Consider the following 56,260-nt stretch of genomic DNA (forward strand, 5'->3'; position numbering starts at 1 on the left):
GCGAGGTCCCGTGCTGGCCCGACGGCCCCGCGACGATCGCCGTGGCCGACGGCCGCGAGCACCGCGCTCATCCGCCGGCCGGGGGCTGGGACGTCGTCGTGTGGCTCCGTACCGGCGCTCGGGCACCGCTCACCGACGCTGCCGACGTGGTTCTCGACCTGCAAGATCCGACCTGGCCGGTGATCCGGCGGGTCTCCGAACGGCTGGCCAGCTCCGACCGCTGGTACCTCACCGAGTCCCGGGCGTTCTTCGCGGCCAAGGCCGCGACCTGGGACACCCGGTTCGGCGACGACCTGCCCGCGTACGCGGCCGCGGTGCGGGAGGGTGGCTTCCGGACCGGTGGGGTGCTCGTCGATGTCGGGTGCGGCACCGGGCGGGCGCTGCCCGCTCTGCGCTCCGCGGCCGGCCCCACCGGTTTCGTCATCGGTCTCGACCTCACGCCCGAGATGCTGGCCGAGGCTCGCGTCCGCAGCGTCTCCGAGCGCGCGTCGCTGCTGCTCGCGGACGCCTGCCGCCTCCCGCTGGCGAACGCGTCCGCCGACGGCGTCTTCGCCGCCGGGCTCCTCATGCACCTCCCCGATGCGGACGCCGGCCTGCGCGAACTCGCCCGAGTCACGCGCGCCGGCGGACGTCTGGTGCTGTTCCACCCGTCCGGGCGGGCCGCGTTGGCCGCGAGGCACGGCCGGGTGCTGCGTGCGGACGAGCCCCTGTCCGAGGGCCCCCTCACCGCCTCGGCCGCGGCAACCGGCTGGCGCCTCGACCGCTACGACGACGCCGAGTCCCGTTTCCTGGCCGTGGCCACCCGGCTCTGAGTACATCTGGCCTGCCTGCGCGGCTGCGGGCTGGTGGTGGCCGTCCCGGAGGGTCGGCGGACCCGCTACGAGTTGGCCGATCCGCGGCTCGCGCACGCGCTGGGTGACCTGCTCGGCCTGGTCCTGGCGGTTGATCCGGCGGCCTGCGCCGACTCGGGCGAGAAGGGGTGCTGCTGATGAGTTCACCGCTTCCACTGATCGGCGCGGTCCCGCCGGTCCAGCGGGACCTGCTGGCCCGGCGGGTGCGGCTGCTGGTCGCCGCGACGATCAGCTACAACGTGATCGAGGCGGTCGTGGCGATCACCGCGGGCCGCCTCGCGTCGTCCACGGCGCTGATCGGGTTCGGGCTCGACTCGGTGATCGAGGTGTCGTCGGCCGCCGCGGTCGCCTGGCAGTTCGCCGACCGGGACCACGAGGCCCGGGAGAAAGTCGCGCTACGGGTCATCGCGTTCTCGTTCTTCGCGCTGGCCGCCTACGTCTCGGTCGAGTCCGTCCGCGCGCTCGTCGGCGGAGAGAGGCCCGACCACTCGACGGTCGGCCTCGCGCTGGCGGCCGTCTCGCTGGTCGTCATGCCGGTGCTCTCGGCCGCCCAGCGGCGAGCCGGTCGCGAGCTGGGATCGGCGTCCGCGGTCGCGGACTCCAAGCAGACCCTGCTCTGCACCTACCTCTCGGCCGTCCTGCTCGCCGGCCTGGCGGTCAACTCGCTGTTCGGCTGGTGGTGGGCCGACCCGGTCGCCGCGCTGGCCATCGCGGCCGTCGCGGTCCGGGAAGGACGCACAGCCTGGCGCGGCGACGCGTGCTGCGCCCCGACCGCCCCGACCGCCCCGACCGCGTCGCCGTGTTCGGACAGGTGCTGCGCAGGCGACGTCCACCCCTAGACCGGCGGCTCACCACCGGAGGATCTCGGCGGGCTGGTCCGGCGTCCAGTCCGGCTCGAGGACGGCCACCCCGTCGGCGTCCGCGGCCGCCCGGAGGCGGGCCGGCCCGGCGTCCGCCACCGGAACCGCCGCACCATCGCCGAGCCGCACCGGGACCAGGCGGGTCACCGACCCGGGGGCCGACACCGGACCGCCCACCGGAAGCCGGAAGACCGGGCGCGGAGCCCGGCTGAGCAGGCCGTCGAGCAGCGGGACGAGCACGGTCAGCGCGGCGACCAGCCCCGCGAACGGGTTTCCCGGCAACCCGGCGACCCAGCGGCCGTTCGGTCGCTCGGCCAGCACCTGCGGGTGCCCCGGACGACAGGCCACGCCGTCGACGTGCAGCGACGCACCGAGCTCGGCCAGCACCGCGTGCAGGTGATCGGCCCGGCCGACCGACGAGGACCCGGTCACCACGACGACGTCGGCGTCCGAGCCGGCGATCGCCTCTCGGAGCCGGTCGTGGTCGTCGGGCACCGCGACGAGCTCGGGCCGCGCCGCTCCGGCCCGCTCCACCAGCGCCAATACGAGCGGGCCGAGCGCGTCCCGGACCTGGCCCGGCCCGGGCAGGCCGAGCTGCACGACCTCGTCCCCGGTCACCACCAACCGCACCGACGGCCGACGCCGCACCGACACGGTGTCGGCCCCGCCCTGAGCCAGCAGCCCGAGCAGGGGCGCGCTCAGGTCGCTCCCGGCAGTGGCCAGGACGTCACCCGGTCGCAGGTCCTCCCCGGCCCGCCGGACGTGCGTCTTGCGGGGCGGAGACGCGTCGACGAGGTCGCCGTCGACCCGGGACTCCTCGTACGGAACCACCGCCCCGGTTCCGCTCGGCACCGGCGCTCCGGTGGCGATCTCGACCGCGGTGCCCGGCGCCAGCGCGCCCGGGGACGCGGCTCCGGCGAGCACCCGTCCGACGACCACCCACGGCCCGGGGCCGCCGACCGCGTAGCCGTCCATCGCCGCGGTGTCGAACCCCGGCACCTGGGTGCGCGAGCAGACCTCGGCGCCGAGTACCCGGCCGGCCGCGTCCGCGAGCGGTATCGACTCGCAGCCGGTCGGCCGGGCGAGCTGCCGGGCGCGGACGCGTGCCGTTCGCCATTCCGTGGCTCGGCGTGTTTCGAGAAGCGTCACGGCGGACTCCGTTCCGCAGACTGTTGTCTACAGTATGCAGCACGCCGTAGACCTCGGAGGCGTCTTACCCGAGGTCGGCCGGGTTACGCGGGGACCGACCGGTCGCGGTAGCGCGGCAGCGGACGCGGGTGCCGCGGGTGCTCCTCGTGCAGCAGACCTCGCCAGGCGCGGATCAGGGCCTCCGGCGGTGCGGCCACGTCCGGCGCGTGGAACCGCACCGAGTAGTCGCAGCCGGGGCACTCGAGGTATGCGTCCATTTCCATAGTGATTTCGTACTATTCGGGCGCTGTTCACCGGATGCACCCCAAGATGGAGATCACTACTGAGCCTGCCGTTGATGGCGTGGTTCGTGTGAACCTCGCTCCAATTAGGCCCGTGGTTCCCCGTGATTCGAGACACAACTAGCAGAGTGTCGGGGCCGAATCGCGAAGGGAGCCGGAGTGTCCGGATCCGCCTACCCATCCACCAGCCGTCGGCGTTCACGGCCGGACCTCTACAGCGGCTCGCGCCGCCGGTTCAGCGGGGTCGGGACGATCGCCTCCGGGTTCGTCGCGCTCGTCCTCGTGCTCGGGGCGCTGCTGACCAGCGAACTCGACCACTACACGACCCACGACGACGACCCGCCGCAGTTGCCCACCGCCGCGGCGGTGCCGGGGATCCCGTCGGCCGCGCCCGGCGGGACACCGGCCCCGACGCCGACCGCCGACGTCGTCAACAACGCGGTGCTGACGACGGTCAACCAGCAGCTCGACCGGCTCGGGTGCCGCCCGGTGACTCTCGATCCGACGCTGGTCGCCGCGGCCAGGAGCCACATGGACACGATGGTCGCGACCGGCTACCTCGACCTGAAGACGCCGGACGGCACCGACCCGGGAGACCGGGCCGGGAAAGCCGGCTTCCCGGGCCGACGGGTCGTCGAGTCGGTCGTGCTGGGCGCCGACTCGGCGCAGGAGGCCGCCTCGTACGGCTTCCCGGCGCCGGGCGACGCCGACGAGGCACTGCCGATCACCGTCCAGCTCGTGTCCCGCTCCACGCTGATGTGCGGGTACACGTCGCTGGGGGCCGACTACCGGCGCGACACCCGCAACGTGCCGATCTGGTCGGTCATCCTCGGGACGCGATAGCCGAGGCCTCTTCCTGCTCGACCTGGGCGTTCCACTCGCCCTTGGTCGACTGCCAGCCGTCCTCGTCGCGGCCGCGACGCCAGTAGCCGGAGATCGAGAGCTGCTCGCGCGGGACGTCCTTCTCGACGCGCAGCAGCTTGCGCAGCTCCTTGACGAAGTTCGCCTCGCCGTGCACGAACGCGTGGACGGCACCGGACGGCCACTCCAGCATCCGGACGGCGTCGACCAGGGCCTCGCCCACCACGCGGTCGCCCCGGTGCACCCAGGTGATCCGGGCGTCCGCGTCGGTGGCCAGCTTGAGCTCCTCGTCCGGGCCGCCGACCTCGACGAACACGTGGGCCGGGCGCCCGGCCGGCACCCGCTCGAGCGACGCGGCGATCGCCGGCAGTGCGGCCTCGTCGCCGACCAGCAGGTGCCAGTCGGCGTCCTCGTCCGGCGCGTAGGCCCCGCCCGGGCCCTGGAAGAGCAGGACGTCACCGGGCTGCGCGGCGGCGGCCCATGGACCGGCCACACCCTCGTCGCCGTGGACGACGAAATCGATCGCCAGCTCGCCGGTCTCGGCGTCCCAGCTGCGCACGGTGTAGGTGCGGACGCGCGGCCAGGACTCGCGCGGGAACTCGGCCCGGACCTTCTCCAGGTCGAACGGCTCCGGGTACGGAACGCCGTCCCGGAGGAACAGGATCTTCACGTAGTGGTCGGTGTACTCACCGGCGGGGAAGCCGGCCAACCCCTCACCACCGAGCACGACCCGGATCAGATGGGGGGTCAGCTGCTCCGTGCGCAACACCGTTGCCTGGCGGGCCTGACGGGGACGTCGGGGCTGAGTCATCCCGGGGACTCCTTCTGTCGTTAGTAAGGGCAGCCTAACCCCTGATTCGTTGCAGATGACACCGGCTCATTGCTCCCGCTCAGCTCGGCTGCCATGATCTGTGCAGTAATGACCGTTTTGGGAGATTAGGAGAGATCATGGCGCTCAGCACCGTGAGCCCACCGGCCATTCCGACGCCGGAGGAGCTCTGGGCCCGCGCGGCTGAGGAACTCGCCACCGCAGGCGTCAAGGGCGTGACGATCGTCTGGGCCGACAACAACGGCATCCCGCGCTCGCAGACCGTCCCGATCGACCAGCTCTCCAGCGCCGCCGCCTACGGCGTCAGCCTGAGCTCGCTGTTCGCGGTGCTCGACTCGCACGACGGCACGACGTTCGCCCACGAGGGCCTGTCGACGCCGTCCGGCGAGGTCCGGCTGGTGCCGGTGATCGACCGGCTGGTGCGCCTGAAGGGGCAGCCCGCGTTCGCCTGGGCGCCCGGCCGCCAGCTCGGCGCCGACGGCTGCCCCACCGCCTACGACCAGCGTTCGGTGCTCGAGCGCCAGGTCGAGCGGGCCCAGGACGCCGGTTTCACGGTGCGGGCCGGGTACGAGCTCGAGTTCTACCTGGCCCGCGACGCCGAACTCACGCCCGCGCACCGCGGCCCGGCGTACAGCCCGACCGCGCTGCTCCGGGTCGACGAGTTCGCCGCCCAGCTGCTGACCGACCTGGCCGCGGACGGCGTCCCGGTCGGGCAGCTGCACGCCGAGCACGGCGCCGCCCGGCTGAAGGTGAGCATCACCGCGACCGACCCGATCAGCGCGGCCGACCGGCAGATGCTGGCCCGGCAGACGATCCACGCCGCCGCCCGGGCCCAGGGCCTGCGGGCCAGCTTCGCGCCGGTCGTCGACGTCGCCGGGATCGGGAACGTTTGGCGGCTGCACAGCTCGATCTGGCGCGGACGGGAGAACCTGCTGGTCGGCGACGGTCCGCACGGCCTGTCGAAGGCGGGCGCGGGCTACCTGGCCGGCCTGCTGCGCGACCTGCCGGCGATCGCCGCGGTCACGGCGCCGAGCGTCCCGTCGATGACCCGGCTGCGGCCGAGCGCGTTTTCGGGCGCCTACGCGTTCTGGGGCATCGGCAACCGGGAGGCCCCGCTGCGGTTCCTGCCGTCGACGACGATGCTCGGGTCGGCGCACGCGAACGTCGAGATGACCCCGTCGGACGCCTCCGGCAACCCGTACCTGGCGCTGGCCGTCGTCATCGGCGCTGGCCTGGCCGGTATCGAGGAGTCACTGAAGCTGCCCGACCCGATCCAGGACGACATCGGCACCTGGACCGAGGACAAGCGCTCGTCGCTGAAGATCCGACGTCTCCCGATCACGACCGACGAGCAGATCGCCGTCCTGACCGAGAACCCGCGAATCGAGCAGGTGCTCGGCGCGGACCTGGCCGGCGCGTACCGGGCGGTGCGCCGCTCCGACCACCTCTGGGCGCAGGACCGCTCGATCGAGGACGTGATCGAAGGTCACCGCTGGCTGTACTGAGCGAACCGGCGACGAACTCGCTCTGCTACGGATAGTAAGTACGGCGCCCGGGTGGAGTAGGCCTTGGCCTGCGGAGATTCCGGGCCGTGCCGGTCGAGCACCTCGGCCATCCGCTGCTCGACCGAGTACGGCCGGCCGTGCGGCCCGACGGTCTGGTCGGCGTAGGTCAGCGCGTCCGACAACGCCGAGACCTCGAGCGGGAACTCGGCCAGCTCGGACGTGAGCCCGCGGGCCTCGGCCACGAACCGGGCGCCGGAGTGGTGCGCGACGAGCGAGCACAAGCGCTCGGACACTCCGCGTTTCCGCAGGTAGCGGGCGCCGTCGAGCGGATGGAAGCCGCTGTCGTGGGTCGCGGTGGCGTAGCCGATGTCGTGTAACCAGGCGGCGGCGACCAGGATTTCCCGGTCGGCCGCGTCGACGGTGCCGGCGAGCTGCTCGGCCCGGACCGCGACGGCCGCCGTGTGCTGCCAGCGCTCGGTCAACGGGTGCAGCAGCGTCCGCGCGAGCTCTTCGGCGTCTTTCACCCCGAAGGCGCAGGCGGTTTCGGTCATGAATCCATTGTTACGCAGTGTGTTTAGAGTGAACGGCGCGGGGACGGATTGGTCACCGCTCGTTCATCTGCCGTTTACACCACCCGATGACTCAGGGTAGTTTCCGGTGCCCGACGGCCTCGCTCGGCGCTCCCGGGTGGACGGTCCGGGAGATCTGCTCGCAGGCCTTGTCGTAGGCCTGCTCGACCGCGTGCGCACCCCAGGAGGAGTGCAGCGGCAGGGCCAGCGCGACGACCGTCACCAGCACCAGCAGCGGACGCCCGACCGGCAGCGGCGGGGCCATCAGCGCGGTCGCCCGAGCGGTGGCGTCCCCGGACGTCGCCCGGAGCACCGGGGTCCGACGGCGCAGCGCGCCGGAGTGGGCCGCCGAGCGGCGCGCGGCCGACCGGGCCAGCGCGGCCTTGGCGATCGCGCGGGCCGCGACCGTGCGGTCGTCCACGGCCCGGGCCGCGTCCTCGTCGGCCCAGCGTTCGACCTGCTCGGCGATCGACGCGGTCAGCGGACGCAGCAGCGGGTTCAGCCAGGTCGCCACCCGGACCAGCAGCACGTGGACGTAGTGCCGGCGGTCGAGGTGGGCCCGTTCGTGGGCCAGCACCACCTGCTGCTCCACCGGGCTCAGCGCGTCGAGCAGCCCGGTGTGCATGACGACGAGCCCGGGACGCCCGGGGACCGCGTAGGCCTCGGGGTCGGGGTCGTCGACGATCAGGACGCCGTTCACCGGCTCGGCCCGGCGCCAGGTCGTCTTGGCGGCCACCAGGTCCCGGACCGCCGACCAGGCGACCGGAACGGCGGCCGCGGCACAGGCCAGCAGCGGCAACCCGACCAGCAGCAGCGCGGCGAGCTTGTCCGGGTCGACCGGCACGTCCCAGAGCGCCGGCCGGGCCAGCGCCACCGCCACCGCGGCCACCCCGATCGCGGTGGCCGCCGCGACGCCGACCGCGACGAGCGTCAGGCACCAGGTCGCGGTGCCGGGGTGGACGCGCCGGGCCAGGCGCGGAGCGAGCAGGCCGACCAGCGCCCCCTCGATCCAGGGCAGGAGGGCTACGAACGGCAAGCAGTTCAAGGCTGCCCGCCTCCCTCGGGCTCGGTCGCGGCCAGCAGGTCCGCGAGGAGGGCCTCGTCCTGGGGGCTCAGGTCGGCCACGAAGCGGGCCAGCACCCCGCGCCGGTCACCGCCGGAGTCGAGGATCTTGCGCATCCGCCGTGCGGCCGCGCCGACCTGCATCGTCTCCGGCGTCTCGACCGGCCGGTACGCGAACGACCGGCCGGACCGCTCCCGCGCCAACACGCCCTTGGCGTGCAGCCGGACCAGCGCGGTCTGCACGGTGGTGTAGGCCAGGTCGGCCGAGAGCGCGTCGCGGACCTCCGGCACCGTGAGCGGTACCGGCGCGCTCGCCAGTACGTCCAGCACTGCCCGCTCCAACGAACCGCTGGCGCGACGCCCGGGGCCACGCTGCTCGTCCACCTGTTACCTCCCACCACCGCTGTGCACCCCATTCTGCGCCAGCGGGGCTCACTTCGAGGCGGTGTCGACCACTCCGTCCCAGGCCGCCTTGGCTCCGGAGTCGCCCGCGCGGTAGACGGTGAAGACCGACCCCACCGCGACGACGACGGCCAGCACGGCCAGGCCCACCGTGAGCACGGTCCGGGTCCGGGGGACGAAGCGGTGGACGGCCCAGACCGCCACCGAGACCACGAACAGGCCGATCGCCCAGGGCAGCATCATCTCGGCCAGTTCCTCGTGACGTGCGACCAGCGGGCCGCCGCCGTTCATCTTCCCCATCAGCCACTCGCCGGCGTGGGTGGTCAGCGGCACGCTGATCAGCGACGCCAGCGCGACCAGCGGCAACACGATCCCGATACGGGCCCGCGCGGCCGGCCAGACCGCGCTCAGCACCAGCAGCAGCGCGGTGATCGGAATCATGATGACGACGAAGTGCACGAGCAGGACGTGGGCCGGTAGCCCATTGACCTCGGTCGGACCCATGGCAACTCCTTCAGCGTTCAACTACCCCTATTATTACTACATTCGGTTGTAGTAACGCCGGCAAAGTTGAACCGCGGACGGCTCCACGCGCGTATCCGGAGTACCCGTTCCGGGTCACACCGCGGCCGGCCGAAACTCCCCCTCCCGGGCGGCCGCGGTGTGGATGCTCGTCCGATAGGAATCACTGGCGCGCGTTTCCTATCGTTGGCGCGGAATCCGAACGTAGGAGACACAGGAACCGATGTATTCGCGTTGGCGCCGGCCCTTCCGGCTTCTGGGTCTCGGCCGGAATCCGCTCTGCCGGCCGGTCGACCGGCTCGACGGCGCGTTCCGGATCGCCGCGGTCACCGCGACGCTCGCCGTCGTCGTGCTGTCGGTCCTGTTCGGCGTCGGCAGCTACCACCGGATGCTCGACCGCGTCGAAGCCCAGAAGTCGACGTTGAACCAGGTGCCGGTCCTGCTGCTCGACGATCCGGCCGGCGCCCGCACCGAGAACGGCGCGGTCTCGCCCGCCCCGGTGCCCGGCGTCCAGGCCAAGTGGACGCTGCCCGACGGCACGATCCGCACCGGGGCGGTCTACACGCCGGTGTCCGCCCGGAGAGGCACGAGCGTCGACGTCTGGATGAACGACGACTACGTCCCGGTCCGGCCGCCGGCGCAGCCCACCGAGCTGCAGTTTCGGGCCATCGTCGACGCGCTCGGCTGCGTCAGCCTGTTCGCGGTGCTGGTCTGGGGCGCGTTCGGTTGGGCGCTGAGCCGCCTCAACCGCCGCCGGGACGCCGAGTGGGCCCGGGAGTGGATCGTCTACGAACGCGAGTGGCGCCACCGCAGCCACTAGCAGCCACTAGAGCGCGACGACCTCGTCGGCCAGCGCCAGCAGCGACGGGCGGTGCGCGACCATGAGCACGGTTCGCCCGGGCACCAGCCTGCGCAGAGCGTCCAGAAAGCGGTCGTCGTCGGCGGGCTCGTCGAGCACCACGACGGCGGGGTCGCGCAGGAAGGCGCGGGCCAGACCGATCCGCTGACGCTCGCCCGCGGTCAGCCCGGCGCCGTCCTCGCCCACGACGGTGTCCAGGCCGGGCGGAAGACCGCCGGCGGCGGCCGCGGCGGCCGCCACCTCGGCGTCGGAGGCCGACCAACCAAGCCGGATGTTCTCGGCGATCGTCGCGGCCAGCAGGACCGGCAGCTGCGGCACCCAGCAGACCGTCGTCCAGCGGGCGGACGGGTCCAGATCCTCGAGCGGGATCCCGCCGAGCGTGACGCGGCCGCGGGCCGGGCGCACCAGCCCGAGCGCCACGGCCAGCGCCGTTTCGGTCCCGGGACCGGTCAGCGCGGTCACCCGGCCGGGCCGCGCGACCAGCGAGACATCACGCAGTGCGGACACGGTCACGTTCTCCAGCCGCAACAGCGGCGCATCGGCGACATCCAGCACACGTAGAGGACGGCTCCGCGGCCCGAACGGTTCGAACTCCCGGCGAACAGTGCCGTCCGGCCCTGTTTATCGGGGCGACACTGCGCAAACCTGCTTGCAGAGCCGGTCCGTCCGGGGCCGGCGCGCGCAGGAAGGATTCGCGGTGACCCTCGGCACCGAACCCGACCGACAGCTGACTCCCGCCGATCTCGCCGAGCGGGTCCGGCAGGTCGACGACGCCGACCTCGCGCGCGTCGACGCCTGGTGGCGGGCGAACAACTACCTCACCGTCGGGCAGATCTACCTGCAGGCCAACCCGCTGCTGCACGAGCCGCTCCGGCCCGAGCACATCAAACCGCGGCTGCTCGGCCACTGGGGCACCAGCCCGGGCCTCTCGTTCCTCTACGCGCACGTGTCCCGGCTGATCCGGATCACCGGCCAGCAGGCGATCTACCTGGCCGGCCCGGGCCACGGCGGTCCCGCGCTGGTCGCGGCCGGCTGGCTCGAGGGCACGTACTCCGAGATCTACCCGCGCGTCGGGCGGGACCTCGAGGGAATGGGCCGCCTGTTCCGCCAGTTCTCGGCGCCGGGTGGGATCCCCAGCCACGTGTCGGTCACGACTCCTGGATCGATCCACGAGGGCGGCGAACTCGGATACGTCCTCGTGCACGCGTTCGGCGCGGTGATGGACAACCCCGACCTGCTCGCGCTCGCGGTCGTCGGCGACGGGGAGGCCGAGACCGGGCCGCTCGAGGGCGCCTGGAAGGGCATCTCGTTCCTCAACCCGGCCCGCGACGGCGCCGTGCTGCCGGTGCTGCACCTCAACGGCGCGAAGATCTCCGGCCCGACGGTGCTGGGCCGGAAGTCTCCCGAGGAGGTCCGGTCGCTGCTGTCGGGCCACGGGTACGACGTCATCGAGGTCGAGGGTTCGGACCTGCCCGGGATGCACTACGGCTTCGCCGGAGCGCTCGCGACCGCGTGGGCGTCGATCAAGCGCATCCAGGAGGGCGCGCGGTCCGGCGAGTGGGACGGTTCCCGTCCGCGGTGGCCGATGATCGTCTTGCGGACGCCCAAGGGCTGGACGGGCCCGCACGAGGTGGACGGCGTGCCGGTCGAGGGGACGTTCCGCGCGCACCAGGTGCCGCTGTCCGGCGTTCGCGACAACCCCGAGCACCTGGCGCTGCTCGAGCAGTGGATGCGTTCGTACCGTCCGGAAGAGCTCTTCGCGGACGGACAGCCGAACTCCGACGTGCTCGCGGCCAATCCGTCCGGAGACCTGCGGATGTCGGCGTCGCCGCACGCCAACGGCGGGTTGCTGACCCGCGACCTCGACCTGCCCGACTTCCGCGACTACGCGATCGACGTGCCGGCGCCGGCCGGCGCGCGGGCCGAGTCGACGCGCAAGCTCGGCGAGCTGATGCGTGACATCTACACCCGCAACCCCGACCGGTTCCGGTTGTTCTGCCCGGACGAGACGAACAGCAACCGCCTCGGCGCGGTGTTCGAGGCGTCCGATCGGGCCTGGGCCGAGGAGGTGCTGCCGTCCGACGTGTCGCTGAGCCGCGACGGCCGGGTGATGGAGGTGCTGTCCGAGCACAACTGCCACGGCTGGCTGGAGGGCTACAACCTCACCGGGCGGCACGGGCTGTTCGCCACGTACGAGGCGTTCGCCATGGTCAGCGCGTCGCAGACGATCCAGCACAGCAAGTGGCTGGAGGAGGCCAACCACCTGTCGTGGCGGGCCGCGGTGCCGTCGCTCAACGTGCTGCTGACGTCGACGGCCTGGCGCAACGACCACAACGGGTTCTCGCACCAGGGGCCCGGGCTGATCCAGACCGTGCTCACCCAGCGGGGTTCGGTGTCGCGGATCTACCTCCCGCCGGACGCCAACTGCCTGCTCTCGGTGGCCGACCACTGCTTCCGGTCGCGGTCGTACGTCAACCTGATCGTCATCGACAAGCAGCCCCAGCTGCAGTACCTGACGATCGACGAGGCGATCGAACACGCGACGCGGGGCGCGAGCATCTGGGACTGGGCCGGCAACGACGACGGGTCGGTGGACCCGGACGTGGTGCTGGCCTGCGCCGGTGACGTGGTGACGATGGAGACGGTCGCGGCGGCTTCGATTCTCAGGGAGAAGCTCCCGCATTTCCGGGTCCGGGTCGTGAACGTGATCGACCTGATGACGCTGCCTCGGCGCAAGGACCACCCGCACGGCATGGAGGGCACGTTCTTCCGCGAGTTGTTCACCGACCACGTCGACGTCGTGTTCGCGTTCCACGGCTACCCGGGGGCGATCCACCAGGTCGTCCACGGCCGTCCGGACGCCGACCGGTTCCACGTCCGCGGGTTCATCGAGGAGGGCACCACGACGACGCCGTTCGACATGGTCGTGAAGAACAAGGCGTCGCGGTACCACCTGGTGATCGACGCGCTGAACAACGCCAAGCGGACGCCGCCCGGGGCGAGCGACCTGAAGGCGTGGTGCGAGGCGCAGCTGGAGAAGCACTCGGCGTACGTCGTGGAGCACCTCGAGGACATGCCGGAGGTGCGCGACTGGGTGCTTCCGGCCCGGGACGTGGCACCGTACTGATGTGAAGGTAGCTGCGTTGTTCGCGCTGGCCGCGCTGGCCGAGATCGGTGGGGCCTGGCTCGTCTGGCAAGGCTGGCGCGAACACCGGGGTCTGCTCTGGATCGCGGGCGGGATCGTCGCGCTGGGGATCTACGGGTTCGTCGCGACGTTCCAGCCCGATCCGAACTTCGGCCGCATCCTGGCCGCGTACGGAGGCGTGTTCGTCGCCGGGTCGCTGCTGTGGGGCGTCGTCGTCGACCGGTTCCGGCCGGACCGGTTCGACGTGTTGGGCGCGGTGATCTGCCTGGTCGGAGTGGCCGTCATCATGTACGCCCCGCGGGGGACGTAGACGCGGATCCTGCTCCCCCGGGCCAGGCCGGGGACAACCCTCAGCTGCTGCCGATGCTCGACGGGATCCGGGTCGCCCGGATCGGTCCGGGCCGGGCAGGACACACTCGCTAGAACATCAGGCGGACCAGCTCCACTCGGGAGCGCACTCCCAGGCGGACGAAGATGTTGCGCATGTGGTGGTCGACCGTCCGGACGCTCAGGTAGAGCTTCGCGGCGATCTCGCGGTTCGTCGCGCCCTGGGCGGCCAGGCCGGCGATCTGGAGCTGTTGCGGGGTGAGGCTGTCGTTGGTCTTCGGCGGCCCCGAGGCCTCCCCCGCCGCCCGCAGCTCACCGTGGCAGGCCTCGGCCCACGGGTTCGCGTCCAGGCGCTCGAACGTCTCGAGCGCGCTGTGCAGCACGTTCCGGGCCGCCAGCGAACCGCGACGACGGCGCAGCTCGTGGCCGTAGAGCAGCTCGGTGCGGGCCCGCTCGAAGTCGTGATCGCCCAGCAGGTGCAGCCGCATCGCCTCGCGGTAGTTCTCCTCGGCGACGCCGGGCTCGGTCGCGACCATCGCCCGGATGCGGGCGGCCAGCGCCTTCGGGGCCGGGCTGCCGGTCGCGTCGGCCCACTCGGTGAAGTAGCGGCCGACCGTGCTCGCGGCCTGGCGGTCCCCGCAGCGCAGCGCGGCCTCGACGAAGTGCGGCGCGGCCATCATCCGGACCAGCGGGTGCGACCGGCCGGCGCCGGCGTCGGACACCAGCACCTGCAGCCGCGAGGCCGCCTCGGCCGTGCGTCCGACCGTCAGATCGAGGGCGGCCAGGGCCCAGTTGGCCATCGCCACCGACATCGCCAGTCCTCGGTCGTCGGCCTCGGCGATCGCGGCCCGGGCCCGGACGACGCAGGTCTGCTCGTCGCCCCTCGGGACCGCGAGCAGCGCGAGCGTCGCCAGGTGGAAGCTGGCCGAGCCGACCTGGCCCAGCTCGCGGGCGCGCTGGAGCCCTTCCTCGGCGCTGGCCGCCGCGCTGGGGTGGCGGCCGAGCCAGAGCTGGGCGTAGGTGGTGAGCTCCAACGTCCGCGGTATCACCGCGACCTCGCCCCGGACCTGGGCCGCGGCCCGGGCCCGGACCGAGAGGCCGAGGCCGAGTGACTCCTGGCCGAGGATGCAGGCGACGAGGCTCGCCCAGACCAGGAGGGTGGGGTCGTCGTGCTGCGGCGCGAGCTCGAGGACCCGCCTCAGGGGTGCGACCGCTTCGCGGTGGCGGCGGTTGAACGTGGCCGACATGCCCGCGCAGAACTCGAACATCAGCTCGGCTTCGGGTGACTCGTGGCCGGTCCGCAGGGCCAGAACCCGGTCGAGGACGCTCAGGTAGCGGCGTTGGTCGCCGGCCAGGAAGTCCGGTTCGCCGGCGTGGATCAGCGCGATCATCGCGGCCGTGCGGTGGGGTTCGCCGAGCCGGGTGGCGGCTTGGATGAGGTGTTCCTGGGCCGCGGCGGGCAGGCCGGTGCGGAGCTCGATCTCGCCGCGGAGGAGGTCGCGGAAGCCGTGCAGCGCGGTCTCCGGCTGGGGCGGCCGGACCCGGGCGAGGAGCACGCCCGCCCGGTGCGGCTGGCCGGCCAGCCAGGCGTCCTGGGCCGCGGCCAGCAGGTGGGACGCTCGGTCGCCGGCCTCGGCCGAGAGCTCGGCCACCCGCTCGGCCGCGACCGAGGCCGCGGAATGATCCCCGCTCCCCCGGACGGCCGCGGCCGCCGCCGCCAACTCCCCGACGACGTCACCCCTACCGGCACCGCCCCCGACGACGTCACCCCCGCCGGCAACCGGACCAGCCGCGGCCACGACGGCCGGGTTCGGACTCGCCGCGCCCGGGCCCGCCGCGCCCGGGCCCGCCGGGTCCGGGTCCGCCGCGCCCGGGCCCGCCGTAGGCGGGGCCGCCGTAGGCGGGGCCGCCGTAGGCGGGGCCGCCGTAGGCGGGGCCGCCGTAGGCGGGGCCGCCGTAGGCGGGGCCGCCGTAGGCGGGGCCGCCGTAGGCGGGGCCGCCGTAGCCGCCGCGCCCGGGCGCGGCGGGGCGGCATCCGTCTCCAGGAGGGCGGCCAGGTGCCAGGCTCGGCGTAAGCGGGCTGCCGCTTCGGCCCGGGACCATGGCGCCCCCTCCGACGGCGGCGCGGCGTCAGCGTCCGCGGGAAGGACGTCGGCCAGCAGGCGGTGGGCCGTGCGACGGTCGGACGCGGCGGCGGACCGGTAGACCGCGGCCCGCAGCAGCGGGAACCGGAAGCGGACCGCGCCGTCGGACTCGTGGACGAGGCCGGCCGCCTCGGCCGGCGCCAACGCCGACAGCGACCCTCCACCGGCCTCGGCGGCCCGGCCGAGCGTCCGCACGTCGAGCTGTTCATCGGCCGCGACCAGCACCAACAGCCGCCGGGTAGCGATCGGCAGCCGGGCGATCCGGTCGTCGTACTCCTTCCGCACCCGGCTGTAGAGCGGCAACGTGTCCGGCAGCGGCACCCGGCCGGCGCGCTGGTCGGCCGAGAGCGTCCGGGTCAGCTCCTCGATCGCGCGCGGGTTCCCCGCGCACGACTGCCCCACCACCGCGGCGACGTCGGCGGCGACGTCCCCGGCCAGCAACCGGTCGATCAGCGCGGTGCAGGCCGACGGGTCGAGGCCGGGCAACGTCAGCGACGGCAGACCGGCCGGCGCCGGACGGTCGTCGGGCGCCGCGAACAGCATCGCGACCTTCTCCGACGCCAACCGCCGCCCGACGAACGCCAGCACGTCCCGGGAAGCGTCGTCGATCAGGTGGACGTCGTCCACGCAGACGAGCACCGGACGCCGCCGGGCCGTTCGCACCAGCAGTTCCAGCACCGCGACGCAGAGCGGCAACTCCCCCGGCACGTCCGCCGGATCACCGGCCATCGCCCGGGTCAGCGTCGCCGCCTGCATCCTCGGCAGCGACGAGATCCGGGCCGAGAGCGGCATCAGCAGCCGGTGCAGCGCGGCGAAGGCCAGATCGGACTCCGCCTCGACGCCCTCCGCGGTCAGGACGACGAAGCCGGTGGCGGCGTCGGCCGCGTACCGCAGCAGCGAGGTCTTGCCGATGCCCGGCTGGCCCTGGACGACCAGGCCGCCGCCGGAGTGGGCGCGGGCCCGATCGAGCAGCTCGTGCACCTCGGACCGGCCGGGCCCGGGTCGTTCCTCGTCGAGAACCCGTGCGGTGAACACCGGCCGATTGTCACCGATCGGTAACGCTGAACAGCGTTAGTTTTAGGTTTTCTGTGCATCCGCCCCGACCGGTCGAGTACCGATATAGGCCCGAACCGGCGATATTACCGACGCGTTACGTCACCGTGTGCAGTCAAAGTTCGGGAACCCCAACGAGGAGGTTCCCATGCGCAGAGTCCTCATCCTGTTACTGGCCGCGGTGGCCGCGATCGCGTTCGCGCCGACGGCACCGGCCCAGGCGGCCACCGACGTGCCGGTCGTGTTCGTCCACGGCTACACGGGCAGCGCCTCGAACTGGACGACGGCCGAGTCGGTCTTCCGGGCCGGCGGCTACTCGAGCAGCCGGCTCTTCGCCTACGAGTACAACTCGTACGGCAACAACATCACGAACGCGCAGGGCCTCTCGACGTTCGTCGACAACGTCAAGCGGCAGACCGGGGCCTCGAAAGTGGACATCGTGAACCACTCGATGGGTGGCCTGGTGAGCCTCTGGTACATCAAGCAGTTGGGTGGGGCGTCGAGCGTCCGGCGACTGGCGTCGCTGGCCGGGGCGAACCACGGGACGACGTCGGCCGGGGCCTGCCTGACGTTCACGACCTGCCAGCAGATGTATCCGGGGTCGTCGTTCATCAACACGCTGAGCGCGGGTGACGAGACGCCCGGGCCGACCGTGTACCGGACCTGGTACTCGCCGTGCGACGGGATCATCATCCCGTACACCAGCACGGTCCTGAGCGGGGCGACGAACACGTACGTCGCCTGCGAGACCCACCTCGGGTACCTGACCGACACGTCGATCCTCACCCAGGTGCGGAGCTACCTGACCGCCTGAGACAGCGAGACGGCCCCGCCGATGGCGGGGCCGTCTCGCTGTTTGCTTACTTCCGCTTCGCTTGCCCCAGGGGCCCTGTGCGGAACGTTCCGCCGGACCGCTTACCTACACTTGGCTTGCCCCAGGGGCCCTGTGCGGAACGTTCCGGCCGGACCGCTTACCTACACTTGGCTTGCCCCAGGGGCCCTGTGCGGAACGTTCCGCACCGGACCGCTTACCTACGCTTGGCTTGGCGGGCGCGGAACTTCTCGACGCGGCCGGCGCTGTCGATGACGCGCTGCTGACCGGTGTAGAACGGGTGGCTCGCCGACGAGATGTCGACGTCGACCAGCGGGTACGTGTTGCCGTCCGACCACTCGATCGTGCGGTCCGTGGCCACCGTCGAGCGGGTCAGGAACGCCTCGTCCGCGGACCGGTCACGGAACACCACCGGGCGGTACTGGGGGTGGATGCCAGGCTTCATGCCTACGTTCCTCTCTTCCGCGACTCCGTTCGAGCCGCACGGTTGGATAACCCAACCCACCCCGGGGATGTTCCCGTGGAGCCGCGGAATATCTGAACATGGTTTTCGTTAAGCCAGGTACAGGAACGAAGGAGGCCCCCCATGGCGAAGGGCAACGAGCTCCGTCCGGTCGTGAAGCTGCGGTCGACCGCGGGCACCGGATTCACGTACGTGACCCGCAAGAACCGCCGGAACGACCCGAACCGCCTCACGCTCACGAAGTACGACCCGCGAGCGGGTCGACACGTGGAGTTCCGCGAAGAGCGCTGACCAACTCGAACGCCCGGCCCCGAGGGGCCGGGCGTTTTCGTGTCCGCGCCCGCCGGGTAGCGACTCGACATGACGAACCCCCACGACGACCTCGACACCGATCCGAACCACGACGCGCTCGCTCCCGACGACGCCCCCGTCGACACCCGCTCCCCGGCCGAGATCGCCGAGGACCGAGAGGAGCGCAGCGTGGACGGCGACCCGGAGGCGTCCGGCCCGGCCGTCCCCAAATGGGTCGTGCCGGCGGTCGCCGCCGTCCTGGTCTTCCTCCTGCTGGCGTTCCCGCTCGGCTGGACGATCTGGGCCGCGATCGTCGGCGCGATCGCCGCCGCCGCCGTCTCGTACGCATTCGTCTTCCGGCTCTGAGCTCCAAGCTCTAAGCCGCGACGGCCTCGCGATCAGCGTCCGCCTCGGTGGGCGCGGACGCGCCCCAACGGCGGGCCAGCACCGCGCAGACGATCAGCTGCAGCTGGTGGAACAGCATCAGCGGCAGGATCACCAGACCGGCGCCGGTACCGAAGATGACCGTCGCCATCGGCACGCCGGTCGCGAGGCTCTTCTTCGACCCGGCGAACACGATCGTGATCCGGTCCTCCCGGTTGAACCCGAGCCGCTTGGCGACCACCGACGTCGTCACCAGCACCGCGGCCAGCAGCACGCACGACACGACGACCAGCGCGACCAGGTCCCAGGCCGACAGCTTGCTCCACACCCCGGCCACCACCGCGCCGCTGAACGCGGTGTAGACGACCAGCAGGATCGACCCGCGGTCGAGCAGCCCGAGCACCTTTTTGTGCCGCCCGACGAACCCGCCGATCCACGGCCGCAGCGCCTGCCCGAGCGCGAACGGCACCAGCAGCTGCACCACGATCTTCACGATCGTCCCGCCCGACAGCGACACCCCGTTGTTGCTGAGCACGACCGCGACCAGCAGCGGCGTCACGATCACACCGAGCACGTTCGACAGCGACGCGGTGCAGATCGCCGCGGCCACGTTCCCCTTCGCGATCGACACGAACGCGATCGACGACTGCACGGTCGACGGCAGCAGGCAGAGGAACAGCACGCCGGCCGCCAGCTCGGACGAGAGGACCGCGTCCGGCAGTAGCCGGATCGCCAGCCCCAGCACCGGGAACAGCACGAACGTGAAGGCCAGCACCAGCAGGTGCAACCGCCAATGGCGGATGCCTGCGATCACGGTTTCCGTGGACAGCCGCGCGCCGTACAGGAAGAACAAGAACCCGATGGCGACGATGATGAGCTGGTCGAGTACGTCCTCGACGACGCCCCGCGCCGGCAGCACGGAAGCGAGCGCGACCATTGTGAGCAGCGCCACAATGTAAGGGTCGGGGCGGAATCGACGGAACATGAGAGTCAACTCTCCGGCACGCCGCCAAAATCGTGAAGTGCGATCACCCCTCTGACTGTGATCATAAAATGTGATGATGTTCGACCCGGTCCAACTCCGCTCGTTTCTCACTGTGGCCCGCACCCGGAGCTTCACCCGGGCCGCCACCGAGCTCGGCGTCCAGCAGTCGACGGTGAGCCAGCACATCCGCAAGCTCGAGCAGGCGACCGGGCGGCCGCTGTTCCTCCGCGACACCCACACCGTGCTGCTCACCGCCGACGGCGAGGCGATGCTGGGGTTCGCCCGGGCCCTGGACGAGATCCACGAGCAGGCCGCCGGGTACTTCGCCGGGTCCGATTTGCGCGGCCGGCTGCGGTTCGGGGTGTCCCAGGATCTGGCGCTGACCCAGCTCCCCCGCATCCTGCGGGACTTCCGCCGTACCCACCCGCTGGTCGACCTCGAGCTCACCGTCGAACTGAGCGGGACGCTGCACAAGGCCCTGCAGGACGGGCAGCTCGACCTGGTGTTCGCGAAGCGGATGGCCGGGCCGGGAGAGGGACAGCTGGTCTGGCGGGAGCGGCTGGCCTGGCTGGGCGTGCCCGACCTGCGGCTCGACCCCACCGGCCCGGTACCGCTGATCATCTACCCGCCGCCGTCGCTGACCCGGGAGCGGGCGCTGCAGGTCCTCGAGGAACAGCGCCGGCCGTGGCGGGCGGTGTGCACGAGCGCCAGCCTCAACGGGCTGGCCGCGGCCGCGCTGGGCGGCCTGGGCGTGGTGCCGTTCGTGCAGCGGCTCGGGCCGGCCGGGCTGGCCGAGGTCCCGGCGCAGTACCGGCTCCCGGCACTCGGCGAGGTGGAATTCGTCCTGCTGCACACCGACCGCGTGGTCCCGGAGTCGGCCGAGGCGCTGGCCGCCGCCATCCGCACGGCAGCCTGACGGCTCGCCGCGGCTCGTCATTCGGCCGAGGCCGGGAGGGTGATCGTGAAGACGGTGCCGCACGGGACTCCCGGGCGGGCGGCGATCGTCCCGCCGTGGCGCTCGACGATGGCTTTGGTGATCGCCAGCCCGAGCCCGGTGCCCTTGATGCCCTGCTGCACCGCGTTGCTGGTCCGGAAGAACCGCTCGAACAGCCGCGGGTACTGGTCGGCCGGGATGCCGATCCCGGTGTCGGCGACGTCCAGCGTCGCAACGCCGTCGGCGTTCGCGGCCCGTATCGAGACCTGACCGCCGTCCGGCGTGTACTTCACCGCGTTCGAGACGACGTTCGTGAGCACCTGCCGGAACCGCGCCGGGTCCGCGCACACGACGACCGGGCCGTCGGTGGTCACCGCCACCGTGAGGTGCTTGGCCTCGGCGGCCGGCCGCAGGTCGGTGACGACGTCGCCGACCAGCTTGCTCAGCGACACCGGGCGGACGTCCACCGAGATCTCGCCCGCGTCCAGGCGGGCCATGTCGAGCAGGTCGTCGGTGAGCTGCTGCAGGTCGGCGGCCTTGCGGTCGACGATCCGGAGGAAGTGGTCGGCGGCCGGCGAGATGCCTTCCGGCTCGTCGAAGACCAGCTCCAGGTAGCCGCGGATCGACGTGATCGGCGACCGCAGCTCGTGGGTGACCAGCGCGACCAGCTCGTCCTTCATCCGGTCGAGCTCCCGCAGCTCGGCGATCTGCTGCCGCTTGCGGGCCAGCAGTTCCTCCCGCTCGGAGGAGATCCGGTTCCGCTCGGTGATGTCGGTACAGATCCCGTCGATGTACAGCCGGTCGCTCTCGCGACGCGGCACCGCGCGCGTCCAGACCCAACGGACGACGCCGTCCCGGCCGACGAAGCGCGCCTCCAGTTCCCCGGGCCGGCCTTCCCGGACCGACGCGTGGAACGTGGCCAGGGACTCCGCGTCGTCCGGGTGCACGAGCTCGGAGAGCTGGACGGTCCGGCCGTCGGGCGTGTAGAGGTCGGCCCCGAACACGCGGGCGCCGTTCGGGCTGGCGAACAACAGCGTCGCCTCCCCGTGCGGACCGACCTCGACGCTCCAGACGTAGTCGTCGATGCTGGAGACGACCTGCTCGAACGCCCGCCAGGCGGCCTGCGCCCGGCGGCTCTCGACGAACCGGGCCAGGTAGGCGCCGACGCCGTCCAGCCGGCTGAGCAGCTCCTCGTCGCAGCCCAGCGGGCCGTCGTGGCGGAACACCAGGACGCCGAGGAGCCCGTCGCCGCTGCGCACCGGCAGGCCGAGCGTCGCGCCCGGGCCGTCGGACTGCCGCTCGCGCGAGAGCGGCTCGCCGCCCTCGCCCACGGCCAGCGCGACCGCCCCGTCGCCGGGCCGGCCGGTGGACGCGACGAGCGTCGCCCGGCCCTCGCCCAGCTGCCAGTACTCGCCGCTGCTCCAGCCCATCCCGTTGCTCACCGCGGCCACGGTCCGGGCGGCCGCGTCGGCGGCCGACGTCGCCTCGGTGAGCGCGGTCGCGACCGCGTGCTGCACCGCGCGCAGCCGCTCGGTGCGGACGGCCGCGGTCACGTCGTGCAGCGCGACGACCGCGCCCAGCCGGGTGCCGTCGGCGGCCCGGATCGGCTGGGCGTTCGCCAGGTACTGCCGGTCGGCGCGCCCGGAGCGCCGGACGACCAGGTCGGCGTGCTGGACGACCTCGCCCCGGAACGCCCGGGCCAGCGGCGTCTCACCGGCCCGGAACGGGACCCCGTCGGCCGTGCACAGCCCGTACTGTTCGGCCCAGTCCGCGCTGGGCACGCCGGTCGTCGGCGCCTCGACGTCCCGGCGCATGGCCCGGTTGAACAGCACCAGCCGCCCGTCGGCGTCACAGGCCGCGACCCCGGTGTCGAGGCTGTCGAGCAGCGAGGCCAGGAACGTCCGCTCGTGGTCGAGCGCCGACGACATCCGGGCCAGCTGGGCGTGGCTGAGCCGCACCGCGATCTCGGACTGGGCCGCCGACGCCAGGTCCGCGATGACGGCCAGGTCGGAGGCCGTCCACTCCCGGGGCTTCGTGTCGATCACGCAGAACGAACCGAGCGGGTGCCCGTCCGGCGACCGCAGCGGATATCCCGCGTACGCGATAACGCCGATGTCCGGGATGGCCAGGTTGGTGCAGAGCAGCTCGTCGGCCCGCGCGTCGCTGATGATCAGCGGCGCGTCGGCGGCCACGACGTACTGGCAGAACGAGTGCGTGTGCGGGGTCTGACGGCGTTCGGCCCACGGCTCGGGCAGCCCGACCGCGCTGACGAAGAACTGGCGGCCCGAGTCGACCAGCGAGACCAGCGCCACCGGGGCGCCCAGCACCCGGGTGGCCAGGCCGGTCAACCGGTCCAGGACGTCCACGGCCGGGCCGTCGAGTAGCCCGGTCTCGGTCAGCACCCGCAGCCGCTCCGGGTCCAGCACGGCCCGGGACGCGGCCGCCGCCGGGGCCGACAGGATCGTCGTCACGCCTCACACACCGGGAACCGCAGCGCGACCGTCGTACCGGCGCCCAGCCGGCTGCGCAGGTCCACCTCACCGTCGTGGGCCGAGACGATCGCCTCGACGAGCGTCAGCCCCAGACCGGGGCCCTGAACGGCGGCGTTGTCGGCGTCCTCGGTGCGGTAGAACGGGTCGAACAGCCGCGGGAGTTCCTCGTCGGCGATGCCGCTGCCGGTGTCGGTGACCACGACCGTCGGCGCCGGGATGTCGCTGACCTGCACGGCGATCGCCCCGTCGCTGGTGAACTTCACCGCGTTGAGCAGGACGTGCTGCAGCGCCCTGGTCAGCTCCCGGTGCGAGCCGCAGACCAGCACCGGATCGTCGGGCTGGTCGAACGTCAGGTCGAGGCCCTTGAGCTCGGCCAGCGGACGGCTCCCGGCGACCGCGGCCGCGACCAGATCACCCAGGTCGATCGGCACCCGGCTGATGTCCAGGCCTTTGGGGCCCACCTTGGTGGCCAGCAGCATGTCGTCGACCAGCTGGGTGAGCCGGTGGGCGTTGCGCTGCATGACCGCGAGGAAGTCCCGGCCGGTCTGCGGGTCGAGCGGGTCCGAGTCGTCCAGCAGCAGCTCGAGATAGCCGCGGATCGAGGCGAGCGGCGTCCGGAGTTCGTGGCTGACCGTCGTCAGGATCCGGTTCTTCAGGTCCTCGAGCTCGACGACGCGCCGGGTGACGTCGACCTTCTGGCGCGCGTAGGAGCGGAGCTCGATCTCGGCGGCCGCGTGCCGGGCCAGCGCGCGGAGCGCGCGCCGCTGAGCCGGGGTGAGCGTGCGGGGCATGCGGTCGATGACGCAGACCGTGCCGAGGCTCAGCCCGCCTTCCACGCGCAGCGGCGCCCCGGCGTAGAACCGGATGAAGGGCTCGCCGACGACCAGCGGATTGTCGGCGAACCGCGGATCGGCGGCCGCGTCCGGCACCTCGAGGATGTCGGGTTGTTCGATCGCGTGGGCGCAGAATGCGGCGTCCCGGCAGGTCTGCCGGAAGTCGAGGCCGATGTGCGCCTTGAACCACTGCCGGTCGTCGTCCACCAGGCTGACCAGCGCGATCGGCGTGCCGCAGATCTCGGCCGCGAGCAGCGCGATGTCGTCGAACTCGGTCTCGGCTTCGGTGTCGAGGATGTGATGGCCGCGCAGGACCGCGAGTCGGGTCTCCTCCGCCGCCATCGACACGCTCGGTCCTCCCTTCCCCTAAGCCGATACGGCAGGGGAAGGGAGGACCTGAGTGGTACGCCGAGCTCAGCCCAACTCGGCGCGCTTGGGTAGCGAGGCCATCGCGCCGGGGCGGGTGACGGTCACCGCGGCGACCCGGGTCGCCCAGCGCGCGGCCTCGACGACGTCCGCGCCGTCGAGCATCGCGTCGGCGATCGCGGCGCAGAAGCTGTCGCCGGCCGCGGTGGCGTCCACGGCCTTGACCTGCTCGGCCGGCACCCGGGTCGAGCGCTCGTCCTCGACGACCAGGCAGCCCTGGGAGCCCAGCGTGACGACGACCGGCCCACGGGTGCCGAGCTTCTGGGCCAGCTGCACCAGGTCACCGCGGTCGACGCCGGCCAGCCCGAGCAGCTCGCCCCGGTTCGGCACCAGCACGTCGACCGACGAGAGCAACGAGGCCGAGACCGGCCGGGCCGGCGCCGGGTTCAGCACGACGAGCCCGTTCGCGACCGACGCGGCCTCCTCGACCACCGCGGCCGGCACCTCCTGCTGGAGCAGCACGCACCGGGCCGACGCGACCAGCTCACGCGCGACCTCGACGTGGTCGTTCGCGCCCGGGCTGACCACGATCGTGCTGTCGCCGTCGGCGTCGACGAACACGAACGCCTGCCCGGTCGGGATGCCGGCCGGGTTCTCGCGAGTGCCGGCCGGGAGCTGCACCACACCGCTGACGTCGATGTTCTCGGCGCGCAGCAGGTCGAGCAGGAACTGCCCGTCGCCGTCCCCACCGACCGCACCGACCATCGCGGTCCGGCGGCCGAGGCGGGCCGCGGCCACCGCCTGGTTGCCGCCCTTGCCGCCGCCGCTGCGGCGGGAGTCCCCGCCGAGAAGGGTCTGCCCGGCCGACGGCGCCTGCGGGACGTCGACGGTCACGTCGACGTTCAGGCTGCCGACAACGACGATGTCGAAGGTGTTCACTGCGCTAGTACAGCAGTCAGCTTCGCCGCGATGTCGGCGTAGTCCTCACGCGGGGGCGCGAACACGTCGAGGTTGATGCACGGCTCGGTGAGCGGCTGGATGTAGTGCTCGGCGCCGGCCGGCACCAGCAGCATCGAGCCGGCCGTCATCCGGTGCGGGACGCCCTCGATGAAGTAGTCGGCCTCGCCCTCGAGGATCAGCGCGAGCTGGTCGAAGTCCGCGTGCGAGTGCGGGCGCAGGTCCATGCCGACCGAGAGCGAGTGCCAGCACAGCATGACCTCGTCGGTGCTGTAGACCCGGCGGCGAACGCCCGGCCGAATCACGTCCTCCGGGACGTCGGCCCAGTTCACGACCGTGCGGTAGAGCGCTTCGCTGAGCTTCATCGGGTGCCTCCCAGGGTCTGCCGCAGGGTGGCGGCGAGGAATTGCAGGTCGGAGCCGACGACCACGTACCGGTCGCCGGCCGCGACCGCGTCGTCGGCGGCGGCCGGGGATGCGGCCCAGGAACCGGCCACGGCCCCGGCGGAGGCAGCGGCCCGGATCTCGGCCACCCGCGCGTCGAACGCCTCGGCCTCGCCGAGGCCCAGGCTCACGGCCAGGTCCGTCACCCCGAGGAAAACCACGTCCAGGCCTTCGACGACGTCCGCCAGCGGGTCGTCGGTGGTGGCCGTCTCGATCTGGCCGACGAGGAGCGGCGGGTCGTCCCTCGCCGCTTCCAGGTACTCGGCCAGCGGGACGCCGCTGTAGTTGGCACCGGGGTGGGCGAGCGAGATGCTCCGCGAGCCGCCCGGGGCGTACCGGGTCGCTTCCCGCAGCGCGGTGGTCTGAGCTGTCGAACGGAGCGTCGAGAGCTGGATACCGGCCGCCCCCGCTTCGAGCAGCCGGTTGATCAGCCCTGAGTCGACGGCCGGTATCCGTACCAGCGCGGGCAGGCCGAGCAGGAATGCCCGGCTCACCGCCCGGCGGGCGTCGGCTTCGGACAGCTGGGAGTGCTCGAGGTCCACCACGACGAAGTCCGCACCGGCGGCTCTGGCCAGGTCGACCGGCTCCTCGCCCGCGAGCTTCAGGAAGGTGCCACGCACCGTCCGCCCGCTCGCGAGCGACTGCCGGAGAGACATCAGAGGGCGTCCGAGCTGTGGCCCGGTGTGGTTTTCCATTTCGCGTTGACCAGCGGCGCGATGTGGTTGATCGCGGTGGCGGCCTCGCCGAAGCCGACCGAGATCAGCGCCACCTTGCCGTCGTACTGGGCGATGTCACCGGCCGCGAACACCCGGGGCAGGTTCGTCTGCTGGGTGCGGTCGACGAGGATCCGGCGGCGCTTGAGGTCCATGCCCCAGTCGGCCATCGGGCCCAGGTCGGTGAGGAACCCGATCGCCGCGACGACGGTCTTCACCTCCCGCTCGTGCGTCTCCTTGGAGTCGACGTGCTCGAGCGTGACGGTCTCGATCGCGGTCTCGCCCGCGATCGCGACGACCTCGTACGGCGTCACGACCTCGACCGACGACTCCTGCAGCGCGGTGACGCTCTTCTCGTGGGCCCGGAACGCGTCCCGGCGGTGGACGAGCGCGACGGAGTTGGCCAGCGGCTCCAGGGCCAGCGCCCAGTCGACCGCCGAGTCGCCGCCGCCGACCACGAGCACGTCGTGCCCGGCCAGGTCGGCGAGCCGGGGCACGAAGTACCGCAGGCCGCGGCCGGCGTAGGAGCCCCCGGCCGGCAGCTCCTTGGGTTCGAATGTCCCCATGCCCCCGGCGATCAGGACCGCCTTCGCGTGCACGGTCACGCCGGGGTCGCCCGGCGTCGAGGCCACGGCCCCGATCGTCACGCCCTCGTCGTGCACCTCGATCGTCGTCGCGCGCTGCTCCAGCAGCATCGTCGGCTTCGACTGCTGGGCCTGCTCCAGCAGCGAGTCGACCAGGTCCTGGCCGCGCACCGACGGGAACCCGGCGACGTCGTAGATGTTCTTCTCCGGGTACAGCGCCGCGAGCTGGCCGCCGACCTCGGGCAGCGAGTCCATCAGCGCGACCGACATGCCCCGGAACCCGGCGTAGTACGTGCCGTAGAGCCCGACCGGCCCGGCCCCGATGATCAGGACGTCTGTGTTCACAGTATTAGGAGTCACTTCGTCCACGAGGCGACCTCCTCGTGGTCGGCGGCCAGCGGCGGGATCTTCCGCGCGCCGCCGGGCGAGCCGATCCCCAGCGTGAGGAAGATCTGCTCGTTGATCCCGGCGAACTGCTCGCGCTCGGCCGGCAGGTCTTCCTCGTGGTAGATCGAGACCGTCGGGCAGGCCGGCTCGCAGCGGCCGCAGTCGACGCACTCCTCCGGGTTGATGTACATCATCCGGGGGCCGGTGTAGATGCAGTCGACCGGGCATTCCTCGATGCAGGACTTGTCCTGGACGTCGATGCAGGCGTCAGTGACGACGTAAGCCATTTACTGCCCCTCAGGGTTGCCGCGCCAGGCGGTCAGCTCGTGCGAGACGCCGTTCACGAACACCGCGGTGGGCTCGAGCCGGGGGGCCTCGATCGTGTTGCCGGCCGCGTCCGGGAGAACCACGGCGTCGACCTCTTTCAGCACGGTGACGTGCGCCGGGCCGCCGACGGTGAGCGAGCCGTAGCCCTCGGAGTCCAGGCCGAGGTACTTCGCCGGCACGGTCGTGACCCGGGGCAGGATCTCCGACATGGGAACGCCCAGCGCCAGGAACTTCGACATCGACGTCACCAGGTCGAACACCGGGCCGCGCCAGTTCCGGCCGGACGTGTCGGAGCTCAGGATGTCGGGCAGGAAGCCCTCGGCGATCGCCGGCTTCGCGACCTTGAACGACATGTTCGACTTGCCGTGGGCCGAGTCGTACATGACGCCCCGCTCGCGGGCCTTGTAGACCTCGCGCAGGACGGCGCCGTTCTCGTCCAGGATGCCGTTCTCCTTGCCGGTGTAGCAGTGGGCGATGATGTCGCCCGGGCGCAGCCGCTCGAGGATCTCCGGCAGCGTCAGCGCGGTCTCGCCGATGTGCACCATGACCGGCAGACCGGCCTGCTCGCCGAGGTCGATCGCCTTCTCCAGCAGCGGGACGATCCGGTCGCCCAGCACGTCCTCGGAGAGCCGGATCTTGAAGCCACGGACGACGTCCGGGTTGTCGGCCGCGGTCTTCAGGGCGTCCTCGACGTTGAACGTGTCCGGGTTGATCAGCTCGCCGTAGCGGAAGTCGATCAGGCCCAGCACCGAGACGTTCAGGAAGTTGACGATCCGCATCACGGTCGGCTCGACGACCAGCGTCCGGAACGCCGGGAACGTCGACGCGCCCGCGGTGCCGGCGTCGGCGGCGGCGACCACACCGCGGCGGAGGTGGGCCTCGTCCTGCGGGGCGCCGACCTTGGAGACCTTCTCGAAGATGTGCGTGTGGCCCTCGACCAGGCCGGGCATGACCATGGCGCCGGTCGCGTCCACGACCTGCGCCGCGGAGCCGGCCAGGTCGTCGCCGATCTCGGCGATCTTGCCGTCCTTGATGGCCAGGTCGGTGACCTTGTTCAGGCCCGACGCGTGGTCGAGGACGGTGCCGCCGCGCACTACGGTGTCGAAGCGCGTTTCAGACATGGAGACCTCCACGAGGGAACGGGTCCCTTTCGGGGGACTCCGGGGTGGGGAACTTACGAAATGGTGTTGACCAGCGGCGTCAGGCCGCCGACGGCGATCGTCACCTGCTGGCCGGGGCGGAGGTAGTCGCCCCGGTCCTGTCCGGTGCCGGGCGGGGTGCCGGTGAGGACGACGTCCCCGGGCTCGAGCCGCGCGTACCGGGAGAGCCGGGCCAGCAGGTCCGGCACGTCGAAGATCAGGTCGGCGGTGGAGCTCTCCTGACGCTGTTCGCCGTCGACCCACGACGCGACCGGGATCGCGTTCGGGTCCTCGACGTCGGCCAGCGGCAACACGGTGGGCCCGAACGGGGCACAGCCCGGGAAACCCTTGGCCAGCACCGGCGTACCGGTGGCCTTCATGACGTCCCGCGCCGTCGTGTCGTTCGCGGCGATGATGCCGGCGACCGCGTCCCAGACGTCCTCGGGGTCGGCGTCGACGAGCGCGCGGCCGAGCACGATGCCGACCTCGGCCTCGTAGTCGAACTGCTCGGTGAGCCCGGCCGGGATCGGCAGCGACGCCCGGTGCGTGGTGAGCGCGCTGGACGGCTTGAGGAACAGGATCGGGCTGGTCGGCACCGGGCGGCCGGTCAGCGCGGCCTTGCCGTGGTAATTCAGCCCGACGCCCCAGACCGCGGTCGTGCTCAGCGAGAGCGGTGCGACGGCCACGTCGTCGAGCTGCGACTTGGGCAGGCGTCGGGTCACCGCGGCCTTCGCGACCTCGTCGAGCGTGCCGCCGGAGTTCAGCAGCGCGGACAGGTCCGGGTAGGGCAGGTCGACGATGGCCAGCTCGTCGCCCTCGACCCGGGCGATGCCGTAGCGGGTGACGAGCGTTTCCATGCCGTCGATCTTCAATTGCGAGATCTCATCATGTCAAGTGAGACGGCAACACTCATCGTGAGACGAAGCTCGCGACGAGCTTCTCGTACACACGAGCCCACTGCGTGAGGGCGGCGACCGAGAACCGGTCGATCCGCGGGTCGTCGCCGGGCGGGAGGGGCCGCGGACCCAGACGGGCGGTGGACACACCGGCGGCGCGGAACACTACGCCGTCGGTGGAGCCGGTCCAGTTGCGGATCGGCTCGGCCGGGCCGAACTCGGCCTCGTAGGCCGCGGTGGCGGCCCGGACGATCGGGGCGTCGGCCGGTGTGCCGGGGCCGTCGCCCAGGAGCTGCTCGTCCACCTCGACGCCGTCGAACTCGGCCAGGTGTGCCCGCAGCGAGGCGGCGGCCGCGCCGGGTTCGATCGGCCCGGGCAGCACCAGGTAGCCGACCAGCTCGAGCGTCGACGGTGTGAGATCGGCCTTCTCCGGCGATCCGGCCCGCAGCGCACCGAGCCCGAACGACGCCCCGTCGGGCCGCGACGGGTCGGCGAAAATCGCCTGCTGCCGGACGTCGGCCACGTAGTTCGAACCCCAGGTGGACACCGCGGACAGCAGGCCGGCGGCCTGGGACAGCAACCCGCCACCGGGGTGGAGCATCAGCGGGCCCCAGCCCGCGGAGAGGCGCACCAGCAGGTAGAGGGCGCCCGGCTCCTGCCGGAGCACGCCGGGCGGACCGCCCTTGGCGACGACGGCCGCGGCCGGCCGCGGGAGGGCCTGCAGGTACTCGCCGACGCCGGTGAGGCCATGGCCGGCCCGGTGGGTCCCGCGCGCCGCGAGCAGTAGATGAGCGGTTCCACGCACGGTCGGGGCGGCCCGGACGAAGCCGGCCACCGCAGCGGCGGCGGGGGCTTTGGCCACCCCGAGCCCGAAGCCGGTCACGGTGTCGCCGTCGTGCTCGAACGGCGGCGGCGCATCGGCGCGGCCGGTGATCGCCGCATCCCGCGCGGGGTCGCCGGTCAGGGAGGTGTCGAGGTGCGAGTACAGCACCAGATCCGCGGCGCGCGCCGGACCGCCACTGCCCTCGGCCGGGCCGCCGGCGGACGCGAGCACGCTGGCCGACCCGTCGTCGAGCGGCCGCACCTGCCAGGAGATCGACGGCCACCGGCGGGCCGCCCAGGCGGCGAAACGCTCGGCGAGCGCGCGTTCTCCCCCGTGCGGGCTCGCGGTGCCGGCCAGTTCGGCCAGCACCGCGAGCAGGTCCGCGTCCGAACCGGTCAGAACCGCTCCCAGTCGTCGGCGGCGGCGCGCCAGACGTCGATGTTGCGCGGGTCGCCCGACATCCGGCGGGCCTTGTGGGTCTCGTGCTCCTCCGGGGTGAAGACCCGGTGGCCGTCACACAGCTCGATCCGGGGACCGAACCGCTCGTCGTACAGGTAGAACGCGATCGACGTGGACGCCGAGTGGTTCACGATGTCCGACGCGATCTCGACGTTCTTGTAGAGCGCCTTGGCCCGGCCGCGCATGACGTGGTCGAGGCTCTTCATCCGGAAGCACAGGTGAGCCAGGAAGAAGCTGTTGTCGCGGCGCAGCGCCACCGAGTGGTGGTAGCGGTCCTCCGACCGGATGAACGCCGAGGTGCCGCGGCCCGGCGTCATGACGAAGTCCGAGGCCTGGAAACCGAGCACGTCGAGGTAGAAGTGCAGGCTCTCCTCGTACTTGTCGGTCGAGAGGAACGGGTGCACGAGGTCGAGCGGCCGGTACTCGAGCATCGGCGGCTCGGCGTACTCCTGGAACTCGTAGCCGAACTCGAGCGTGAGGCCGTTCGGGTCCTTGGTCGCGAAGCCCCGGGTGACGATCGCCGCGGTGCGCTCGTGCAGCGGGAGGATCTCGGCGCCCTCGGCCCGGATCCGCTTCTCCAGGTTGTCCAGATCCTCCTCGGTCGCGACCGACAGGCCGATCGCGAGGGGCTGGAACATCGTCAGGCTGGGGTCGCTGACCAGCTCGATCGAGTGGTGTTCCTTGTCCGCCCGGAGCTGGGCGTACTCGGCGGTGCGGGCCTCGAGCTGGAGGCCGACGAGGTAGGTGTAGAACTCGATCGCCTCGTCGAGGGCCGGCGTGGCCAGCCGGGCGAACTGGATGCCGTACGGGCCGCGCGGGCGGGTGGTCTCGGGCACAAGCTTCTCCGATCGGAACGGCGACGACGCTTCGAGCGTGACGATCGTCTGCTGGGCGATGACGGGCCGCCACCGCTCGCGCACGAACGACTCGTGCGACTCACTGTTGAGGTAGGACTTCAGATCGTCTTCGTCGTCGAACTCGATCGTGAACACGTGGGTCATGCGGGTGTCGCGCTGGGAGATGTTCGAGCCGAGCGTGAAGCTCCGCATCTGCGGATACTTGCTCGGGAACGTCTCCAGCTCGGCGAGGATCGGGGCCGCGTCCGCTTCAGGTTCGAAGGCGAAGGCGACGACGTGCCTGATCATCGGGCCTCCTGGTCAGAGAATGAAGCTGAGTCGGGCGCCGTGCTCGAGCAGCTCGTGCTCGAGGAAAGCGCGGCGGTGGGTGAACTTCAGCTCGCCCTCGTCGTTCACGACCACGTCGTGGTGGTACCGGCCCACGTAGACGTGGTGGGTGAGGTCCCGGAACCGGTTGATGATGAAGTTCGCCTTGATCTCGACCCCGTCGGCCCCGTCGAGGACGCGGACGTTGCTGACCATGCGGTGGGTGCGCGAGTGGGGGTTCTCGGCGTGCGCCTTACGGCTCTTCAGCCGCTTGACCCGGGCGTTGAGCAGGTCCCAGTCGTCGAGGACGAAGAAGCCGCCGCCGGTGCGGTCCCAGCCCTTGTAGTCGGTGGTCGGCACCTCGAACGTGCCGCCCTCCTCGAAGAGCGTGAGCCAGGCGTCCAGGTGCCACTCGTCGAGCAGCATGGCCTCCTGGTACAGGAAGTCCTCGGCCTGCGCGCGGGTGACCGTGATCGTGGGGGCAGACATCAACAACCACTCCCGTACTCAGTCGCGGTGGCGTCGGAGACCTCGCCCAACGACTTGTCCCAGTGCCGCCAGAAGCTACGCATCGCGCCCTCGTCGATCGAGCGGCCCTTCTCGCCCTTCGACTCGCGCTCCATGCCGCGGGACATGTCGCTCCAGTCGTTGAAGCCGCGGCTGTCGCCCTTGCTGGCCTCGATACCGCGCTGCACGGCCTCGTAGGCCTCGATGTCGTCCGGCGTCGCCAGGCCGCCCGGGCCGACGAAGCTGGTCATCGTCTTCAGGCGCATCGCGCGCACGTCGTCGTCCTCGTCGGTCGGGACGTACTGCCAGGCCCGGACGTCGGTGCGGCCGGGCGCGACCGGCTCGAGCTGACGGATCGTCAGCGCCTCGAGGTCGAAGAACAGCAGGTTCGGCCAGACGAACAGGATCCGGCTGGCGTCGCCGATCTGATCGGCGCGCTCCTGACCGAGCCGCTCGGCCATCGCTTTACGGTTTTCTTCCGTACGGACCTTCTCGGCCTCGCCGAAGCGGGGCTCCCAGATCATGCCCAGCCGGCCGTTGTGCCCGGTCAGCACCAGCATCGAGTGCCCGCCGCCGAGGTCGTAGGCGTACTGGTCGTCGTCGGTGACCGGGAAGCCGGTCTCCCGCAGGTAGCCGACGAACGTGTTGTGGGTCGGCGAGAAGTGGTAGCCGTCCATCGCGTTCTCGACCGCGAGCTTCCAGTTCCCCTTGACGCCGTAGCGCTGGATGCCCGGGAGCGTGGTCATGCCGGTCGCCGACTGCTCGGCCGCCATCGAGAGGACGTCGGCCGCCTCGCCCAGGTGCTCCAGGAGCGGGGGCACGTTCTCGTCGAATGAGATGAAGACGAAGCCCTCGTGGACGTCGAGCTTCGCGACCGGGCGCAGGTCCATCGTGCCCTTGAAGCGGTCGAGCTCGGCGTAGGCGTCGTCCCCGGGGAGCGCGGAGAGCTTGCCCGACGAGTTGAACGTCCAGGCGTGGTAGAAGCACTGGAAGTTGCGGGCGTTGCCGGACTCGTCCCGGCAGACCACCGTGCCGCGGTGCGGGCAGGAGTTCAGGAACGCCCGCACGACCCCGTCGCCACCCCGGACGAAGATCAGCGGCTTACCGCCGAGCACCCGCACCTTGTAGTCGTGGTTCTTGGGGATCTCGGTCTCGTGGCCCAGGTAGAGCCAGGAGTGGTGCCAGATCCGGTCGCGCTCGGCCTGGAAAACCTCCGCCGAGCGGTACGCCTCACGGTTGACCCGGAAGGTCAGCGCGTTCCAGTCCTGCGCGATCAGGCCTCCGTGGCCGGTATCGACCAGACCCTCAGCCATTGTCTGCGTCATCATCGGTCCTTGTTGTGAGAGATGCCATCTCGCATTACGACATGCTGTATTGCAGAGTGCGTAAGTGTCAACGGGATCGACGCCGCCGATCTGGTTGATAGCATCACGCTTCCTGAGATGAGTGCCGTGGCTCGGTCGAGCCACAAAAAGGACACCCCATGCTTGAGCCAGTTCCCGAGATAGCCCCGGTCTCCCCCGCGCCGGACGACGACGAGCTGCCCCGCGCCGAGCGCGGCACGCCCGCCATTCAGGCGGTGGAGCGGGCCGCGACGATCCTCGGCGCCTTCAGCGTCGGCAGGCCGCGGCTGAGCCTGAACGAACTCACCGCTCGGCTGGGCACCAGCAAGGCCACCGCGCACCGGTACACGAAGGCCCTGCGCTCGGTGAACCTGCTCCGCTACGACGAGCGGGAGGCCCTGTACTCGCTCGGCCCGCAGGTACTGACCCTGTCCGCGGCCGCGCGCGCCGGGCTGCCGATCATCACGATCGCCGGCCCGTACATGGAGGAGCTGGTGCGCGAGGCCGGCGAGACCGTCGTGCTCTCGGTCTGGGACGGCGACACCGCGGTCGTCGTCCGCGTCGACGACAACACCGACCGCACGGTGCGGATCAGCGTCCGCACCGGCGCCCGGCTGTCGATGTCCCGGTCGGCCCAGGGCCGGGTGTTCTGCGCGTTCCTGGACGAGGACGAGATCGGCGGCCTCGGCGCGCTGCTGCGCCGCAGCCCGGATCTGCGGCAGGAGCTCGAGGCGATCCGCGAGAACGGCATCTCGGTGAACACCCCGGCCGACAACGGCGTCCGGACGATCGCCGCCCCGGTGTTCCAGGACGCCGCCATCGTCGCGACGATGGCGATCGTCGGAACGACCGCGGCCGTGGCCGACGAGACGAGCTCGCCGGCCGCGCAGTCGCTGCTCCAGGTGTGCCGATCGCTCACCCAGGAGCTGGGCAGCAGCCCGCGCCTGTAGCCGGCCGCCGGCCGCGGTCCGCGGCCGGGCGGCGGGCCGCGCCGGTGGGCGCGGGGTACTCACAGATCCAGCGTCAGCCGGTCGGAGGCGCACCGGCTGACGCAAATCATGATCGTGCTGCCGTCGGCGCGCTCGGCCTCGGAGAGAATGCTGTCCCGGTGCAGGGGCGTGCCGGCGAGTACCCGGGTCTCGCACGAACCGCAGTAGCCCTCTTCGCAGTCGTAGGGCACACCCGGGACGACCTCCCGGACCGCCTCCAGCAGCGTGCGGTTCTCGGGGACGCGGAGGGTCGCCCCGGCCCTGGCCAGCGTCACGATGAACTCGCGGGAATCGGCCGGGATCGGCGCGATCCGGTCGGTGCCGCCGCCGGTGAACCGCTCGACGTGCAGCTCCAGGTCGCCGACCGTCTTCTCGACCGCGTCGAGCAACCCCTCCGGGCCGCAGCAGTAGACCTTGGTGTCCTTCGGGGCGCTCGCGAACGCCCCGGCCAGGTCGGGGTGGCCGAGCTCGTCCTGCGGGACGAGTCGCACCCGGTCGCCGTACTCGTCGTGCAGCTTCGACGCGAACGCCATCGACGCCCGGGTACGGCCGCCGTACAGCAGCGTCCAGTCCTTGCCGGCCTGGTCGGCGGCTCGCACCATCGCACTGATCGGCGTGATCCCGATGCCACCGGCCACGAACAGGTAGTGGTCGGCGTCCACCAGCGGGAAGTGGTTCTTCGGGCCGCGGACGCGGACCGTGTGGCCGGCCCCGAGGACCTCGTGCACCTCGGCCGACCCACCACGGCCGGCCGGCTCGCGGAGCACCGCGACCTCGTAGGCGTAGCGGTCGGCCGGGTCGCCGCAGAGGGAGTACTGCCGGACCTTGCCCGACGGCAGGATCAGGTCGAGGTGCGCACCCGGCTCCCAGGCCGGGAGCTCACCGTCGCCGGTGAGCCGCAGCGAGAGCACGCCCTCGGCGATCGGCTCGACCGCGGCCAGCGTCATCGTCCGGACGTCGAGGTTGGCTTTCGCGGTGGAGATCGCGGTGCCGCGCTTGGGACCCGGCGTGAACCGGACCGGGATCGCGTCCCAGCCCGACTGGTTGCCCCAGGACTCGGTGGGGGTGGCCGGGCTCTCCAGGACGAAGTCCGGAAAACGCTCGAGAACCTGGGTGATCATCTCGCGGAACATCGCCCGGGCCAGGTGCGCGCCCGCGCAGCGGTGCGTGCCGATGCCGAAGCTGAGGTGCGCCCGCGGGTCGCGGTCGAGGATCAGCTTCTCGGGCTCGGGGAACATCTCGGGGTCGTGGTTGGCCGCGACCCACGGGATCAGCACCCGCTCGCCGTGCGCGACCGGGCAGCCGCCGATCTCGGTGTCGCTCATGACCGTCCGGGCCATCGACTGCGACGGCGCGAACTTCCGCAGGAACTCCTCGGTCGCGATGTCGAGCAGCGCGGGCTCGCGGATCAACCGCTCCCGGTCCTCGGGGTGGTTGGCCAGGTGCACGAGCGTCGAACCGGTCAGCGACGTGGTGGTGTCCACCCCGCCGGCGACCAGCAGGAAGATGACGCTCGCGAGCTCCTCGTCGGTGAAGCTGGTCTCTTCGACGAGGGCCGAGATCGCGTCGTTCCGGGGTTCGGCCCGACGGGCGTTGATGAGCTCGAAGATCCGGTCGCCCATGAACGCGAGGCCCATGCCTCCGCGGGCCTCGCGCTCGCTGCCCGGGATCGCCGCGAACAGGTCGTGGATCGGCCCGGCCAGGCGCTTCCAGTCCTCTCGCGGGAACCCGAGCCAGTCGAGCGTCACCGCGGTCGGGACCGGATTGGTGAGCTGGTGCACCAGGTCGGCCCGGCCGTCCTCGATGAACGCGTCGACGACCTCGGTGACGTGCTTGGCGATCATCGGCGTCAGCGCGTCGACCGCCTTTTTGGTGAGCAGGGGGTTGATGAGCTCGCGGTACGGCGTCGAGGCCGGAGGATCCAGCTCGATCGGGTACTGCGGGAGCGCCTTGCTCTCCGGGATGACGAACTGGATCCCGTCCGTTTCCGCGTGGCGGGCGGACGAGAACGTCGCGTCGTCCCGGGCGATCCGGGCGATGTCTTCGTAGCGGGTGGTGACCCAATGGCCGCCGTAGGACTCGGTCCAGGCGACCGGGCACTTACCCCGGAGCTGTGCGTACTCACGCACCGGGTCTGCGGTGAACTCCGGGGCGTGATGGTCGAATTCGACCGTCGGTCGTGCTGCTTCCACTGCCACTCCTGGCATCTGAAGCTTGGTGCGCGGTGTTTGCCCCGGCCGCGCCACCGGAGTTGCCGTTTACGGTAGGTCGCCCGGTGTGCGTCGTCAATCGCTTCCCGTCGCCGTCCGGCAACGTGTTGCGTCCGTGCGTACCTGCAGCTCAGAGCCGTTTTTCGGACGCCGGGCAGCGCGCCGCCGCGCGCTGCCCCGGAAACAAACTCTTCACGATTGCGTGCTGGATGAGCACAAACGCCAGCTCGCGCCTTTAGAACGTCAGCACAGCCTTGACGACGTCTCCGCGCTTGGTGGCGGCGGCGGCCTCGTTGATGTCGGCGAACTCGTAGTGGGCCATCAGCTTCTCGACCGGGAACCGGCCGGCCGCCTGCCAGGCCAGCAACTGGGGCACCAGCACCTGCGGCACCGCGCTGCCCGAGATGACCCCGGTGACCGTCCGGCCGTTGAGCAGCGTCCGCCACTCGACCTCGACGTTCTCGCTCGGCCCGACGCCGACCACGGCCGCCGTCCCCCGGGTGTGCAGTGCGGCGACCGCGTCCTTCACGACGTCGGCCCGGCCGGTCGTGTCGACGGACCCGTCGAGGCCGTCGGGCACGATCGCGCGGATCCGCTCGACCACGTCCCCCTCGCGAGAGTCGAGCACGTGCGTGGCCCCGACCTCGCTGGCCGTCTGCAGGCGCGCCGGGCTCACGTCCACCGCGACGACCGTCGACGCTCCGGACGCGGCCGCGGCCATCACCGACGCGAGCCCGACCGCCCCGGCCCCGAACACCGCGACCGCGCTCTCCGGCCCCGGCTTCAGGATGTTGACGATCGTCCCGGCGCCGGTCATGAACCCGCACCCGAACGGCCCGGCGCTGCGCAGGTCGGCGGTGTCCGGCAGCTTGATGACGCTGCGCACGTTGGCGATCGCGTGCGTGGCGAACGTCGACTGGCCGAGGAAGTGCGCATACACCGGCCGGCCGTCGATCGAGACCGCCGACGAACCGTCGGCCCGGGCCCCGGCGAAGTTCAGCGCGTCGAACTGCGCGCAGTACGACGGCGAAGCGGTCCGGCACTGCTTGCAGACGCCGCACGAGGTGAACGCCAGCGCCACCGGGTCACCCGGCTTCAGGTCCGTGACCCCGGCCCCGACCTGCTCGACGACGCCTGCGCCCTCGTGCCCGAGGACGGCGTTGGTCGGCAGGAACGTCGAGAAGTGCAGGTCGGTGGCGCAGATGCCGACGCTGACCAGGCGCACCAGCACCTCGTCGGCGCGGGGCTCCTCGAGCTGCGCGGGCCGCAGTTCGAACGTTTTCTCTTCGGTAACGGCGGCGACGGTGATGTCCACGAGGATCTCCGATATCTCACTATGGCGAGACGGCATCTTGACTTCCGAGATAGTAGACGTCAAGACTCCCGGTATGAGCGCGCTCGACGTCCCAGAGAACCGACTCCTGATCGCCGGTGGCTGGCAGGCCCCGGCGTCCGGTGACGCACTTCCGGTGCTCGACCCGGCCACCCGGGAGCCGTTCCGTACCGTCGGCCGAGCCAACGCCGCTGACGTGGACGCCGCCGTGGCGGCCGCCCGCAACGCGTACGACGGCTGGTCGCGGATGAACCCTTCCGACCGGGGCGCGATCCTCGGCCGGTGGTCCCAGCTCATCTTCGAGCATGTCGAGGAACTTGCGCGCTATGAAGCGCAGGATGTCGGCAAGCCGCTCTCCGACGCGCGCACCAACATCTACATCGCCGGCAGCATCCTCGGCTACTTCGCCGGTGCCGCCGACAAGCTGCACGGCGCGACTCTCCCGTCCCGCTCGGCCGACAACACCGGCTTCACTCTGCGTGAGCCGCTGGGCGTCTGCGCGATGGTCATCGCCTGGAACGTGCCAGCGATCCTCTTCATGGCCGACGCCGCCCCGGCGCTCGCGGCCGGCAACACGGTCGTGCTCAAGCCGTCCGAATACGCTCCGATGAGCCCGCTCGGGATCGCCGCCCTGGCCGAGGAGGCGGGTCTCCCACCTGGCGTTCTGAACGTCGTGACGGGCCTGGGCCCGGAGGCGGGCCAACCGCTGACGAGCCACCCGGGGATCAACCACATCAGCTTCGTCGGGTCGTCGGCGACCGGCCGGGCGATCATGAAGTCGGCGGCCGAGAACCTGGTCCCGGTGAAACTGGAACTCGGCGGAAAGTCACCCAACGTAGTTTTCGCGGACGCCGACCTGGACGCGGCCGTGCCGGCCATCCTCGAGTCAATCGTCGAGAACTCGGGCCAGAACTGCTACGCGGGCTCGCGTCTGCTGATCGAGGAACCGATCTACGACGAGACCGTCGCCCGCCTGGCCGCCGCCATGGAGGCCGTGAAGGCCGGTCCGTGGCACGAGGACCTGGACATGGGTCCGCTGGTCAACGGCATCCAGCACGAGCGGGTGTCGGGCTACCTCGCCGGCGGCGTGGCGAACGGCGCCCGGGTGGTCACCGGTGGCCCCGGCGACACCGACGGCTGGTTCGTGAAGCCGACGCTGTTCGACCAGGTCACGCCGGACATGCCGATCGTCCGCGAGGAGATCTTCGGGCCGGTGCTGGCGGCCGAGTCGTTCCGGGGCGCCCGGGACGCGATCGACCGGGTCAACGCGACCCCGTACGGCCTGCTGGTCAGCGTCTGGACCAACGACCTGTCCCGGGCGCTGCGGGTGACGCAGGAGGTCCGCTCCGGGCAGGTGTCGGTGAACGAGTTCGCGAACTCGGCGATCATCGGGTTCCCGTTCAACCTGGCCAAGGAGAGCGGGTTCAGCCAGGGCGGCGGCTACGAGGCGATGAAGGAGTACACGTCCGAGAAGGGCGTGACGATCAAGATGCGTCCGCTGGACTGACGCTCTCCGCAGGCGTTCCCGTCCCGCCTGGCCGGCGGCGCGCGGGAGCTCGGGCCCGGACCTTGACTCCGGACCCCCGGCGCCGGGTCGCAACGATGCGACCCGGCGCCTCCGTCATCGCCGAACCGCGACCAGCGAGAGCAGCTCGTCGGTGGCTCGGCGGGCGGCGTGGGCTCCGTCGGACTCCTCGCCCAGACGCCGGGCCGCGGCCGCGAACGACGGGTCGGCCAGCACCTTCCGCACGCCAGACCGGATCGCGGCCTCCGACGGCGTCTGCGTCCGCAGATCGACGCCGACGCCGGACCACGCGACCCTCGCCGTGACCTCGACCTTGTCCTCGGTCTTGCCCGCCGCCACCAGCGGCACGCCGTGCGCGATCGCGAGTTGCACGGTGCCGAACCCGCCGTTCGTCACGACCGCCGACGCGTGCCGGAACAGCTCGTCGAACGGGACGTACCGCTCCACCCGCGCGTTGGGCGGCACCGGCTCCAGCACCGACGGATCGGCCCCTCCGGTCACCGCGACGACCAGCACGTCCTCGTCCGCCAGAGCCGCCAGCGACGGCCGCAGCAGCTGCGACGGATCGGTCGCGACCGTCCCCTGGGTCACGACGACGACCGGGCGCTCGGCCGCCACGACGTCGTCCCACCACGACGGCCGCACCCACTCCGCGGGCGGCAGCGGCGCGGGGTGCCCCACGAACCGGAGCCAGGACGGCCGGTCCGAGCGTGGGTACTCGAAGCCCGCCGGCGAGAGCTGGATGAACCGGTCCGGCGCCGGCACCTCCACCGCGGTCCGCTTCCGCGCCGGCAGGCCGACCGCCCGCCGCTGCGCGTCGAGCTGCCCCGCCGTCGGCGCGAACATCGTCTTCCGGACGACGGCGTTGAGCAGGCGATTCCGCACCCGGCCGAGGACGCCGGACGTCGGCCGCAGACCCAGCCCGAACGGGCCGGTGTCGACGCTGAGCAGCGTCACGACCGTGATCCCGTACGTGGCGGTCGGCGGCCCACCGAGCTCGCGCACCAGCGGGGCCGACAGCAGCGCGGTGTCGGCCACCAGGACGTCGGTCGGCTCCTCGAGCAGGCCCTGCAGGTGGCGCACCTGGGCCGCGATCGAGGCGATGAAGACGTGCTCCAGGTCGAACAGGAACTGCTTCACCCCGTCGTGCCGGGCCCGCTCCGGGAAGAACTCGTTCAGGGGCCGGACACTGTGGTCGATCTCCGCCGGGAACGGAACGAACTCGGCGCCGGCGCGCTCGACACCGCGCTCGAGGGCCCGCCCAGTGGTGAACCGCACCCGGTGGCCGTCGTCGACCAGCGTCCGAACGAGAGGATGGGCCGGATTCACGTGTCCGGCCGCGGGGGTTGCCGCGAAGAGGAAACTTGCCATAGGTCGACGATGAGGGCAGCCGTCCTGGTTGACGAGCTTTGCCGAGATTGCCGGGAGGAACTGACCGTGTCGTTCGGTAAACCCGGGCGCCCACCCGAGGATCACACGCTGCGGCGGCGCGAGATCTATCTCGCGGTCATGCCGCTGATCGACGACGTCGGATACCGGCGATTGAGCATGAAGGCCGCCGCCCGGGCCGCGAACCTCTCGATCGGCGGGCTGTACCACTACTTCCCGACCAAGCGGGAGCTCGTGCTGCACCCGCTGACCGAGGACTTCGGGCGGCGGTACTGCGCCGACCTGAACGCGGTCCATGCTCCGCTCCTCGACACCGACCCCGAGCGCTACGTCCGACTGAAGCTGCACGGCATCGCGCGGTGCGTCGCGGTGGCCCGGCCGGCGTTCCACGCCGCCGTCGAGATGGGCCTGGACGCGTATCGCGAATCCGTGGAGGCCGGGCTGACCCACAGCTTCGACGCGGTCGAGGACGCGCTGCGCCACATCGAACCGGCGCTGCCCGAGGACGCGATCCGGGCGATCAGCCGCTCGATGCGCCGGGTGCTGATGGCCGCGATCATCGACCGGACCACGACCGAGGCCGAGATCGTCACCGACTGCAATAGGGTGCTCGACTCGTTCCTGCCTCGGCCGGCGCTGGTTCCGTAAGTACTGGTAACGGGCCGGTCACGGATCCGAATCTGCGCCGGTCGACCAGTACAGGGCTCCGTATCTGCGGTGCTAGCGTTTCCCGGTGCCCACCTACCGCATCAGTGAAGCCGCTGTGCTGCTCGGCGTCAGCGACGACACGGTCCGCCGATGGGCCGACGCGGGCAGACTGCCGACGATCAAGGAACCGGGCTCCCGCCTGGCGATCGACGGGGCCGACCTCGCCTCCTTCGCCTCCGAGATCGCCGCCGGCGACCTCCCGGCCGGGCTGGGCGCGCCGATCGTCGCCGAATCGGCCCGCAACCGGTTCACCGGCATCGTCACCCGGGTGCTGCGCGACGGGGTGATGGCGCAGGTCGAGATCCAGGCCGGGCCGCACCGGGTCGTCTCGCTGATGAGCCGGGAATCCGCCGACGAGCTCGGCCTGGAGCCCGGCGTCCTCGCCGTTGCCGCAGTCAAGTCGACGAACGTCGTCGTTGAAGTACCTCGCCACCCCGAGTAACTCCTGGAGGTAACCGTGCGTCGACCGGCCCTATTCGCGGTGGCTCTCGCAGCCGCCGCGTCGATGCTTCTCACGGGCTGCGGCTCGGACGACAGCAGCGACACGTCGAGCAACTCGTCCGCGTCGGCCAGCGCGGACTCGGTGAAGGGCACCGTCACGGTCTTCGCCGCCGCGTCGCTCACCGAGTCGTTCACGACGCTCGGCAAGCAGTTCGAGCAGGCGCACCCGGGCGTCACCGTCAAGTTCAACTTCGCGGCCAGCTCGGCCTTGGCCGAGAGCATCGGCCAAGGCGCCCCGGCCGACGTCTTCGCCTCCGCGTCCCAGAAGAACATGGACGCGGTCGTGAAGGACGGCAGCGCCACCGACCCGAAGACGTTCGTGCAGAACACGATGGAGATCGCGGTGCCGCCGGACAACCCCGGCAAGGTGACCGCGCTCGCCGACCTGAGCAAGCCCGGCCTGAAGATCGCGCTCTGCCAGGAGCAGGTGCCGTGTGGCGCCACCGCCAAGAAGGTCCTGGACAAGGCCAAGATCACGGTGAAGCCGAAGACGCTCGGCGCGGACGTGAAGGCGGTGCTCACCACGATCTCGCTGGGTGAGGTCGACGCCGGCATCGTCTACAAGACCGACGTTCAGGCCGCCGGCACCAAGGTCAAGGGCATCGAGATCCCGGCCGACCAGAACGCCTCCACGTCGTACCCGATCGCCACGCTGTCGAAGGCGCCGAACGCCGACGGCGCGAAGGCGTTCATGGAGTACGTGCTCTCCGCCGACGGCACCAAGGTCCTCGAGGCGGCCGGCTTCACCGCTCCGTGAGCGACGGTTCCGGCGCGCCCGCAGAGGAATTGGCGGGCGCGCCCCAGCCGCGCCGGGGCGGCGCCCCCCTCCAGCGGCGCCGGGGCGGCGCCCCGGCGCCGCTGATGGTGCCCGCGGTCATCGCGATCGTCTTCCTCGTGCTGCCGCTGCTCGGCCTGCTGATCCGCGCGCCCTGGTCGGCGCTCCCCCAACTGCTGCGCGACCCGCTCGTCTTCGAGGCGCTGAAACTCTCGCTGATCAGCGCGGTCCTCGCCACCGCGATCTCCCTCGTCTTCGGCGTCCCGCTGGCCTGGGTGCTGGCCCGGGCCGAGTTCCCCGGCAAGACGCTCCTGCGCGCCCTGGTGACGGTCCCGCTCGTGCTGCCGCCGGTCGTCGGCGGCGTCGCGCTGCTGCTCGCGTTCGGACGCCGGGGCATCGTCGGCAAGTACCTCGACGCCTGGTTCGGCTACACGATCCCGTTCACCACGACGGCCGTCGTCCTGGCCGAGACGTTCGTCGCGATGCCGTTCCTGATCCTCACCGTGGAAGGCGCGCTCCGGGCCGCGGACCGACGCTACGAGGAGGCGAGCGCGAGCCTCGGCGCCGGCCGCTGGACCACGTTCCGCCGGATCACGCTGCCGCTGGTCGCCCCGTCGGTGCTGGCCGGCGCGGTGCTGTGCTGGGCCCGCGCGCTGGGCGAGTTCGGCGCGACGATCACGTTCGCGGGCAACTTCCCCGGCACCACCCAGACGATGCCGCTCGCGGTCTACCTGGCGCTGGAGAACGACCCCGACGCGGCGATCGCGCTCTCGCTGGTGCTGCTGGCCGTCTCCGTGGTGATCCTCGCGGCCCTTCGGGACCGCGTCGTCCGGACGGGCACCGGCGCATGAGCCTCCTAGCCCACGTCCGCGTCGAGCGACCGACCTTCACTCTGGACGTCCGGCTGCACGCCGACGACGGGCAGGTGCTCGGCGTGATCGGCCCCAACGGGGCCGGCAAGACGACGCTGCTGCGCGGGCTCGCCGGCCTCACCCCGACGACCGGCGGGCGCATCGAGCTCAACGGGCGGGTCCTCGACGGCGTCCGGACCGAGGACCGCCGGATCGGCCTGGTCTTCCAGGACTACCTGCTGTTCCCGCACCTCTCGGCGCTGGAGAACGTGGCCTACGGGCCGCGGGTGCAGGGCACGCCCAAGCGGGAGGCCCGGGAGACCGCGAGAGAGTGGCTGATGCGCGTCGGGCTGGAAGACCACGCGGGCAGGAAGCCGGGGCAGCTCTCCGGCGGCCAGTCGCAGCGCGTGGCCCTCGCCCGGGCGCTGGCCACCGACCCCGACCTGCTGCTGCTCGACGAGCCGCTGTCCGCGCTCGACGCCGGCACCCGGCTACGGCTGCGCACCGACCTGCGGACGCACCTGACGTCGTACGGCGGCCCGTCGCTGGTGATCACGCACGACCCGATCGAGGCGATGATCCTGGCCGACCGGCTGGTCGTGCTGGAGGACGGCCGAATCGTCCAACAAGGCTCGGCGACCGAGGTCACGCGCCGACCGGCGACGGATTACGTCGCTCGTCTCGTCGGCCTGAACCTGTACCGAGGGAGCGCCGCCGACGGACGGGTGGCGATCAGGTCCGGTGGCGAGTTCGTCATCACCGACCGGGACCTGAGCGGACCGGTCCACGCGGCCGTCCGGCCCTCGGAGATCGCGGTCTACCGCGAGGAACCCACCCACGGCAGCCCACGCAACACCTGGCGCGGCCGGATCACCGGCGTCGAGGCGCTGGGCGATCGGATCCGGATAGCCGTCGACGGCGAGCCACCGGCGCTGGTCGACGTGACGCCGGACGCTCTCGCCGACCTCGACCTCGCGGCCGGCCAGGACGTCTGGCTCACGGCCAAGGCCTCGGCGATCACCGCGTACCCGGCATGACGACGGCCCCCGACCGAGCGGTCGAGGGCCGTCGCGAGAAGCAGGCCTACAGGCCCCAGTCCATCCGCGGGACGACCGCGGTCTTGACCGAGAACTGGCCGAGGTCCTCGACGCCCGAGGTGTCTTCCCGGTCCTCCTCGCGCGCCTTCACGACGTGCTTGCCGAACTTGTCGACGAGCGGCCGGTCGCTGTTCCGCTTCAGCCACAGACGCAGCAGGTGACGCTTGCGGCCGTACTGCGGGTAGTCGATGAACGCGGTCCGCGAGTGCAGAGCGGCGTAGTTCGAGACCCACTGGATGTCACCGGGCTGGAAGTCCATGTCCAGCGCCATGCCCGGCTCGTAGGTGATCTCGTCGAACAGGCGGATGACCTCGATCTGCGCGTCGGTCAGACGCGGGGTCTCGGGGTAGTCCTGCGCGGTGAAGATGTACGTCGAGCCGGCGTACATGCTGAACACGCCGTCCTTGATGCTGACGATCGGAGAGGTGTACGTCTTCTCCGGAGCGTCGTGGTCCTGCTTGTACCAGTCGAAGTAGAACGGCTCGTGCAGCAGCGGGGCCAGGTCGGGGCGGCGCGACAGGATCTCGTTGTAGATCTGCGCACCGGAGACCAGGCTGGACGCGCCACCCTCCTTGGCCGGGCGGAGGCAGAACAGCGCCACCGCGTCCGAGCTGTCGGAGTGGAACACCAGCTTGTCGGCGACCCGCGACGACAGCGCCGACGGGTCGTCCATCGTCTTCGTCGAGGTGGCGATGACGTGGTCGATCAGGTCGGCCAGCTCGTTCTGCTTCATCGGCACGCCGAGGTGCAGGCCGGTGAGGTAGAAGATCGCGCCGGAGAGCGCGTCCGAGTAGAGCTCGGTCTTCAGGCCCCGGATCAGCACGAAGCCACGACCGCGGTCCATGTCGTACGCCCACTGCTCGATCGCCGGGGCGCAGACCGGCAGCGGGTAGTCCGCCTTGGTCACCGTACGGAGGTCGGGGTCGTCCTCGACGAACTGGCGGCCGACGGCCTCGAGCTCGGCGATCTCGGCGTCGTTCAGCTGGTAGATCCAGGTCTTCTCGTTCTGCAGCTGGTCGCCGCGCCAGGCTGCCGGCCCGGTGACCGGGGACAGGTCCGTGGTGACGGTCATCGTGGTTTCTCCTCAGACGTGTACTTCAAAGCCCAGCCGGATCACACCGGCGAGTCGGGCCAGGTCGTGTTTCACAGGTTCAGGTCGCCGTGGGCGTGGTCCAGGCGGCGATCCGGCAAGGCGGAGGTCTGTCCGGATACCGCTGTTGTATCCGGACAGACCTCCAACGCAGTCCGGTCGTCGTCTGGGCCGCGGCCACGGCGAGCTGCTGGCCTGTGAAGCACGACCTAGATTTGTTGCTCGACGGTCTTGCCGTCCCAGTAGTCCCGGCGGTGGGCGATGAGCCCGTCCTCGACCCGGAACCAGAACATCCCGCGTACCGAGACCGGTTTGCCGTGCAGCCGGAACGACATCCGGTAGGCGACGGCGGCGCGGTCGTCGTCGACCAGCAGGTCTTCGACGTCGTAGTGCAGGTTCTCGAACTCGGCGAGGAAACCGCCGAGGCGTTCCCGGTAGGCCGCCCGGCTCCTCAGGCTGCGGCCGGCGGCGGACGTGTGCTCGTTGACGAAGTCGTCGGTCACACACGCCGCCACCGCGTCGGCGTCCCCGGCGTTCAGCGCGGCCAGGTAACGCTCGATGATCTCGCGGATCAGTTGCCCCACTTCTCGCGGATCGTCGAGAAGACCTTCTGGTTGTGGGAGATCTCGATGACGTTGCCGTCGGGGTCCTTCAGCGCGCAGACGTAGCCGACCTGGCCGCCGATGTCCTGCGGCTCCCAGTGCAGGTTGCCCATCTCGCGGGCCTTGGCCGCGATCGCGTCGACGTCCTCGCGGTTCGGCACCTCGATGCCGATGTGCGCGAACGGCGTGAGCTGGCCGTGCGTACCGCCGTGGTCCTTGTTGAAGTCGACCAGGACCAGCACGAACGGGCTGTCGACCTGCTTGTCGTGGGACAGCCACGCGCTCTGGCCGTCGTCGTCCTTGAAGCGCTCCAGCACGACCAGCGGCGTCAGGGAGGTGTAGAACTCGATGGACTTGTCGAGGTCACCGGCCGGCAACGCGACATGCGTCCACCGTGCCTGCGTCAACTTCGTGTCGTCCGCCACGGGGGTACTCCTCTTCGATTCAGCCCTGGCCCTACGCTCTGGCGTTAGGACCACCGTACTGAGGGCGCCATACGGCCTGAATGTGCCGGGGGGACAAAGAACTGCGTCACACTCTGCCCCCGCACCACATCAGCGCGCCGGGCCGTCTGTGCAAAGGTTCTGACGTATCGGTTTGCGCGTGGTTCCCAGCGCCCAATGGGGCCGGCCCTCGCGTGCCGGTCTCCCTGCGCACGGGGGCGTTCCGCAGGAGAGGACATCCGTTGCGCACGCAACTTCTCGGCCGTTCCGGCCTCCACGTGACCCCGCTGGTCCTCGGCACCATGATGTTCGGGGCCTGGGGCAACCGCGACCACGACGACTGCGTCCGGATCATCCACGCGGCCCTCGACGCCGGCATCAACACGCTCGACGCCGCCGACGTGTACGCGTTCGGCGAGACCGAGGAGATCGTCGGCAAGGCGATCAAGGGCCGCCGGGACGACATCGTGCTGGCCACCAAGTTCTGCGAGCCGGTCGGCCCGGGGCCGGTGAACCGCTCCGGCGGCAGCCGTCGCTGGATCGTGCGCGCGGTCGAGGACTCGCTGCGCCGGCTCGGCACCGACTACATCGACGTCTACCAGATGCACCGGCCCGACCCGGACACCGACATCGACGAGACGCTGTCGGCGCTCTCCGACCTGGTCCGGTCGGGCAAGGTCCGGACGATCGGCTCGTCGAACTTCCCGGCCGGCGACCTGGTCGAGGCGCAGTGGGTGTCCGATCGCCGGGGCCACGAGCGGTTCCGCTCCGAGCAGCTGAGCTACTCGATCTTCGACCGCCACGCCGAGTACGACGCGCTGCCGGTGGCCGAGCGGTACGGGCTCGGGGTGCTGGTGTGGTCGCCGCTGAACGGCGGCTGGCTGACCGGTAAGTACCGGCCGGGCTCGGAGCCCCCGGAGGGCTCCCGGGCGGCCACGAACGCCGACCACTTCGACTTCCGGGCCGACGACGCCCGGGCGGCGAAGCTGGCCCGGATCGAGGCGCTGGAGGCGATCGCGCGCGACGCGAAGCTCACGCTGATCGAGCTGGCGCTCGGGTTCGTGATCGCGCACCGGGCGGTGACCGCGGCGATCATCGGGCCGCGGACGATGGAGCAGCTCGAGTCGCAGATCACCGCGGCCGACGTCGTGCTCGACCACGAGATCCTCGACCGGATCGACGAGGTCGTGGCCCCGGGTGTGAACCTGCACCAGACCGGGGCGGGCGACCGCCCCCGAGCCCTCACCGAGTCGGCCTACCGCCGCCGCTAGACCCCGGGCAGTACCGTGGCTCCCCCGACGAGGGGAGCCACGGATGCGCCTCCGAGCAGCCGGTCTCGCGATAGCACTGGCCGCGACCGCCACCGCCTGCACCGACGACGGGGAGACCCGGGAACCGAGCCCGCCGCCCACGGCCGCGTCGGTCGCCCCGGCCGGCCCCGTCGTGACGATGGGCGGCACCGCCGCCGCTTAGGTCTGTGACCTGGAGCCCGCCCCCAGGCTGCGGGACTCGGAGGCGGCTCCCAGCTCCAGGAAGCGCGCGTAGCCCTCCCGATAAGCCTCCTGAGGCTCCGGATCCACCACCGTCACGGCCGGCCGCGGCCACGAGTGGGTCGCGCACGACCCCGGCCCGGCCCACCACCCGACCCCCGCCCCGGCCGACAGGGCGGCCCCGTACGCGGCCAGGTCGGTCTCGGACGGCACCTCGACCGGCACCTCCAGCACCGAGGCCTTGATCAGGTTCCAGAGCGGGCTCCTGGCCGGGTTGCCCGCCGTCACCAGCGTCGTCAGCGTCACCCCACCGGCGGCCAGCCCGGACGCCACGTGGGCCAGCCCGTACGCGGTCGCTTCGAGCACCGCGCGGGCCAGCTGCGGGCGCCCGGCGTCCGAGCCGAGCCCCACGATCTCGGCCCGCAGCGCCCGGTTCCAGCGCGGAGCCCGCGCCCCCTCCAGGTACGGCAGCACGAGCACGCCGTCCGCGCCCGGGGGCACCGAGGACGCCAGATCGATCAGCTCCGGGATCCCCACCCCGGTGATCGTCCGGAGCCAGTCCAGCATCAGCCCGTGGCCACTCACCGGCCCACCCAGGATGTCCAGCCCGGACAGCGCGCTGCGCAGCGCGTACATCCCGGGCAACCGCTCGCCGGACGGCACCACGACCGCCATGCCGCCGGTCCGGCCGCCGGGATCCATCCCCCGCCCCGGCCGGTCCAGCGCACCGGCCCAGAACGCCAGGTACGCGTCCTGGGCCCCGGCCACCAGCGGGATACCGGCGGGCAGCCCGTGGCCGCCGTCGGTGTGCCCGATCAACGCTCCGGTGCCCACGACCGGCCCGTACCCGGGCAACTCGGGGTCGCCGGGCCAGCGCGACTGGGCCGCGTCGGCGCCCAGCCGGACCGACAGCCAGTCGTAGACCTGCAGCGGGTCGCCCTCGGTCAGCAGCGCGAGCTGAGCCGCGTGCTGCTCGGCCGGGCTGCCGGTGGCGCCGGCCGGGTTCCGGTACGTGACCGCCAGCCCGCCGTTGGCCGGAACGGTCGTCGGGCTCTGGCCGCCCAGCGAGATCGCCGCGCACGGCCGGTCGGACGGCAGCTCGGCCAGGATCGCGGCCAGCGCGTCGGCGACGCCGGTGAGCCAGCCGGCCGGGTCGGCGTAGCCGGCCGGCCACCCGACCGCCCCCGGGTACGGGGCGTAGGCCCGCGCGACGATCTCCCCGTCGGGCCCCAGCGCCAGCGCTCTGGCCGAGTCGCTGCCCAGGTGCAGCCCCACGACTACCGTCACGCCAATCCCCCCAAGAAAGCCGGTCGAGCGCGATGCCAGGCCGTCCGCTGTTGATACGCGTCCCCGGCGCGTAGCACCAGCCCTTCGTCGAACGGGGCCCCGACGATCTGCAGGCCCAGCGGCATCCGGTCCGGAGTGAACCCCATCGGCACCGACAGCGCCGGGTTGCCGACCACGTTCCAGTACGGCGCGTAGACCGCGAAGAACTCCCCGCTCTCGAACATCCGGTCCAGCCGGTCGTAGGGCGTGGCCGCGACCGCGGCGGTCGGCGTCACGACCAGGTCGACGTCGTCGAACAGAGCCGAGACGGCCTCCTGGCCGGCCCGACGTACCCGCTGAGCCTGCACGTAGTCGGCCGCGGTGAAGTCTTCGGCGACCCCGATCGTCGCCAGCGTGTTCGCGAAGAAGTCCGAAGCCCGCAGCGCGAAGTCCGCCCGGTGGTACGCCAGCGCTTCGCTCAGCGTCAGCACGATCGAGGCCGCGGCGATCTCCGGATACAGCGGCAGCGACACCTCGACCAGGTCGGCCCCCAGCGCCGCCAACTCGGCCAGCGCGGCGTCGAGCACGGAATCCAGCGAGGGATCGGCCACCGGCGAAGACAGCCGGTCGACCCCGATCCGCACCCCGGCGAGATCCCCGGTCAGCGCGTCGAGATACCCGGGCACCGCGACCTCGGCCGCGCTCGGATCCAGCGGAGAAGCCCCGGCGATCACCGACAGCAGCAGCGCGCAGTCCCGGGCGGTCGTCGCCATCGGCCCGATCGTGTCGGTCGACCAACCCATCGGCACTCCACCGGTCCGCGGCACGCGTCCGTAGGTGGGTTTGAGGCCGGTCGTGCCGCAGAACGCGGACGGCATCCGGATGCTGCCACCGGAGTCGGTGCCCAGTGCCCCCAGAAACGCCCCGGCGAGCAGCCCGGCCGCGTTTCCGGCACTCGACCCGCCGGTCCAGCGAGCGGCGTCCCAGGGATTTCTGGGCACCGGCAACGGCTTGCTGAAGTCCGGCGAACCGCAGCCGTACTCCGAGGTGAGGGTCTTGCCGACGATCACCGCTCCGGCCGCGCGCAGGCGTGCGACCGCGGTCGCGTCCGATCCGTCGTCGTCCGGCGGGACCAGGCTGCCGGCGCTCGTCGGACCGTCGAGGGTGGTCAGCAGGTCCTTGACCCCGATCGGGATCCCGGCCAGCGGACCGAGCGGCTCCCCGGCCTCCCGGGCCCGGTCGACCCGCTCGGCGGCGGCGCGGGCCGCGTCGGGAAACCGGGAGAGGAAGATGCCGAGCTCGGCGTCGGTCTTGTCGGCGACCGCCAGCGCGGCGTCCACCAGTTCGGTGCTGCGCACCGCGCCCGCTCGCAGCGCTTCCGCCGCGCCCGCGAGCGTCTGCAGGTCCGTCTCTTTTATTACGCCCGGCCGCGAACCACCGAGGGGCATGCGCGAGCCGTAGGTGGTCGGACCGGCCGGGTCGAGCCGCTCGGCCAGGTCACTGACCTCGGCCGGACGGCGCGGGGACGCCGGCGCGGCGCTGAACACCGCGGCCGGCTCGGTGCCGCGCGGGATCGGGGCGGCGTGCAGCCGCTCCGCGAACTCCCGCGCAGCACCGCCGACCATCAGGTGATCCCGCGGACGAACGGCTTGCCGAGCGCGCGCGGCTCGCGGCTCTTGCTGGCGAACAGCATCATCGCCAGCAGCGCCATCAGGTACGGCGCCGCGACCAGCAGCTGCGAGTTCAGCTGGAAGCCGAGCGCGGGCAGCGCCAGCCGGAGCGCGTCGGCGAACCCGAAGACCAGGCAGCCGATGAGCGTCCCCTTGAGGCGCCAGGCCCCGAAGATGACGGCCGCGATGACGATGAAGCCTCGTCCGGCGGTCATGTTCGCGTTGAACGTGCCGACCTCGGCCGTGGCCAGGTAGGCACCGCCCAGGCCGGACAGCACGCCGCAGTAGAGCAGCGCCTGCCGCCGGAGCTTGTTGACCTTCAGCCCGGTGACGTCGGCGGCCTGCGGGTTGTCGGCGACGGCCCGCAGGTTCAGGCCCCACCGGCTGCGCTCGACCAGCCACCAGGTCAGCGGCACGATCAGCAACAGCGTGTACATCGGCCAGCGTTGCTCGAAGAACGACCCGAGGATCGGGACGTCCCGCAGCCCCGGAATGCTCAGCTGCGCGGTCTGGTGGGCGTCGAACTGGCTGATCGCGATCAGGAAGCTCGTGAGGCCCAGCACCAGCGCGTTCAGCACCAGACCGACGACGAACGTGTTGATCTGGACCCGGTGCGAGAGGTTCCCGTGCAGCCAGCCGACGACCAGGCCGACGATCGCGCCGGCCAGCAGCCCGGTCGTCGCGCTGCCGGTGGCGCTGGCCACCGCGACCGACCCGAACGCTCCGCCGAGCATCATGCCCTCGACCGAGATGTTCTGGGTGCCGGCCCGTTCGGCCAGGTACTCACCGCAGGCCGCGAACGCCAGCGGGGCGGTCAGCCGGAGGGTGCTGGAGAGGATCGTGGTGATCTCTTCGGTTCCCATTACGCGGTCACCTTCTCCGGCTCGGTGGTGGCGGCCGGGACCGGCTCGGACGGCGGTGTCGTGGCCTCAGCCCGCCCACGCGACCGCACCCGGGCCAGCACCGGCGGCACCACGAACGCGAGCACCAACAGCGACTGGACGACGTCCACCAGGTAGTTCGGGACGCCGGTGGAGGCGAGGAAGCTCGACCCCGAGCGCAGCGCGCCGAAGAGCAGCGCGACCGGGATCGCGGCGATCGGCCGGGAGCGCGCGATCAGCGCGACCAGCAGGCCGTCCCACCCGAAGTTGTTCGAGAGCGCGGGCTGCAGGCGGAACACCGATCCGGAGAGGATCACCGCGCCGGCCAGACCGGCGAACGCGCCGGACAGGAACAGCGCCGAGCCACCCAGGTAGGAGGCCCGCACCCCGGCGTGGCGCGCGGCCATCGGGTTGAGGCCGAGCATGTTGAGGCGGAAGCCCCAGCGGCTGCGCCCGAGCAGCACGGCCAGCACGATCGTGAGGATCAGCGCGATGACCAGACCGCCGCCGATCTCCAGGTTCGGGTACTGGCCGAAGCCCATCAGGCGGACGGCCTCCGGCAGCTGCGCCGACTCCGGCGACGCGATGCTGTCCGCGGACGCCCGGGGCGCCTGCAGCAGCCACGGCACGGAGACCGAGAAGCTGACCACCTGGATCGCGATGAACGACATCAGCAGCGTGCTGACGACGATGTTCACCCCGCGGGTGTAGTTCATGACCGCGCTGGCCCCGGACCAGATACCACCGGCGGCCGCACCGGCCAGCAGGCTCAGCAGCACCACGATCGGCCCCGGCAGGGCCAGGTGCAGCGCCACGTACGCGCCGGCCGCGGCCCCGAGGAGCAGCTGCCCCTCCTGGCCGATGTTGAACACGCCGGCCCGGTTGCTGATGCAGGCGCCGAGCGCGACGAGCAGCAGCGGCGCGGCCGCCTTGAGCGTCTCGCTCCAGGCCGCGACGTCGGCGACGCTACCGGTGTAGAGGGCCTTGGCCGCGTCGATCGGCGAACCGCCGGTCGCCGAGACCAGGATCATCGACAGGCCGACGGCGATCGCGACCGCGACGATCGTGATCAGCGTGACCTGCATGCCCCGGCCGCTCGGCCGCATGAGCTCGGCGATGTTGGGGAGCTTTCGTCGGCTCTCGCGGGCCATGGCCGCGGAGCCGTTGGCGTGCTCGCTCATGCGGCCTCGCCCCCGACCAGCAGTCCCAGTCGTTCCGCGGTGGCTTCGTGGATGTCCAGCACACCGGTGACCCGGCCGGACGAGATCACGGCGACCCGCGAGGCGAGCGCCATCACCTCCTCCAACTCGGTGGTGATCAGAAGCACGGCGACTCCTCGACCGGCCGCAGCACGCAACCGCTCGTACATGTCTTCGATGGCCCCGACGTCGAGGCCGTGGGTGGGCTGCGCCGCGACCAGCACACTGGGGTCGGTGGACAGTTCGCGGGCCAGGACGACCCGCTGCTGGTTACCGCCGGAGAGGTTGCGCAGCGGGGTGTCGATCGACGGCGTCGAGATGTTGAACTGCTCGATCAGCCGGGTCGCCAGCTTGCGGGCCTCCCGCCGCCTGAGCAAGAACCGGCCGCTGACCCGGCCGAGGTCGGTCATGACCAGGTTGTCGAGCACCGACATGTCCAGGACGACGCCCGAGCGGTGCCGGTCCTCCGGCACCACGCCGACGCCGGCCTTGTGCAGCGCGCCGATCTTGGTCATCGGCACGGCCGCGCCGTTGATCGCCACCGTGCCGGACGTCGGCTCGAGCAGGCCGGAGAGCAGGTCGCCCAGCGTGGCCTGGCCGTTGCCCTCGACGCCGTAGAGCGCGAGGATCTCGCCCGGAGCCACGGTCAGCCCGAAGTTGTCGAGCAGCACCCGGCCGTCGTCGCCCTTGACCACGACGTCGGTCAGCGCGAGCGCGGGCGTCCTGGCTTCGGGGTCGGCCTTGACCGGAGCTTCGGCGGCGGCCGCCTGGACCTCCTCCGGCGTCGTGTCCTCGCTGATCAGACCGAGGGCAGCGCCCTCGGAGTGCAGCGAGACCTCACGGCCGACCATCTGCTTGGCCAGCTCGCGCGGCGACGTCTCGGGGGTCGCGCAGCGGAAGGCGACCGAGCCCTTCCGCAGGACCGTCACCTGGTCGGTGGCGGCCATGATCTCGGCCAGCTTGTGGCTGATCAGGATCACCGCGCGGTTCTCGCGGGTGACCACGTCGCGGAGGACCTCGAAGAGTTCCTGCGACTCGTTCATCGTGAGCACCGAGGTGGGCTCGTCGAGGATCAGGACCTCCGGGTCGCGCCGCAGGCACTTGATGATCTCGACCCGCTGCCGCTCACCGGCGGACAGGTCTCCGACCCGGGCGGTCGGGGAGATCGGCAGCCCGTACCGGGTGCCGACGTCCTTGATCTGGTCGGCGATCTCGTCGCGCTTGACCCGCCCGGGCTCGCCCAGGCTCACGTTCTCCCACACGGTCAGCGACTCGATGAGGCTGAAGTGCTGGTGGACCATTCCCAGGCCGAGTTCGACCGCCGCCTGGGGCGTCGGCACCTCGACCTGCTTACCGCTGCGCATGATCGTGCCCTCGTCCCGCTGGACCAAGCCGAGGAGGACCTTCATGAGCGTCGATTTGCCGGCGCCGTTCTCTCCCAGGAGGCCGTGGATCTCACCGCTACGAACGGCGAGATCCACGGCGTCGCAGGCGACGACCGGACCGAAACACTTCGTCACGCCACGGAGCTCGAGCGCCGGCGCCTCGAGGTCGCGCGCGCTGTCCGTCTGGCCGTCGGTCATACGTCAGCCTCCGAGCTTGCTGACTTCGGTGTCGGGAACGACCTTGCCGCTGCCGATGTCCTCGATGAACTGCTTCAGCTTCGCGTTCTGGTCGGCGGTGCCGTTGCAGAGCTTGACGGTCGGAACCGAGTCCTTGCCGAGGTGCCAGTCGCGGGAGACGCCCATCTTGAGCTTGCCGTCCGCGAAGTCCGAGAGCGCGGCGTTGAAGTACTCACCCGGGTCGAAGATCACCGAGACGGCGAACTTGTTGCCGGGCTCGCCGCACCGGTCGGTGCCGGGCGTCGACATGAGCAGGCCGTTCTGCGGGGTGGCCAGCGCGGCGACCGCGTCGGTGGCACCGCCCAGGTACGGGTAGACGACCTTGGCGCCCTGGTTGATCTGCGCCGTGGCGGCTTCCTTGGCCTTCGCCGAGTCGTTGAAGTCACCGGTGTAGGTGGTGGCCAGCGTCGCGTTCGGCACGACCTCCTTGATGCCGGCCTTGAACGCCTTGGCCGCCTGGACGGAGAAGTCCAGCTCCGGGCCGGTGATGTAGCCGGCCTTGGTGTAGCCCTTGTCCTTCATCAGCAGGCCGTTGGCGTAACCGGCGGCCAGCAGCGACTCGTTGATGAAGTCGCGGGAGATCGAGATCTGGGGGGTCTGCTTGATCTCGGCCGACGACGGGACGTACCAGGCCGTGCCCTTGCAGACGTCCTCGGCCGAGGCCGGGATCGCGTCCTTCAGCTCGGCCGCACCCAGCGCGACCAGGTCGACCTTCTGACGGCAGAGGTTGCGCGCCTGGTTCAGCGCGTCCGCCGGGTTGATCGAGCCCACCTTGATGAGCGTCCAGCCCTTGGACTTGGTGAACGCCTCGGCCTTGGCGACGAAGCTCTCGTAGTAGCCGTTGTCGTTCAGGTCACCGGGGCTCAGCACGCCGACGAC

Annotated in this window: 56 protein-coding genes and 1 pseudogene (2 of these 57 cut by a window edge); 21 read left to right on the plus strand and 36 right to left on the minus strand. The window is 71.6% G+C overall.

What is annotated here, in order from left to right; all coding sequences use genetic code 11:
• From FL583_RS40795 to FL583_RS08060, 3 genes and pseudogenes are all read left to right on the plus strand, one after another.
• Positions 1-812, plus strand: partial view of a class I SAM-dependent methyltransferase gene (locus FL583_RS40795; RefSeq protein ID WP_205751929.1) — the 3' portion only. 202 nt of this gene lie to the left of the window's left edge; the window shows 812 of its 1,014 coding nt (coding positions 203-1,014); its start codon lies off the left edge, out of view; it ends in the stop codon at positions 810-812.
• A gap of 3 nt (positions 813-815) precedes the next feature.
• A pseudogene (locus tag FL583_RS08055) lies at positions 816-989 on the plus strand (helix-turn-helix domain-containing protein); the annotation flags it as partial.
• A complete protein-coding gene (locus FL583_RS08060; RefSeq protein WP_142703879.1) occupies positions 989-1,690 on the plus strand; it encodes a cation efflux transmembrane domain-containing protein in 702 nt (233 codons plus the stop codon). The pseudogene FL583_RS08055 and the gene FL583_RS08060, both read left to right, overlap by 1 nt.
• Positions 1,691-1,699: 9 nt before the next feature.
• On the opposite strand, the gene FL583_RS08065 is transcribed toward FL583_RS08060, so the two are convergent.
• Together FL583_RS08065 and FL583_RS08070 are read right to left on the minus strand one after the other, a co-directional pair.
• Positions 1,700-2,860, minus strand: a complete 1,161-nt coding sequence (locus FL583_RS08065) for a molybdopterin molybdotransferase MoeA (RefSeq protein WP_142703880.1) — start codon at positions 2,858-2,860, stop codon at positions 1,700-1,702.
• Positions 2,861-2,943: 83 nt separating this feature from the next.
• Positions 2,944-3,123, minus strand: coding sequence for a hypothetical protein (locus FL583_RS08070; RefSeq protein ID WP_142703882.1), 180 nt, complete (start codon positions 3,121-3,123; stop codon positions 2,944-2,946).
• A 177-nt stretch (positions 3,124-3,300) separates the two neighbouring features.
• Between FL583_RS08070 and FL583_RS08075 the strand changes: the two genes are divergently transcribed.
• Positions 3,301-3,984: a CAP domain-containing protein gene (locus FL583_RS08075; protein WP_170323542.1), complete on the plus strand. Its 684-nt coding sequence runs from the start codon at positions 3,301-3,303 to the stop codon at positions 3,982-3,984.
• Here the strand turns inward: FL583_RS08075 and FL583_RS08080 are convergent.
• Positions 3,965-4,813: a siderophore-interacting protein gene (locus FL583_RS08080; protein WP_142703885.1), complete on the minus strand. Its 849-nt coding sequence runs from the start codon at positions 4,811-4,813 to the stop codon at positions 3,965-3,967. The two genes, FL583_RS08075 and FL583_RS08080, sit on opposite strands and share 20 nt — an antisense overlap.
• 137 nt (positions 4,814-4,950) lie before the next feature.
• Between FL583_RS08080 and FL583_RS08085 the strand changes: the two genes are divergently transcribed.
• The gene (locus FL583_RS08085) at positions 4,951-6,336 is read left to right on the plus strand and encodes a type I glutamate--ammonia ligase (RefSeq protein ID WP_142703887.1); all 1,386 of its coding nucleotides are present in this window, start codon (positions 4,951-4,953) and stop codon (positions 6,334-6,336) included.
• Here FL583_RS08085 and FL583_RS08090 read toward each other — a convergent pair.
• The 4 genes from FL583_RS08090 to FL583_RS08105 form a co-directional block, all read right to left on the minus strand.
• On the minus strand, positions 6,318-6,887 hold the full coding sequence (locus FL583_RS08090; RefSeq protein ID WP_142703889.1) for an HD domain-containing protein: 570 nt from the start codon (positions 6,885-6,887) through the stop codon (positions 6,318-6,320). The genes FL583_RS08085 and FL583_RS08090 overlap by 19 nt on opposite strands.
• Positions 6,888-6,978: 91 nt before the next feature.
• On the minus strand, positions 6,979-7,941 hold the full coding sequence (locus FL583_RS08095) for a M56 family metallopeptidase (protein WP_142703890.1): 963 nt from the start codon (positions 7,939-7,941) through the stop codon (positions 6,979-6,981).
• Between the two features lie 5 nt (positions 7,942-7,946).
• Entirely contained in the window at positions 7,947-8,351 is a 405-nt protein-coding gene (locus FL583_RS08100) for a BlaI/MecI/CopY family transcriptional regulator (RefSeq protein WP_142703892.1), read from the minus strand.
• A 48-nt stretch (positions 8,352-8,399) separates the two neighbouring features.
• A complete protein-coding gene (locus FL583_RS08105) occupies positions 8,400-8,873 on the minus strand; it encodes a DUF2231 domain-containing protein (RefSeq protein WP_142703894.1) in 474 nt (157 codons plus the stop codon).
• A gap of 241 nt (positions 8,874-9,114) precedes the next feature.
• On the opposite strand from FL583_RS08105, the gene FL583_RS08110 reads away from it, so the two are divergent.
• A complete protein-coding gene (locus FL583_RS08110) occupies positions 9,115-9,711 on the plus strand; it encodes an Rv1733c family protein (RefSeq protein ID WP_142703896.1) in 597 nt (198 codons plus the stop codon).
• A gap of 6 nt (positions 9,712-9,717) precedes the next feature.
• Here FL583_RS08110 and FL583_RS08115 read toward each other — a convergent pair whose 3' ends face one another.
• Complete coding sequence (locus tag FL583_RS08115; protein ID WP_142703897.1) at positions 9,718-10,305, minus strand: ATP-binding cassette domain-containing protein; 588 nt, start codon at positions 10,303-10,305, stop codon at positions 9,718-9,720.
• Between the two features lie 172 nt (positions 10,306-10,477).
• Here FL583_RS08115 and FL583_RS08120 point away from each other — a divergent pair, with 172 nt between their 5' ends.
• Both FL583_RS08120 and FL583_RS08125 read left to right on the plus strand, forming a co-directional pair.
• Positions 10,478-12,877 (plus strand): phosphoketolase family protein, encoded by a 2,400-nt coding sequence (locus FL583_RS08120; protein WP_142704024.1) that lies wholly within the window; start codon positions 10,478-10,480, stop codon positions 12,875-12,877.
• A 1-nt stretch (position 12,878) separates the two neighbouring features.
• The gene (locus FL583_RS08125; RefSeq protein WP_142703899.1) at positions 12,879-13,205 is read left to right on the plus strand and encodes a YnfA family protein; all 327 of its coding nucleotides are present in this window, start codon (positions 12,879-12,881) and stop codon (positions 13,203-13,205) included.
• 109 nt (positions 13,206-13,314) lie between these two features.
• Here FL583_RS08125 and FL583_RS42390 read toward each other — a convergent pair whose 3' ends face one another.
• On the minus strand, positions 13,315-16,401 hold the full coding sequence (locus tag FL583_RS42390) for a helix-turn-helix transcriptional regulator (RefSeq protein ID WP_142703903.1): 3,087 nt from the start codon (positions 16,399-16,401) through the stop codon (positions 13,315-13,317).
• A 166-nt stretch (positions 16,402-16,567) separates the two neighbouring features.
• Here FL583_RS42390 and FL583_RS08140 point away from each other — a divergent pair, with 166 nt between their 5' ends.
• Positions 16,568-17,233 (plus strand): esterase/lipase family protein, encoded by a 666-nt coding sequence (locus tag FL583_RS08140; RefSeq protein WP_142703904.1) that lies wholly within the window; start codon positions 16,568-16,570, stop codon positions 17,231-17,233.
• Positions 17,234-17,447: 214 nt separating this feature from the next.
• Here FL583_RS08140 and FL583_RS08145 read toward each other — a convergent pair whose 3' ends face one another.
• On the minus strand, positions 17,448-17,696 hold the full coding sequence (locus FL583_RS08145) for a type B 50S ribosomal protein L31 (RefSeq protein ID WP_142703906.1): 249 nt from the start codon (positions 17,694-17,696) through the stop codon (positions 17,448-17,450).
• A 141-nt stretch (positions 17,697-17,837) separates the two neighbouring features.
• Between FL583_RS08145 and rpmG the strand changes: the two genes are divergently transcribed.
• Both rpmG and FL583_RS08155 read left to right on the plus strand, forming a co-directional pair.
• Positions 17,838-18,005, plus strand: a complete 168-nt coding sequence (gene rpmG, locus FL583_RS08150; protein WP_142703908.1) for a 50S ribosomal protein L33 — start codon at positions 17,838-17,840, stop codon at positions 18,003-18,005.
• 69 nt (positions 18,006-18,074) lie between these two features.
• On the plus strand, positions 18,075-18,371 hold the full coding sequence (locus FL583_RS08155) for a hypothetical protein (protein WP_142703909.1): 297 nt from the start codon (positions 18,075-18,077) through the stop codon (positions 18,369-18,371).
• Positions 18,372-18,381: 10 nt separating this feature from the next.
• Here FL583_RS08155 and FL583_RS08160 read toward each other — a convergent pair whose 3' ends face one another.
• Positions 18,382-19,374 (minus strand): bile acid:sodium symporter family protein, encoded by a 993-nt coding sequence (locus FL583_RS08160; protein ID WP_142703911.1) that lies wholly within the window; start codon positions 19,372-19,374, stop codon positions 18,382-18,384.
• Between the two features lie 76 nt (positions 19,375-19,450).
• Here FL583_RS08160 and FL583_RS08165 point away from each other — a divergent pair, with 76 nt between their 5' ends.
• On the plus strand, positions 19,451-20,290 hold the full coding sequence (locus FL583_RS08165) for a LysR family transcriptional regulator (RefSeq protein ID WP_142703913.1): 840 nt from the start codon (positions 19,451-19,453) through the stop codon (positions 20,288-20,290).
• 17 nt (positions 20,291-20,307) lie between these two features.
• Here the strand turns inward: FL583_RS08165 and FL583_RS08170 are convergent, their stop codons facing one another.
• The 13 genes from FL583_RS08170 to FL583_RS08230 all read right to left on the minus strand — a co-directional run bounded on the left by FL583_RS08170 (position 20,308) and on the right by FL583_RS08230 (position 33,725).
• The gene (locus FL583_RS08170) at positions 20,308-22,779 is read right to left on the minus strand and encodes an ATP-binding protein (RefSeq protein WP_142703914.1); all 2,472 of its coding nucleotides are present in this window, start codon (positions 22,777-22,779) and stop codon (positions 20,308-20,310) included.
• Positions 22,776-23,975, minus strand: a complete 1,200-nt coding sequence (locus FL583_RS08175) for a GAF domain-containing sensor histidine kinase (RefSeq protein ID WP_142704025.1) — start codon at positions 23,973-23,975, stop codon at positions 22,776-22,778. The genes FL583_RS08170 and FL583_RS08175 overlap by 4 nt, the downstream gene beginning before the upstream one ends.
• A 72-nt stretch (positions 23,976-24,047) precedes the next feature.
• Positions 24,048-24,938 carry a ribokinase gene (locus tag FL583_RS08180; RefSeq protein WP_142703916.1) on the minus strand — a complete coding sequence of 297 codons (891 nt, stop codon included), beginning with the start codon at positions 24,936-24,938 and terminating at the stop codon, positions 24,048-24,050.
• Positions 24,935-25,321 (minus strand): cupin domain-containing protein, encoded by a 387-nt coding sequence (locus FL583_RS08185; RefSeq protein ID WP_142703917.1) that lies wholly within the window; start codon positions 25,319-25,321, stop codon positions 24,935-24,937. Before FL583_RS08185 ends, FL583_RS08180 begins: the two co-directional genes overlap by 4 nt.
• A complete protein-coding gene (locus FL583_RS08190; RefSeq protein ID WP_170323543.1) occupies positions 25,318-26,055 on the minus strand; it encodes an aldolase/citrate lyase family protein in 738 nt (245 codons plus the stop codon). Before FL583_RS08190 ends, FL583_RS08185 begins: the two co-directional genes overlap by 4 nt.
• On the minus strand, positions 26,055-27,041 hold the full coding sequence (locus FL583_RS08195) for an NAD(P)/FAD-dependent oxidoreductase (protein ID WP_205751931.1): 987 nt from the start codon (positions 27,039-27,041) through the stop codon (positions 26,055-26,057). The genes FL583_RS08190 and FL583_RS08195 overlap by 1 nt, the downstream gene beginning before the upstream one ends.
• Positions 27,042-27,052: 11 nt before the next feature.
• Positions 27,053-27,370 carry a ferredoxin gene (gene fdxA / locus FL583_RS08200; protein ID WP_142703919.1) on the minus strand — a complete coding sequence of 106 codons (318 nt, stop codon included), beginning with the start codon at positions 27,368-27,370 and terminating at the stop codon, positions 27,053-27,055.
• A complete protein-coding gene (locus FL583_RS08205) occupies positions 27,371-28,531 on the minus strand; it encodes an amidohydrolase family protein (RefSeq protein ID WP_142703920.1) in 1,161 nt (386 codons plus the stop codon). It lies immediately after the preceding gene.
• A 53-nt stretch (positions 28,532-28,584) separates the two neighbouring features.
• Positions 28,585-29,406, minus strand: coding sequence for a fumarylacetoacetate hydrolase family protein (locus FL583_RS08210; protein WP_142703921.1), 822 nt, complete (start codon positions 29,404-29,406; stop codon positions 28,585-28,587).
• 52 nt (positions 29,407-29,458) lie between these two features.
• The gene (locus FL583_RS08215) at positions 29,459-30,637 is read right to left on the minus strand and encodes a zinc-binding metallopeptidase family protein (protein WP_142703922.1); all 1,179 of its coding nucleotides are present in this window, start codon (positions 30,635-30,637) and stop codon (positions 29,459-29,461) included.
• 26 nt (positions 30,638-30,663) lie between these two features.
• The gene (locus tag FL583_RS08220; RefSeq protein WP_142703923.1) at positions 30,664-31,872 is read right to left on the minus strand and encodes a Dabb family protein; all 1,209 of its coding nucleotides are present in this window, start codon (positions 31,870-31,872) and stop codon (positions 30,664-30,666) included.
• A gap of 12 nt (positions 31,873-31,884) precedes the next feature.
• Positions 31,885-32,379, minus strand: coding sequence for an aromatic-ring-hydroxylating dioxygenase subunit beta (locus tag FL583_RS08225; protein ID WP_142703924.1), 495 nt, complete (start codon positions 32,377-32,379; stop codon positions 31,885-31,887).
• Positions 32,379-33,725: an aromatic ring-hydroxylating oxygenase subunit alpha gene (locus FL583_RS08230; RefSeq protein ID WP_142703925.1), complete on the minus strand. Its 1,347-nt coding sequence runs from the start codon at positions 33,723-33,725 to the stop codon at positions 32,379-32,381. Before FL583_RS08230 ends, FL583_RS08225 begins: the two co-directional genes overlap by 1 nt.
• A gap of 155 nt (positions 33,726-33,880) precedes the next feature.
• Here FL583_RS08230 and FL583_RS08235 point away from each other — a divergent pair, with 155 nt between their 5' ends.
• Positions 33,881-34,690, plus strand: a complete 810-nt coding sequence (locus tag FL583_RS08235; protein WP_142703926.1) for an IclR family transcriptional regulator — start codon at positions 33,881-33,883, stop codon at positions 34,688-34,690.
• Positions 34,691-34,749: 59 nt separating this feature from the next.
• Here FL583_RS08235 and FL583_RS08240 read toward each other — a convergent pair whose 3' ends face one another.
• Together FL583_RS08240 and FL583_RS08245 are read right to left on the minus strand one after the other, a co-directional pair.
• Positions 34,750-36,921, minus strand: coding sequence for a cytochrome P450/oxidoreductase (locus FL583_RS08240; protein WP_170323544.1), 2,172 nt, complete (start codon positions 36,919-36,921; stop codon positions 34,750-34,752).
• Between the two features lie 253 nt (positions 36,922-37,174).
• Positions 37,175-38,254 (minus strand): NAD(P)-dependent alcohol dehydrogenase, encoded by a 1,080-nt coding sequence (locus FL583_RS08245; protein ID WP_170323545.1) that lies wholly within the window; start codon positions 38,252-38,254, stop codon positions 37,175-37,177.
• A 73-nt stretch (positions 38,255-38,327) separates the two neighbouring features.
• Between FL583_RS08245 and FL583_RS08250 the strand changes: the two genes are divergently transcribed.
• The gene (locus tag FL583_RS08250) at positions 38,328-39,779 is read left to right on the plus strand and encodes an aldehyde dehydrogenase family protein (protein ID WP_142703929.1); all 1,452 of its coding nucleotides are present in this window, start codon (positions 38,328-38,330) and stop codon (positions 39,777-39,779) included.
• 114 nt (positions 39,780-39,893) lie between these two features.
• On the opposite strand, the gene FL583_RS08255 is transcribed toward FL583_RS08250, so the two are convergent.
• Complete coding sequence (locus FL583_RS08255; protein ID WP_142703930.1) at positions 39,894-41,168, minus strand: glycosyltransferase; 1,275 nt, start codon at positions 41,166-41,168, stop codon at positions 39,894-39,896.
• A gap of 66 nt (positions 41,169-41,234) precedes the next feature.
• Here FL583_RS08255 and FL583_RS08260 point away from each other — a divergent pair, with 66 nt between their 5' ends.
• The 5 genes from FL583_RS08260 to FL583_RS08280 all read left to right on the plus strand — a co-directional run bounded on the left by FL583_RS08260 (position 41,235) and on the right by FL583_RS08280 (position 45,058).
• Complete coding sequence (locus tag FL583_RS08260) at positions 41,235-41,834, plus strand: TetR/AcrR family transcriptional regulator (RefSeq protein WP_170323546.1); 600 nt, start codon at positions 41,235-41,237, stop codon at positions 41,832-41,834.
• An 85-nt stretch (positions 41,835-41,919) separates the two neighbouring features.
• Positions 41,920-42,336: a TOBE domain-containing protein gene (locus FL583_RS08265; protein ID WP_142703932.1), complete on the plus strand. Its 417-nt coding sequence runs from the start codon at positions 41,920-41,922 to the stop codon at positions 42,334-42,336.
• A 39-nt stretch (positions 42,337-42,375) separates the two neighbouring features.
• Positions 42,376-43,152: a molybdate ABC transporter substrate-binding protein gene (gene modA, locus FL583_RS08270; protein ID WP_205751932.1), complete on the plus strand. Its 777-nt coding sequence runs from the start codon at positions 42,376-42,378 to the stop codon at positions 43,150-43,152.
• A complete protein-coding gene (locus tag FL583_RS08275; RefSeq protein WP_205751933.1) occupies positions 43,149-44,021 on the plus strand; it encodes an ABC transporter permease in 873 nt (290 codons plus the stop codon). Before modA ends, FL583_RS08275 begins: the two co-directional genes overlap by 4 nt.
• Complete coding sequence (locus FL583_RS08280) at positions 44,018-45,058, plus strand: ABC transporter ATP-binding protein (RefSeq protein ID WP_142703933.1); 1,041 nt, start codon at positions 44,018-44,020, stop codon at positions 45,056-45,058. The genes FL583_RS08275 and FL583_RS08280 overlap by 4 nt, the downstream gene beginning before the upstream one ends.
• A gap of 46 nt (positions 45,059-45,104) precedes the next feature.
• Here the strand turns inward: FL583_RS08280 and FL583_RS08285 are convergent, their stop codons facing one another.
• From FL583_RS08285 to FL583_RS08295, 3 genes are all read right to left on the minus strand, one after another.
• Positions 45,105-46,190, minus strand: coding sequence for a TauD/TfdA family dioxygenase (locus tag FL583_RS08285; RefSeq protein ID WP_142703934.1), 1,086 nt, complete (start codon positions 46,188-46,190; stop codon positions 45,105-45,107).
• 227 nt (positions 46,191-46,417) lie between these two features.
• On the minus strand, positions 46,418-46,792 hold the full coding sequence (locus FL583_RS08290; RefSeq protein WP_205751934.1) for a nuclear transport factor 2 family protein: 375 nt from the start codon (positions 46,790-46,792) through the stop codon (positions 46,418-46,420).
• Entirely contained in the window at positions 46,780-47,235 is a 456-nt protein-coding gene (locus tag FL583_RS08295) for a VOC family protein (RefSeq protein WP_142703935.1), read from the minus strand. The genes FL583_RS08290 and FL583_RS08295 overlap by 13 nt, the downstream gene beginning before the upstream one ends.
• Before the next feature lie 260 nt (positions 47,236-47,495).
• Here FL583_RS08295 and FL583_RS08300 point away from each other — a divergent pair, with 260 nt between their 5' ends.
• Positions 47,496-48,524, plus strand: coding sequence for an aldo/keto reductase (locus FL583_RS08300; RefSeq protein WP_170323547.1), 1,029 nt, complete (start codon positions 47,496-47,498; stop codon positions 48,522-48,524).
• Positions 48,525-48,567: 43 nt separating this feature from the next.
• Positions 48,568-48,726: a hypothetical protein gene (locus tag FL583_RS40010; protein ID WP_170323548.1), complete on the plus strand. Its 159-nt coding sequence runs from the start codon at positions 48,568-48,570 to the stop codon at positions 48,724-48,726.
• On the opposite strand, the gene FL583_RS08305 is transcribed toward FL583_RS40010, so the two are convergent.
• The 6 genes in view from FL583_RS08305 to FL583_RS08330 are tightly spaced (at most 3 nt apart) and all read right to left on the minus strand, a layout consistent with a single transcriptional unit that may run on beyond the window.
• Positions 48,723-50,030 (minus strand): xylulokinase, encoded by a 1,308-nt coding sequence (locus FL583_RS08305; protein WP_142703937.1) that lies wholly within the window; start codon positions 50,028-50,030, stop codon positions 48,723-48,725. The two genes, FL583_RS40010 and FL583_RS08305, sit on opposite strands and share 4 nt — an antisense overlap.
• Positions 50,027-51,634 (minus strand): amidase, encoded by a 1,608-nt coding sequence (locus tag FL583_RS08310; protein ID WP_205751935.1) that lies wholly within the window; start codon positions 51,632-51,634, stop codon positions 50,027-50,029. The genes FL583_RS08305 and FL583_RS08310 overlap by 4 nt, the downstream gene beginning before the upstream one ends.
• Complete coding sequence (locus FL583_RS08315; protein WP_142703938.1) at positions 51,634-52,542, minus strand: ABC transporter permease; 909 nt, start codon at positions 52,540-52,542, stop codon at positions 51,634-51,636. Before FL583_RS08315 ends, FL583_RS08310 begins: the two co-directional genes overlap by 1 nt.
• A complete protein-coding gene (locus tag FL583_RS08320) occupies positions 52,542-53,741 on the minus strand; it encodes an ABC transporter permease (protein ID WP_205751936.1) in 1,200 nt (399 codons plus the stop codon). The genes FL583_RS08315 and FL583_RS08320 overlap by 1 nt, the downstream gene beginning before the upstream one ends.
• A complete protein-coding gene (locus FL583_RS08325; RefSeq protein ID WP_142703939.1) occupies positions 53,738-55,342 on the minus strand; it encodes an ABC transporter ATP-binding protein in 1,605 nt (534 codons plus the stop codon). Before FL583_RS08325 ends, FL583_RS08320 begins: the two co-directional genes overlap by 4 nt.
• A 3-nt stretch (positions 55,343-55,345) precedes the next feature.
• Positions 55,346-56,260, minus strand: partial view of a BMP family ABC transporter substrate-binding protein gene (locus FL583_RS08330; protein ID WP_142703940.1) — the 3' portion only. 171 nt of this gene lie beyond the right edge of the window; the window shows 915 of its 1,086 coding nt (coding positions 172-1,086); its start codon lies off the right edge, out of view — the gene reads right to left on this strand; the stop codon is at positions 55,346-55,348.

Origin of the sequence: Cryptosporangium phraense, from assembly GCF_006912135.1 — a bacterium.
Lineage (GTDB): Bacteria > Actinomycetota > Actinomycetes > Mycobacteriales > Cryptosporangiaceae > Cryptosporangium > Cryptosporangium phraense.

Excerpts from the sequence above, each read along its gene's own strand:
- FL583_RS08060 (WP_142703879.1), top strand. The coding sequence starts at position 989 with ATGAGTTCACCGCTTCCACTGATCGGCGCGGTCCCGCCGGTCCAGCGG.
- FL583_RS08070 (WP_142703882.1), bottom strand. The coding sequence starts at position 3,123 with ATGGAAATGGACGCATACCTCGAGTGCCCCGGCTGCGACTACTCGGTG.
- FL583_RS08080 (WP_142703885.1), bottom strand. The coding sequence starts at position 4,813 with ATGACTCAGCCCCGACGTCCCCGTCAGGCCCGCCAGGCAACGGTGTTG.
- FL583_RS08085 (WP_142703887.1), top strand. The coding sequence starts at position 4,951 with ATGGCGCTCAGCACCGTGAGCCCACCGGCCATTCCGACGCCGGAGGAG.
- FL583_RS08090 (WP_142703889.1), bottom strand. The coding sequence starts at position 6,887 with ATGACCGAAACCGCCTGCGCCTTCGGGGTGAAAGACGCCGAAGAGCTC.
- FL583_RS08105 (WP_142703894.1), bottom strand. The coding sequence starts at position 8,873 with ATGGGTCCGACCGAGGTCAATGGGCTACCGGCCCACGTCCTGCTCGTG.
- FL583_RS08110 (WP_142703896.1), top strand. The coding sequence starts at position 9,115 with ATGTATTCGCGTTGGCGCCGGCCCTTCCGGCTTCTGGGTCTCGGCCGG.
- FL583_RS08140 (WP_142703904.1), top strand. The coding sequence starts at position 16,568 with ATGCGCAGAGTCCTCATCCTGTTACTGGCCGCGGTGGCCGCGATCGCG.
- FL583_RS08145 (WP_142703906.1), bottom strand. The coding sequence starts at position 17,696 with ATGAAGCCTGGCATCCACCCCCAGTACCGCCCGGTGGTGTTCCGTGAC.
- rpmG (WP_142703908.1), top strand. The coding sequence starts at position 17,838 with ATGGCGAAGGGCAACGAGCTCCGTCCGGTCGTGAAGCTGCGGTCGACC.
- FL583_RS08155 (WP_142703909.1), top strand. The coding sequence starts at position 18,075 with ATGACGAACCCCCACGACGACCTCGACACCGATCCGAACCACGACGCG.
- FL583_RS08160 (WP_142703911.1), bottom strand. The coding sequence starts at position 19,374 with ATGTTCCGTCGATTCCGCCCCGACCCTTACATTGTGGCGCTGCTCACA.
- FL583_RS08165 (WP_142703913.1), top strand. The coding sequence starts at position 19,451 with ATGTTCGACCCGGTCCAACTCCGCTCGTTTCTCACTGTGGCCCGCACC.
- FL583_RS08175 (WP_142704025.1), bottom strand. The coding sequence starts at position 23,975 with ATGGCGGCGGAGGAGACCCGACTCGCGGTCCTGCGCGGCCATCACATC.
- FL583_RS08185 (WP_142703917.1), bottom strand. The coding sequence starts at position 25,321 with ATGAAGCTCAGCGAAGCGCTCTACCGCACGGTCGTGAACTGGGCCGAC.
- FL583_RS08190 (WP_170323543.1), bottom strand. The coding sequence starts at position 26,055 with ATGTCTCTCCGGCAGTCGCTCGCGAGCGGGCGGACGGTGCGTGGCACC.
- fdxA (WP_142703919.1), bottom strand. The coding sequence starts at position 27,370 with ATGGCTTACGTCGTCACTGACGCCTGCATCGACGTCCAGGACAAGTCC.
- FL583_RS08205 (WP_142703920.1), bottom strand. The coding sequence starts at position 28,531 with ATGTCTGAAACGCGCTTCGACACCGTAGTGCGCGGCGGCACCGTCCTC.
- FL583_RS08210 (WP_142703921.1), bottom strand. The coding sequence starts at position 29,406 with ATGGAAACGCTCGTCACCCGCTACGGCATCGCCCGGGTCGAGGGCGAC.
- FL583_RS08220 (WP_142703923.1), bottom strand. The coding sequence starts at position 31,872 with ATGATCAGGCACGTCGTCGCCTTCGCCTTCGAACCTGAAGCGGACGCG.
- FL583_RS08225 (WP_142703924.1), bottom strand. The coding sequence starts at position 32,379 with ATGTCTGCCCCCACGATCACGGTCACCCGCGCGCAGGCCGAGGACTTC.
- FL583_RS08230 (WP_142703925.1), bottom strand. The coding sequence starts at position 33,725 with ATGATGACGCAGACAATGGCTGAGGGTCTGGTCGATACCGGCCACGGA.
- FL583_RS08235 (WP_142703926.1), top strand. The coding sequence starts at position 33,881 with ATGCTTGAGCCAGTTCCCGAGATAGCCCCGGTCTCCCCCGCGCCGGAC.
- FL583_RS08250 (WP_142703929.1), top strand. The coding sequence starts at position 38,328 with ATGAGCGCGCTCGACGTCCCAGAGAACCGACTCCTGATCGCCGGTGGC.
- FL583_RS08255 (WP_142703930.1), bottom strand. The coding sequence starts at position 41,168 with ATGGCAAGTTTCCTCTTCGCGGCAACCCCCGCGGCCGGACACGTGAAT.
- FL583_RS08280 (WP_142703933.1), top strand. The coding sequence starts at position 44,018 with ATGAGCCTCCTAGCCCACGTCCGCGTCGAGCGACCGACCTTCACTCTG.
- FL583_RS08285 (WP_142703934.1), bottom strand. The coding sequence starts at position 46,190 with ATGACCGTCACCACGGACCTGTCCCCGGTCACCGGGCCGGCAGCCTGG.
- FL583_RS40010 (WP_170323548.1), top strand. The coding sequence starts at position 48,568 with ATGCGCCTCCGAGCAGCCGGTCTCGCGATAGCACTGGCCGCGACCGCC.
- FL583_RS08310 (WP_205751935.1), bottom strand. The coding sequence starts at position 51,634 with ATGGTCGGCGGTGCTGCGCGGGAGTTCGCGGAGCGGCTGCACGCCGCC.
- FL583_RS08315 (WP_142703938.1), bottom strand. The coding sequence starts at position 52,542 with ATGGGAACCGAAGAGATCACCACGATCCTCTCCAGCACCCTCCGGCTG.
- FL583_RS08320 (WP_205751936.1), bottom strand. The coding sequence starts at position 53,741 with ATGAGCGAGCACGCCAACGGCTCCGCGGCCATGGCCCGCGAGAGCCGA.
- FL583_RS08325 (WP_142703939.1), bottom strand. The coding sequence starts at position 55,342 with ATGACCGACGGCCAGACGGACAGCGCGCGCGACCTCGAGGCGCCGGCG.